Below are 57,671 nucleotides of genomic sequence, written 5' to 3'. Positions count from 1 at the left end.
TGGGATGGGCGTGACAGAACTGCGTCGTCTGCGGTAACTGGAGGATGAAAACCAGCGACTCCGTCGCCTGGTGGCAGACCTCAGTCTGGATAAGGAAATGCTCCAGGATGTCATTCGAAAAAAGTTCTGAGGCCCGTCCAGAAGCGAGAGGCGGTGACTTACCTGCTGGACGCATACCGTATTGGTCTGCGCCGTGGTTGCCGTTATGGAGCGCCTGAAGCGAATGAAGCTGCGTGTGCCACACCGATTGCAGACGGATAATGGCAGCGAATTTATCTCTAAATCTCTGGACCGATGGACGTATGAAAATAAGGTGACGATGGACTTCTCGCGGCCGGTAAAACCAACAGACAATGCACTGGTCGAGTCATTCAACGGGAGTCTGCGTGATGAATGTCTGAATGTTCACTGGTTCCTGTCACTGGAAGATGCGCAGGAGAAGATCGAATGCTGGCGGCAGGAATATAACCAGCAAAGACCCCATTCATCTTTAAATAATCAGACGCCGGAGGAATTTATCCGAAGTCTGCAAAAAGGCCGGAATCTCTGATTTAACCTGGCATCGATATTGGGAAGGGATCAAAAACACGGAAGTCTCAAAAAGTGCGTGGAACTAAAACAGGTATGCTTACGCCGCGACCTGACAGCATAAAAAAACTGGCGTATCAGGCCAGTTTTTCAGAGTTTAAAAAGATGTAGGGATGAATTTTCTACACTAACGCATCGTCACAAACTCTTCCGCCGCGGTCGGGTGGATAGCCACGGTGTTGTCGAAGTCTTTCTTGGTCGCGCCCATTTTCAGCGCCACGGCGAAGCCCTGCAGGATTTCATCCATGCCGAAGCCGATGCCGTGAATCCCGACGATTTTCTCGTCCGGGCCCGCGCAGACCAGCTTCATGCGGCACGGCTGGCGGTGAGAGGTCACGGCGGTGTACATCGCGGTGAAGGAGGATTTGTAGACCTTCACGTTGTCGTCGCCGTACTGCTCGCGCGCCTGCGGTTCGGTCAGGCCCACGGTGCCGATTGGCGGGTGGCTGAACACCACGGTTGGCACGTTGCTGTAGTCCAGGTGCTCGTCCGGCTTGTTGTTAAACAGGCGCTCGGACAGGCGACGGCCGGCGGCGACGGCGACAGGCGTCAGCTCAACCGCGCCGGTGTTATCGCCTACCGCATAGATGCCAGCCACGTTGGTGTTCTGGAACTTATCGACCTTGATATAGCCTTTTGCATCCAGCTCGACGCCGGTGACCTGCAGGTTGAAGTTGTCGTTAGCCGGTTCACGGCCAATCGCCCAAATCAGGGTGTCGACGGTTTCAGCCCGGCCATCTTCCAGCTCCAGCGTCAGGCTTCCGTCGGCGTTTTTCACTACCGCTTTCGGAATCGCGTTGGTGTGCAGGGTTGGGCCTTCTGCTTCAATCACTTCCAGCAGCGTTTCGACGATCAGCGGATCGAAGGTACGCAGCGGCGCATGTTTGCGCACGAACAGGTGCGTTTCTGAGCCCAGCGCGTTAATCACGCCCGCGATTTCCACCGCGATATAGCCCGCGCCGACAACCGCCACGCGTTTTGGCAGGCCCGGCAGTTCGAAGAAGCCGTCGGAATCAATACCGTATTCTGCGCCAGGGATGTTCGGATGGCTTGGACGACCGCCGGTGGCGATCAGAATATGGTCTGCTGTGATGGTTTCGCCGTTAACTTCTACGGTGTGGGCATCCACAAACTTCGCAAAGCCGCGAATCACGTCAACGTTATTCTTGCCCAATACGTTGTCGTAAGAGGTGTGAATGCGGTCGATATAGGCGGTACGGCTGGCGATAAGCTTGTCCCAGTCGAAGTGGTTCAGCGTGGTGTCAAAGCCGTAGTCCGGGCCGTAGTTGTGAATCGCTTCGGCGATTTGCGCCGCATGCCACATCACTTTTTTAGGCACGCAGCCGACGTTGACGCAGGTGCCGCCCAGATCTTTCGCCTCAATCAGTGCGCATTTCTGCCCATACATTGCCGCACGGTTGATCGAGGCGATACCGCCGCTGCCGCCGCCAATGGCGAGGTAGTCATAATGTTTGGTCATGATGTTTCCCTTTTGAGTCGAAAATTAGGCGCGATTGTAGCGCGCCGGGATAAAGGTTCTACCGATTGTTGTAATAGCCACGTCATACTTCAAGCTGCAGCGGTGTTGGCTGCACTCCTGAACCCCAGTCACTTACTTTAGTAAGCTCCTGGGGATTCACTCCCTTGCCGCCTGGCCGCAACTCGAATTATCTAGTGGCTAGCTTTCTTATTCAGGCACAATCCAGCTCAGCGTGGTCGAGCCGGTGCCCGTTGGCACCAGCTTTTTGTGCAGCCACGGCAGCACGTTGGTCATCTGCTGCTCCAGCTTCCACGGCGGGTTAATCACGATCATGCCGGACGCCGTCATGCCGCGCTGGTCGCTGTCCGGGCGAACCGCCAGCTCGATCTGCAGGATGCGGCGGATGCCGGTCTCTTCCAGGTCGCGGATCATGCGTTTGATTTGCTGGCGCAGCACCACCGGGTACCACAGCGCATAGGTGCCGGTGGCAAAACGTTTGTAGCCTTCGACGATGCCTTTTACCACGTCCTGATAGTCGGTTTTGATCTCATACGGTGGGTCGATGAGGATCAGGCCGCGACGGGAAACCGGCGGCAGCTTCGCTTTCAGCTGCTGGTAGCCGTCGGCACGCTCAACGCGGGCGCGGTCGTCCTTCTGGAACTCGGAGCGCAGCAGCGGGAAGTCGGACGGATGCAGTTCGGTGAGCTGCAGGCTGTCCTGTTCGCGCAGCAGGTGGCGGGCAATCAGCGGAGAGCCTGGGTAGTAACGCAGGTTGCCGCTGCGGTTCAGGTGCTGTACCGCGCCAATATAGGCTTCCAGCTCGGCAGGTAAATCATCCTGCTGCCAAATGCGCGCGATACCTTCCAGATACTCGCCTGTACGCTCCGCATGTTCGCTGCTCAACTGGTAACGACCGGCGCCTGCGTGGGTGTCGAGATAGAGAAACGGTTTCTCCTTCTCTTTGAGCGATTCAATAATCAGGCTTTGAACGGTGTGTTTTAGTACGTCGGCATGGTTACCGGCGTGAAAGCTGTGGCGATAGCTGAGCATGAGGGATGGTGTTCCACGAATAAGAAAACAAATTTCCCACAGTTTACCGCAGATTGCGGCGGATTACCGCCCGGGCGCGGCGCTGTTTCAATCGGGCCGAAAAGGTTTCAAAACATAAATGTGTCATAAAAGCGTCAAATTCCCAGGATAGCGTCGCTGCCAGGCAAGGTAATCGTTTGAATAAAAGGAAAAATAATGAAACTCCGTATTTCTATGCTGGCAGCAGCGCTGGCGGTGGCTATGCCCGCCCTGGCGAAGGATGTGTCTCTCCCTCAGGCCGCGGCGATAGCCAATACCGTGACGCCAGCGAACAGCAGCCAGGCGTTTGATGATCTTGAAACGCAGTCCCTGGCGGCGCTGCGCACTGCCCTGAAAGGCGACGCGGATAAACTGACCCGCGACCAGCTGGATAAAGCGAAGCAAAGCAAAAAGCTGGCAGATACCGCCTGGCTGAAGGCGAGCGGCTATGACTTCCAGACCAAAGCCAATCAGAAAGCGGGCATTGAGCTGCTTTCCGCGTTCAGCAAGCTGCCGGACTCCGTGATTAAGCAGAACCTTGAAACGGTCACCAACATCAATCTGAATGCCGTACAGACTTCACGCCATCAGGCGCTGGCGGATGCCGAGGGCATCAACCATCTTTACTTCCTGAGCGACGCGATGGGGCCGCGCCTGGGCAAAGCCTTCCTGGCCGCCTACGATAAAGGCGAGCTGAGCAAGGCCGCAGCGCTGATTAAAGCCTCCGAGGTCAGCACCAGCGCGGCGAAGAAGCACTTCAATAACCCGCGTCCGTTCCTGATTCAGGGCAACACCATCCATCTCGTGCCGGACGATGTGGTGATTAAAGATAACAAAGCGTACACCGCGGACGGCGGCTCCTTCCCAAGCGGCCACACCAATACGGGTTACACCGACGCGCTGCTGATGGCCGAAATGGTGCCGGAGCGCTTTGAAGCCCTGGTTGAACGCGGCGCGCGCTACGGTTACTCGCGCATTGTGCTGGGCGTGCATTATCCGCTGGACGTAATGGGGTCCCGCATGGTGGCGCAGCGCAACGTGGCTAACTACCTGAACGACCCGAAATACCGCGCGTTGTTTAACGAAGCCCGCGATCAGCTGCGTACCGCGCTGGAGAAAGAATGTGGCACCACTTTGGCTGAATGTGCGAAATCTTCCGCGAAAGACGATCCGTACCGTGCGCCAGCGATGAAAGAACTTTACCGCTTCACCATGACCTACGACCTGCCGCAGCAGAAGGGCGAGAAGCAGGCTCTGAAGGTGCCGCAAGGGGCGGAAGTCCTGCTGGAAGCCGCGCTGCCTAAGCTTTCCGCCGCCCAGCGCCGCGACTTGATGGTGAAAACGGCGTTACCTGCGGGCTACCCGCTGTCCGGCACGACGGCGGACCAGCAGTTCTGGCAGCGCCTGAACCTGCCTGCGGCCTACGCCATGGCCGTGAAATCCCACTGATTCACCTTTCGGGGCGGCGCCTGCTGCCCCTTTTCCTGACAAGCCCAGCGCAACGTCCGGGATTGAAATTCGCTACACTTAACCCCATGCTAGACTCCATGCACAAAGCGCCGCTTGAGCGCTTCTCTCTCCCTTTTAATCAGGAACGCGCTTATGACCAATCCTTTACTGACCTCTTTTGAGCTGCCGCCGTTTTCCGCCATCAAACCTGAACATGTTGTTCCGGCCGTGACTAAAGCGCTGGACGACTGCCGTGCGGCGGTGGAAAGCGTGGTTGCGCAGGGCGCGCCTTATAGCTGGCAGAACCTGGTTCAGCCGCTGGCAGAAGTGGACGATCGCCTGGGCCGCCTGTTCTCCCCGGTCAGCCATCTGAACTCGGTGCAGAACAGCCCGGAACTGCGCGAAGCCTATGAACAAACGCTGCCGCTGCTGTCCGAATACAGCACCTGGGTTGGCCAGCACGAAGGGCTGTATAACGCTTACCGCGATCTGCGTGACGGCGCGAACTACGCCAGCCTGAGCGTCGCCGAGAAGAAAGCGGTGGACAACGCCCTGCGCGACTTCGAGCTGTCCGGTATCGGCCTGCCAAAAGACAAACAGCAGCGTTACGGGGAGATCTCCGCTCGCCTGTCCGAGCTGGGGTCTACCTACAGCAACAACGTGCTCGATGCTACCATGGGCTGGAGCAAGCTGATTACCGATGAAGCCGAGCTGGCAGGCATGCCGGAAAGCGCATTGGCTGCGGCCCGCGCTCAGGCAGAAGCCAAAGAGCAGGACGGCTGGCTGCTGACGCTGGATATCCCAAGCTACCTGCCGGTGCTGACTTACTGCGACAACCGCGCCCTGCGCGAAGAGATGTACCGCGCGTATTCAACGCGTGCTTCTGACCAGGGGCCGAACGCCGGGAAGTGGGACAACACCCCGGTGATGGAAGAGATTCTGGCGCTACGCCACGAACTGGCTCAGCTGCTGGGCTTTGGCAACTATGCGGAAAAATCCCTCGCCACCAAGATGGCGGAAAACCCGCAGCAGGTGCTCGAATTCCTGTCCGACCTGGCAAAACGCGCTCGCCCGCAGGGTGAAGCCGAGCTGGCTCAGCTGCGCGCCTATGCGAAAGAGCATTACGGCGTGGAAGCGCTGGAGCCGTGGGACATCACCTGGTACAGCGAAAAACAGAAACAGCACCTTTACAGCATCAGTGACGAGCAGCTGCGCCCGTACTTCCCGGAAGAGCGCGCGGTGAACGGCCTGTTCGAGGTTGTGAAGCGCATCTACGGCATTACCGCCAAAGAGCGTAAAGATATCGACGTCTGGCACCCGGACGTGCGCTTCTTCGAGCTGTATGACGACCAGGGCGAACTGCGCGGCAGCTTCTATCTTGACCTGTACGCTCGCGAGCACAAGCGCGGCGGGGCGTGGATGGATGACTGCGTGGGTAAAATGCGTCGCGCCGACGGCTCGCTGCAAAAGCCGGTTGCCTACCTGACCTGTAACTTCAACCGACCGGTGAACGGCAAACCTGCGCTGTTTACCCACGACGAAGTGATCACCCTGTTCCATGAGTTCGGCCACGGCCTGCATCATATGCTGACCAAAATCGAAACTGCGGGCGTGTCCGGCATCAACGGCGTGCCGTGGGATGCGGTCGAGCTGCCGAGCCAGTTTATGGAAAACTGGTGCTGGGAGCCGGAAGCGCTGGCGTTTATCTCCGGCCACTATGAAACGGGCGAATCTCTGCCTGTTGAGCTGCTGGAAAAAATGCTGGCGGCGAAGAACTACCAGGCTGCGCTGTTTATTCTGCGCCAGCTGGAGTTCGGCCTGTTCGACTTCCGCCTGCATGCGGAATTCAACCCGGAGCAGGGCGCGAAAGTGCTGCAGACGCTGGCCGAGATTAAGAAACAGGTTGCCGTAGTACCGGGGCCAAGCTGGGGCCGTTTCCCGCACGCCTTCAGCCACATCTTCGCGGGTGGCTACGCGGCGGGCTATTACAGCTACCTGTGGGCCGACGTGCTGGCGGCGGACGCTTACTCTCGCTTCGAAGAAGAAGGTATTTTCAACCGTGAAACCGGCCAGTCGTTCCTCGACAACATCCTGACCCGTGGCGGTTCGGAAGAGCCGATGGAGCTGTTCAAACGCTTCCGCGGGCGCGAGCCGCAGCTGGACGCGATGCTGGATCACTACGGTATTCAGGGCTAATCCACCACGTGAAAATCTGTTTACTGACTGAAGCAGGCGCCGACTCCGGCGCCTTATCTGTTTTGAGCGAGCGCTGGCAGCTTGAGCATGATGCAGACGCTCTGATGGCGCTGGTGTTAACGCCTGAGCATCTTGAACTGCGCAAGCGCGATGAGCCAAAGCTTGGCGGCATCTTCGTTGATTTTGCCTCCGGCGCGATGGCGCACCGCCGTAAGTTTGGCGGCGGACGTGGTGAAGCGGTGGCGAAAGCTGTGGGCGTTAAAGGCAGCTATCTCCCGGACGTTGTCGACGCGACGGCCGGGCTGGGGCGGGACGCCTTCGTGCTGGCCTCCGTAGGCTGCCGCGTGCGGATGCTGGAACGCAATCCGGTAGTTGCCGCGTTACTTGATGACGGCCTGCGCCGTGGCTACGAAGATCCGGAAATCGGCGGCTGGCTGCAGGAGCGATTACAGCTCATTCATGCCTCAAGCCTGACGGCGCTCAGCGATATTACGCCGAGGCCGGATGTGGTGTATCTCGATCCGATGTTCCCCCATAAGCAGAAGAGCGCGCTGGTGAAGAAAGAGATGCGTGTTTTCCAGTCCCTGGTGGGGCCGGATGAGGATGCGGACGGGCTGCTGGCTCCGGCCAGAGCGCTGGCGAAGAAAAGAGTCGTGGTGAAGCGCCCGGACTACGCTCCGCCGTTGGCCGACGTCGCCACGCAGAATGCGGTGGTGACCAAAGGGCACCGGTTTGATATTTATGCCGGGACGCCGGAGTAATCGCGCTGTGACAGCCCTCTTCGCCGTTGACTTTTGGTCACAACTATTCTCTATGAGGGATCGGCTAAGGTTCCGTTCACTTCCAGCCCTGTTGTATCTGTAGCTCCTGTACCGGTGAACGTCTTAGGGGAGTCACCGTCACTCCCCTAAGAACCCGGACTCCCGGCCAAATAAATCGCCGCAAGCGGTAAACCTCAGTTTTATCTCCCAGTCCTGGGTCGGCTGAGACGCGTTCCCGACGCTCTCAGCCTCCGGCCGTTCCCGACGTCCGGACCCTGGCCAGTCGGAGAGAAAACCGAGGAGATTTAAGCCGGAACCGAGCCTGGCTTTTAACCCGTGGCTACACAGAACGTCACAGTCGCTGCAAGTCATACAGCCACGCCCTTGTTTCCGGCTCTCATCGCCTCCGGTTATGACCCAACTCAGGCGGGGTTGAGCTGCCGGGAGCAGCGAAAGAGAGCGATCGTCGGGAACGAATCGCGAACGACCCCGAATGTTTGGGTGATAGCCGGTGGGTTTACCGCTTCAGCGGCGATGAGTTCGCCGGGCGCCGGGGCTGTTCGGGGGATGGCGTTATCCCCCGGACACGTTCACCGTGCTGCGAACGTGCAGGGGAAAAAGTTCTATGGGTGAACGGAACAACCATCAGATCAAAGAGTTCTCTGGAGAAATAATGAGAGCCAGCCTCCCACTACAACCCCTTCAAAAGCTTATCCACAAACTCCGGCACAACCTGGCTCGCCAGCCCGTAATGCTTCTCTTCAAACTCGCTGCCGACCTGGCTTGGTTCCAGGTTCAGCTCCACGGTGTGCGCCCCCTGCAAACGCGCTTCGTGTACAAAGCCCGCCGCCGGGTAGACGTGCCCGGAGGTGCCAATGGCAATGAAGTAATCTGCGGTGGCAATCGCCTGATAAATCTCATCCATGCCCAGCGGCATTTCGCCGAACCAGACGATGTGCGGGCGCAGCGCGGAAGAGATCTGGCAGCAGTGGCAGCGATCTTCCGGCGTAATATCGCCCGTCCAGTCCAGCACCTGGCCGCTGCTGGCGCAGCGAACCTTCAGCAGCTCGCCGTGCATGTGGATGACGTTTTTACTGCCCGCACGTTCGTGAAGGTTGTCGATGTTCTGGGTGACCAGCACGAAGTGGTCGCCGAGCGCCTCTTCCAGCTTCGCCAGCGCCAGGTGTGCGGCGTTGGGCTGAATTTCAGGCTGCTGCAGCTGGTGGCGGCGCTCGTTGTAAAAACGCTGTACCAGCGCCGGGTCGCGGGCAAAGCCTTCCGGCGTGGCCACGTCTTCGACGCGGTGCTCTTCCCACAGCCCGTCGGCGGCTCTGAAGGTGCGAATGCCTGATTCGGCGGAGATCCCCGCCCCGGTCAGTACAACCACTCTTGGTCTGTCCATCATTTCCGGCCCCAACCTGTCTCTGAAAAAGATACGCTGACGCAAACGTTGGCGCAGCAGGCGTTTGTTCTTCCGAAACCGGCTGAGCCGGTGTTGACGACGAGAAAGCATGACTTACTCCGTGTAGTGGAGGAATGCAGCGCCACGCATACCGCCTGCGTCACCGTGGCGCGCCTGTTCAATACGCGGCACTGCGGCAACCGGCAGCAGGTACTTCGGCAGGCGCTCCGGCAGTTGGGCGTAGATATCGCTAAAGTTAGACAATCCTCCGCCAATCACCACCAGATGCGGGTCGATGGAGGTCAATAAATTGCCGAGGCAGGCGGCCAGCAGCTCCAGGAAACGGTCAACGTGCTCGATGGCCTGCTCGTCGCCCTGGCGGTAGCGGGCGATAATCTCTTTCGCGTCCAGCGGCTCCTGGTAGAAGTGCTGCCACAGCCAGGCAAAGCCGCGCCCGGAGAGGTAGTTTTCGATGCAGCCGTTTTTACCGCAGCCGCAGCGGGTGAAGGGAATGTCGCGCCCGAGGATTTCCAGCGCGTCCACCGGCAGGCGGGTATGGCCGAATTCGCCGGTGATGTAGCTGCGGCCGGTGACCGATTTGCCGTTGACGATGATGCCGCCGCCGACGCCGGTGCCGAGGATCAGGCCCATCACCACCGGGTAGTTAAGGAACTCGTCGTCCCAGGCTTCGGACAGCGCGAAGCAGTTGGCGTCGTTATCGATGCGCACGTCGCGCTCAAGCATGGCACTCAGGTCTGCGCGAAGCGGTTTGCCGCTGGCGGCGGGAACGTTGGCGGCGTAAAGCGTGCCGTCGTCGGTTTCCGGCATGCCCGGAATGCCGATGCCGACCGAACCGCGGCAGTTAAACTTCTCGTCGGCCTGAGCCACCAGCCCGGCTACCGCGTCGAGGAAATTTTCGTAACTGTCATGAGGAGTAGCAACCCGGGCTTCCCAAAGTAAACGCCGTTGCTGGTCGTAAACGCCGAGTGCAATCTTAGTGCCGCCGATATCAAATCCGTAATACATCGCTGCTCCCAATGCCCGGTATGCTTCAAGCTGCGCCTGGGTTCTGCCGGGTCACAGCTCGAATGATGTAGGGCAAATTATCGTTAATTGAATTTATTGTCCGCTTAGCACCCTTGCCGGATCGATATTGCTTGCGCGCCGGGCCGGGTACCAGCTTGCCAGAAGGCTAAGCACCAGCGCCGTCACGAGGACGTAAACCACGTCCAGCCAGTGCAGCTCAGAAGGTAAGAAATCAATGAAATAAATATCACCGGACAGGAAATGGTGTCCGATCAGTTTTTCAATCACGCCGATGATGTTGGTCAGCTGCCAAGAGGCCAGCACGCCGACCACCACGCCGCTGACGCTGCCCAGCAGCCCGGCCAGCAGCCCGTACCAGACAAAGATCGCGCGGATCAGGCCGTCTTTGGCCCCCAGCGTGCGCAGTACCGCGATGTCGCTGCTCTTGTCTTTCACCGCCATCACCAGCGTGGAAACGATGTTAAAGCAGGCGACGCCGATGACTAACACCATCGCCAGGTACATGATGGCGCGGATCATCTGGATGTCGCGGTACATATAGCCGTAGGTGCCGATCCAGCTTGAAATATAGACGTAGGAATTGGTGGCTTCGCCCGCGTCACGCACCAGCTTTTGCGCATTAAAGACGTCGTCTACCTTGATGGAGATCCCGGTGACGCTGTTGCCCATATCCAGGTAACCCTGCGCATCCTGCATCGGCACCATCGCCAAGCTGTGATCAAGCTGGCCGCTGAGCGCCAGAATGCCCGCGACCTGAAGCCGTACACGCTTAGGCTGCATCAGCTTTGTGCCGCCGTCGTTGTTGGGGATCATGATAGACACCCAGTCGCCCTGCTTCACCTTGAGCGCGTCGGCCACGCCTTTGCCCATGATGATCTGCTGCTGCCCGGCCTTGAAGTTTGCCCAGGCATTATTCTGGACGTATTGCGGCAAGGCGCTGAGGCGAGTCTCCTGAACCGGATCTACGCCCTTCACTTCGATAGCGCGCAGATTTGCCCCGCTCTCCACCAGCCCGGTAAAACTGACATAAGGCGCGGCGGCCACGATACCTTTTACTTTTTCAACTTTAGGCAGCACGTCCTGCCAGTGGGTAAACGGCTGATTCACCGGCTTGATATCGCCATGAGGCACCACGGCAAGAATGCGGTTTTTCAGCTCGCGCTCAAAGCCGTTCATCGCGCTCAGGCCGACGATCAGCACCGCCACGCCCAGCGCGATGCCGAGCGTGGAGATAACTGAAATCAGCGATACCATGCCGCTGCGGCGTCGCCCGCGGCTAAAACGCAGGCCAATCAATAAAGAAAGGGGGGAAGCCATTACTGCGCTCCCATTAAGGTCAGCTCGCTGGTTAAGCGACCATCGCGCATTTCCAGCTGGCGGGACATACGCTTAGCCAGCTGCAGGTCGTGGGTGACGACGAGGAAAGCGGTGCCCTGGCGCACGTTCAGCTCGCCCAGCAGCTCGAAAATACTGTCGGCGTTGCGCGCATCCAGGTTACCGGTTGGCTCGTCCGCCAGCACCAGGCGCGGGTTATTCACCAGCGCACGGGCAATCGCCACGCGCTGACGTTCACCGCCGGACAGTTCAGAAGGACGGTGGCTGCTGCGGTGATCCAACCCAACGGCGGCCAGCATCTCCAGCGCGCGTTGCTGCACTTCTTCCGGCTTTTTCTTGCCGATAAGCAGCGGCATCGCGACGTTTTCCAGCGCGGTGAAATCCGGCAGCAGATGGTGGAACTGATAAATAAAGCCCAGCTCGCGGTTACGCAATTCCGCCTTCGCCGCCGACGAGAGTTTGCTCATCGCCTGGCCGTTGAATACCACGTCGCCGGAGGTCGGCGTGTCCAGCCCGCCCAGCAGATGCAGCAAGGTACTTTTGCCGGAGCCAGAGGTCCCGACAATCGCCATTAATTCACCCGCGTTGATGCTGAAGCTGACATTGTGCAGCACATCCGTTTGCACCTTGCCTTCCTGATAGCGTTTGCACAGGTTGTCACACTGCAACAGGACAGAATTACTCATAACGTAAAGCCTCAGCGGGTTGGGTCGCGGCGGCGCGCCACGAAGGGTAAAGCGTGGACAGCAGAGCAATGGCCATCGCCACAATGGCAATCACCACAACCTGTAACGGCTCGATAGCCACCGGCAACGCGGCGCCATCGAGCAGAATGCCGATGACCGGCATTAAATTATTCAGCTGGCTGGCAAGCAGCGCCCCGAGCAAGGCCCCGAGCAGCGCACCAATGACGCCCGCGCCCGCACCCTGAACCATAAACACCGCCATGATCTGGCGACGAGTCAGCCCCTGGGTTTGCAGAATCGCCACCTCGCCCTGCTTTTCCATCACCAGCAGGCCAAGGGAAGTAATGATGTTAAAGGCGGCGACGGCAACGATCAGGCTCAGCAACAGCCCCATCATGTTTTTCTCCATGCGCACGGCCTGGAACAGCTCGCCTTTGCGCTCGCGCCAGTCTTTCCATTCGGTGCCCTGCGGCAGCGTTTGCTGGCTCAGCACATCGACCTTGAGCGGCTCGGCAAGCCACAGGCGCCAGCCGGTGATATTGCCCGCCGGATAACGCATCAGGCGCGAGGCATCCTGCTGATTGACCAGCATCTGGTAGCCGTCCACTTCGCTGCTTGCCGCGAAGGTGCCAATCACGGTGAACAGACGCTGGCTCGGCAAGCGCCCCATCGGCGTGAACTGGCTGGCGGACGGCACCATAATGCGGATAGTCTCGCCGCGCTTAACGCCCAGTGAACCGGCAAGCTGCTCACCAAGGATAACGTTGTACTGCCCGGCGACCAGGTCTGCCTGCTTGACGTTCACCAGGTACGGAGAAAGCGGGTCTTTTTCGTCCGGCTGCACGCCGAGCATCACGCCCACCGCCACGCTACGCGCGCTTTGCAGCACCACGTCGCCGGTGGTCAGCGGCGCAATACGGGTTACGCCCTGAAGCTTCAGGGAATCAGCGGGATGTTGTTGAGGGTTGATGGAGCCGAACGGCGAGGTGATCAACGCCTGCGGCATCAGCCCCAGGATGTTGTTTTGCAGCTCGCGCTCGAAGCCATTCATGACCGAAAGTACCGTGACCAGCGCCATCACCCCAAGGGTGATGCCAATCGTCGACAGCCAGGAGACGAAGCGGCCAAAGCGGTCCGCTGCTCGCCCACGCATGTAGCGCAGGCCTATAAATAACGCGACAGGTTGATACATGAAGTCCGTCTTGTTGCGGGTTGCCTAAGCAAAGATCCTGGAAGTATACGACACCTCCCCGGCCAAATGAATTCTAACGCCTAAATTATTCCCGTTACTTCTCAAGCGCCTGCAACTTTTCCTAAATTTACCAAATCAGCGCCAAAAACAGACAATTGAGGTCGTGATCGCCGCGTGATGCCGCCAGGATAAAAGGCCAATGACGACGATAAGACACAAAGACGTGGATATGGCATGAAGAAAAAGCAACTCTGGATCAACCAAATCAAAGGATTATGTATTTGTCTGGTGGTTATCTACCATTCGGTTATCACTTTCTATCCTCACCTTACCGCCCTCGGGCCAGGCCTGAATCAGTACATCGCCAAGCTGTGGGTTTACCTCAATCTCTACCTCGCGCCCTTCCGTATGCCGGTGTTTTTCTTTATTTCCGGGTACCTGATAACCCGCTACATTCACGAGGTGAGATGGCGCGACAGCGTGGATAAACGGCTGTGGAGCATTTTCTATGTGCTGCTGTGGGGCCTGATTCAGTGGGTCGCACTTACGTACCTCAACCAGTGGCTGGCGCCCGAGCTTGAGCGTAACCCGGCTTCGAACGCCGCCTACGCCGATTCGCTCGCGCAGTTCGCCATCAGTATGGCAAAGGCAAGCACCAGCCTGTGGTATCTCTACGCCCTGCTGGTCTACTTCGTGATGTTTAAAGCGCTGCGCCGCTACCGCATTCCCGTGCTGATGGTGCTGATGGGTATCAACGTTATCATCGCCTTTGTGCCGCTGCCGTGGTGGGGACTGAACAGCGTGGTACGGAATATGGTTTATTACGGCCTCGGCGCGTGGTTTGGCCCTTTGCTGATGGCCTGGATGAAGGACTTCCGCTTTTCGCAACGTCCGTTTATCTGCGCAGGCGTCGCGATGGCCTCGCTGGCGCTTTACTTCGTAAACGTGCCGCTGGTGATTTCTCTGGTGTCTATCGTGGTTATCCTGCGCGTGTTCTACCTGCTGAACGGCTGGCGCGAAGCGCGTGAAGACGGCTTCCTTAACGTGGTCGGCTCGAACACCATCGCCATCTATACCACGCACCGCATTTTGATTGAGGCGATAAGCCTGATCATGATAGCCCGCATCAACAGCGGCAGCTTCCCGGACTCGCTGGTGCTGGCGATTCTGCTGGTGTACCCGTTTGTCAGCCTCGGCGTGTGTACGCTGGCCGGTCTCGGCTTCCGCAAGCTCTCCGTTGCCCTGTTCAGGGATATGTTCTTCTCACCTCCGGCTAAAATCGCCGCGGGCTCATGAGCCTGATGGCAGCCCGCTCCGGCGGGTTGCTTTTTCACGACATCATCCCCATTTCGGTGATTCGGTTGCTAATACAAAGCGATCGGGGATAATAATATCTAACTGCTTATCAATGGCTCGCGCACCGCCTGCCCTCGGGCTGGCGGAACAACCTACGAGATCCTGACGCAATCTATGCCTGAACACTATCGCTATTCCTTACCCGTAAAAGCCGCAGAACAACGTCTGCTGGGCGAGCTGACCGGTTCGGCCTGCGCCACCGAAGTGGCTGAAATCGTTGAACGCCATAGCGGCCCGGTGGTACTGATTGCCCCGGACATGCAGAACGCGCTGCGCCTGCACGATGAAATTACCCAGTTCACCGACAACCTGGTTGTTAATCTCGCCGACTGGGAAACGCTGCCGTACGACAGCTTCTCGCCGCATCAGGAAATCATTTCGTCGCGCCTGTCCACGCTTTACCAACTGCCGACCATGCAGCGCGGCGTGCTGATCATGCCGGTGAATACGCTGATGCAGCGCGTTTGCCCGCACAGCTACCTGCACGGCCACGCGCTGGTGATGAAAAAGGGCCAGCGCCTGTCGCGGGATAACCTGCGCGCGCAGCTGGAGCAAGCGGGCTACCGCAGCGTCGATCAGGTGATGGAGCACGGCGAGTTTGCCACCCGTGGCGCCTTACTTGACCTTTATCCGATGGGCAGCAGCCAGCCGTACCGCATCGATTTCTTTGATGATGAAATCGACAGCCTGCGCGTCTTCGACGTGGACTCCCAGCGTACGCTGGAAGAAGTTGACGCCATCAACCTGCTGCCGGCCCATGAATTTCCGACCGACAAAAATGCGATTGAGCTGTTCCGCAGCCAGTGGCGCGACAAGTTTGACGTGAAGCGTGACGCCGAGCACATCTATCAACAGGTCAGTAAAGGCACGCTGCCCGCGGGCATCGAATACTGGCAGCCGCTGTTCTTCAGCGAACCGCTGCCAACGCTGTTTAGCTATTTCCCGGCCAACACGCTGCTGGTGAATACCGGCGATCTGGAAGCCAGCGCCGAACGCTTCTGGCTGGATGCGAACGCCCGCTATGAAAACCGTGGCGTTGACCCCATGCGCCCTCTTCTGCCGCCGGAAGATCTGTGGCTGAAAACCGATTCGCTGTTTAGCGAGCTGAAAGCCTGGCCGCGCGTGCAGCTCAAAACGGAATCACTGGCGAAAAAGGCCGCCAACGTGAACCTGGGTTACCAGGCGCTGCCGGATCTGGCCGTTCAGGCACAGCAAAAAGCCCCGCTGGACAGCCTGCGGAAGTTCCTCGAGTCCTTTACCGGGCCGGTGATTTTCTCGGTCGAAAGCGAAGGCCGCCGCGAAGCTTTGGGCGAACTGCTCGGGCGCATTAAAGTTGCGCCAAAACGCATTTACCGCCTGGAAGAAGCCGAAGGCAACGGCCGCTATCTGACGATCGGCGCCAGCGAACACGGCTTTATCGACACCCTGCGCAACCGGGCGCTGATTTGCGAAAGCGACCTGCTGGGCGAACGCGTCAGCCGTCGCCGTCAGGACAGCCGCCGCACGATTAACCCGGACACGCTGATCCGCAACCTGGCCGAGCTGCACGCAGGCCAGCCGGTGGTTCACCTGGAACACGGCGTGGGCCGCTATGCCGGGCTGACCACGCTGGAAGCCGGTGGCATTACCGCCGAATACCTGATGCTGACCTACGCGGGCGACGCCAAACTCTACGTCCCGGTCTCCTCCCTGCACCTGATTAGCCGTTACGCCGGTGGCGCCGACGACAACGCGCCGCTGCATAAGCTGGGCAGCGATGCCTGGTCCCGCGCTCGCCAGAAAGCGGCGGAGAAAGTGCGCGACGTCGCCGCCGAACTGCTGGATATCTATGCCATGCGTGCCGCCAAAGAGGGCTTTGCCTTTAAGCACGACCGCGAGCAGTACCAGCTGTTCTGCGACAGCTTCCCGTTTGAAACCACGCCGGATCAGGCCCAGGCTATCAACGCCGTGCTGAGCGATATGTGTCGCCCGCTGGCGATGGACAGGCTGGTGTGCGGCGACGTTGGCTTCGGCAAAACCGAAGTGGCGATGCGCGCCGCGTTCCTGGCGGTGGAGAACAACAAGCAGGTCGCGGTCCTGGTGCCGACCACCCTGCTGGCTCAGCAGCACTACGACAACTTCCGCGACCGCTTCGCCAACTGGCCGGTGCGCATTGAAATGCTCTCCCGCTTCCGCAGCGCCAAAGAGCAGACGCAGATTCTGGAGCAGGCAAGCGAAGGGAAAATCGACATTCTTATCGGCACCCACAAACTGCTGCAGGCCGACGTGAAATGGCGCGACCTGGGGCTGCTGATTGTCGACGAAGAGCACCGCTTCGGCGTGCGTCACAAAGAGCGCATTAAAGCGATGCGTGCCGACGTGGATATTCTTACGCTGACCGCAACGCCGATTCCGCGCACCCTGAATATGGCGATGAGCGGCATGCGCGATCTGTCGATTATCGCCACGCCACCGGCCCGCCGCCTGGCGGTGAAAACCTTCGTGCGTGAATATGACAGCCTGGTGGTCCGCGAGGCTATCCTGCGTGAAGTGCTGCGCGGCGGCCAGGTTTACTACCTCTACAACGACGTTGAAAACATTCAGAAAGCCGCCGATAAGCTGGCCGAGCTGGTGCCGGAAGCGCGGGTTGCCATCGGCCACGGCCAGATGCGCGAGCGCGAGCTGGAACGGGTGATGAACGACTTCCACCACCAACGTTTTAACGTGCTGGTGTGTACCACCATCATCGAAACCGGGATCGACATTCCGACCGCCAACACTATCATCATCGAGCGGGCCGATCACTTTGGCCTCGCGCAGCTTCACCAGCTGCGTGGGCGCGTCGGGCGTTCGCACCACCAGGCCTATGCCTGGCTGCTGACGCCGCATCCAAAAGCCATGACCACCGACGCGCAAAAACGCCTGGAGGCCATTGCCTCGCTGGAAGATTTAGGCGCCGGGTTCGCGTTAGCCACCCACGACCTGGAAATTCGCGGCGCGGGCGAGCTGCTGGGCGAAGATCAGAGCGGTCAGATGGAAACCATCGGCTTCTCGCTGTATATGGAGCTGCTGGAAAACGCCGTCGATGCCCTGAAAGAAGGCCGCGAGCCGTCGCTGGAAGATCTCACCAACAGCCAGACCGAAGTGGAGCTGCGTATGCCTGCCCTGCTGCCGGACGACTTTATTCCTGACGTCAATACCCGCCTGTCGTTCTACAAGCGTATTGCCAGCGCGAAGGGCGAACACGAGCTGGACGAGCTGAAAGTGGAGCTGATCGACCGCTTTGGCATTCTGCCGGATGCGGCTCGCAACCTGCTGGATATCGCCGCGCTGCGCCAGCAGGCTCAGAAGCTGGGCGTGCGTAAGATTGAGGGCAATGAAAAAGGGGGTACTATCGAGTTCGCGGAGAAGAACCACGTGGATCCGGTCTGGCTGATTGGTCTGCTGCAGAAGCAGCCGCAGCATTATCGCCTTGACGGCCCTACCCGGCTGAAGTTCTTCCAGGAGCTTGGCGACAGGAAAGCGCGCATGGAGTGGGTGCGTAACTTTATGAATAGCCTGGCGGAGAATGCCGCCGCCTGACACCTCTGCGCCTTACCGTCCGGTAAGGCGCAACTTTCTGTGACATTTACACATTCTTTGCAATCCACCAGGACTTCCCGACACGCGGCTAACCGATAATTGGCGTTTATCTGTCTCATAAAATTAGCCATTTTAACCGCAGGGTTTAAGCTATGTTTGCATCGCGTACTTTGTCTTTCCGCCGCTGGTTTGCCGTCGCAGCCTTACTGGGCGCAGCGGTGATAGCGCTTCCCGCCAGCGCTAACGATTACCCGCTTCCCGCCGCCAACAGCCGCCTGATCGGCAAAAACCTGTTCCATCAGGTCGAAAATGACGGCGGCTCGCTGGAGGCCATTGCTAAAAAGTATAACGTCGGTTTCCTGGCATTATTACAGGCCAACCCCGGCGTCGATCCTTACGTTCCCCGCGCCGGTAGCGTATTGACCATCCCCCGCCAGATGCTGCTGCCGGACGTGCCGCGCGAAGGCATCGTCATTAACCTTGCCGAACTGCGCCTGTACTACTTCCCGGCAGGGAAAAATACCGTCACCGTGTACCCGATTGGCATTGGCCAGCTGGGCGGCGATACCCTGACGCCGACGATGGTGACAAAAATTTCTGATAAGCGAGCGAACCCGACGTGGACGCCGACGGCCAATATTCGTGCGCGCTACCTGGCGCAGGGCGTAAAACTTCCGGCCGTGGTACCCGCAGGGCCAGATAACCCAATGGGCCACCACGCGATTCGCCTCGCGGCGTTCGGTGGCGTTTACCTGCTGCACGGCACTAACGCCGACTTCGGCATTGGCATGCGCGTCAGCTCCGGCTGTATCCGCCTGCGCGACGGCGATATCAAAGCGCTGTTTAATACGGTGCCGGTTGGCACTTCGGTACGTATCATCAACACGCCAATCAAAGCCTCCGTTGAGCCGGACGGCTCGCGCCTGGTTGAAGTTCACCAGCCGCTGTCCAAAGCAATTGATGACGATCCGAAAGTCCTGCCGATTGTGCTGAACGAGCAGATGAAACAGTTCCGTGACGCACCAAAAACGGATGCCCAGGTGATGGAGCAGGCCATGGAGCACCGTTCCGGGATGCCGATTAACGTCAATGCTCATACGGCTGAGCAGCCGATAAATGAAATGTAAGTTTTGGTGTTAAGCATAAAAAAAGGCCCTGTCGAAAGACAAGACCGAAGCCCAATGTGTATGTGTTATTAAGGATATGGACGACATTTCCGATGAAGATCTTGCAGATAAATTCAACGGCGATGGTAGTATATGTTTCTGACAACAACATGGTAAACACAAGCAAGATTGTTGGTTAACCCCATCGCCCCATGAATGTGAACCTGATTTACGAATCATTAATTTTGGCTGTCAAGAAAATTTGCGGTTTGATTACGAGGCGCGTATGCTTACTCCATCAAAGGAAAACGCAACCATTCCTAACCACTTCAAACTGGGTGATAACCATGTCTCCACAGGAAAGAAAGAAACGCAATCAACGTTTGTACCAGAAAGATGTTGAAGCGATCCGTAATGGCCGTAAAAAAGGCACTGTCATGGTAAGCGCTCCACGCGGTATGAAGCAATGCCAAAACCCTGTGGTTGCATCGTTCTTTAACTGATAAGTTGTTGTCTTACAGAACAAGATTATATTAAGCCCATCTAATAGATGGGCTTTTTTACATCTGTACATTTTTAGAGAGCTTTCTTATGACAAGGCAACATATCATTCCGCCAGCAATTCAACTGATGAAATTGAACGAAAGTCTGATCAGAAACGCCCACCGCCTACCATCGCCAGTCATAACTGTAGGAGGACAAGCGGTAGTCTACTGGTACGGCTACTACCTTGAAGCATACCAAGTAAGGCCCGGCCTTGAGAGTATTACCTCTGTTGATGTGGACTATGTAACGCATCGTGAAACTGTAGAAGTTATCGCTGAATTGTTTAACGTCAAGCCGCATGTGCAGGAGGTGTTTAATCCTCCATCTATTGCAGTGCTAGATTTGATCGATTTAGATACCGGGAAAGTAAAAGAAGATGAAGAAGGCTTATTTCTCGATCCTCGTTCTGATGAAACAAATATAATAGATATTATCGACCGGCCAACCGGGTTTGAGGTGCAAGATTTGAGGGGAGAAGGTCTTGTACTCAATACAGAGCGCTTTTATATAGCTACTGATGCTGAAGAGATATCCAGTGAAAAGGTACTTGTACTGAATCCTGTTGCTTGTATTCGTTCTCGCCTGGCAAACGCAACGGTGCCGATGGGAAAAGACAAACTGATTGAGGCGGAACGAATAAAAGCCCTAGCGGTGCCGGTATTCAACTTTTTGCTCGAAAAGTTCAGAGAACTTGAGTTCAGGGAAAGCCGTAATTATTTTGACTACTACTGTAGAGTTATCTGGCAACGCCAGTACCGACGCTACCAAGTTGAGTACAATATTCCTTTGTATGCCATACTGGAACAGTTTCTAATTCAACTGAAAAGCTTCCCGCATAGCTATAACTATCCTGGGGCATTTGTTGAGATAGAATTACCCCGCTGTATTGAACACATGGCAAGCGAATACAAACGTATTTGTAATATAGCAAAAAAAAGCTGACCCTTTTCGTTATCTGAAAACACTACGGATAATAAATGTATTATTCCTTCATCCAGAGGAAGCACATACCATCAAAACTTACCGGAAATACCGTCCGCGCCATAAAATGTCGATAACCACGTTCTATGGACGTGGTTTTAGTTTACAACAAAAAAAGGCCCTGTCTTGCGACAGGGCCTTTTGCTTGCAGTGGCATATAACGAATAAGGTCAAACGTATTGAGGGTTAACGTCTGGCTTATTTATAGATGACGGCAGTACCGTGCAGGGTGTTCGGACCGTTAACGGAGGTAATACGGAACGATTTAGCGCCCATTGCATCGGCCTTCGCGGCCAACTGTTCTTCCAGGGAAGAGAGGTTGCTGCCCGCATCGGCGCTGATAGTGCCGACTTTCTGCTGCCCGGCAGGCGTAGCGGAAACTTCAACAGCCGCAAAGCTTGCAAATGAGAGTGAGCTAATAACGGCGGCAGCGAACAGAGTTGTTAAGGTTTTCATGTTTTGTGTCCTGTGCAGGTGATTTTGGGGTCGTTAAACTTAATTAGTTAACGATCGATAACAAAATCATAAACGTGATCTACATCACGCGTCAACATATTTTTATAACGACCGTTAAGTAATTAAAAAAAGCGCTATTTTTCATCGTGATAAGAAATAATTATTTTTCATAACATGGCGCTGGCTACCGTCGCCGATTATTTTTATAATGAGTGTTCACTAATTAGACAGAGGTTAAACGGCAGGTATGGCAACCGAGACAGTAAGTTGCAGTAAAAAAAGCCGTGGCCGTCCAAAGGTGTTTGACAGGGAAGCAGCACTCGACAAGGCCATGACACTTTTCTGGCAGCATGGCTATGAAGCAACATCCATGGCGCATCTTGTAGAAGCCACCGGGGCGAAGGCACCTACGCTCTATGCGGAGTTCAGCAACAAAGAAGGGTTGTTCCGTGCGGTGCTGGATCGCTATATCGCGCGTTTTGCGGCAAAGCACGAAGCCTGCCTGTTCTGTGAAGAGCAGACCATGGAGGCTGCGCTGGAGAACTATCTCTCGGCAGTCGCAAAATGCTTTACCGATAAGAGCACACCGTCGGGATGCTTTATCATCTGTACTTCATCCGTGCTGGCGGCGTCGTCGGAAGACATCGCCGCAACGATAAAAGCCCGACATGCGGTTCAGGAGCAAACGCTGGTGCGCTTCCTTGAAATACGCCAGCAAAAGGGTGAGATCCCGGCAGAGCGCAATATTCGCTGCCTGGCGAAATACCTGTGCTGCATCATTCAGGGGATGTCGGTCAGCGCCCGTGAGAACGCCAGCTATGAAGAGTTAATGCAGATTGTGAAAACGACGGTGATGTTGATGCCGCAGTTGAAGAAGATCTGATTATGGGGCGGCCTGTGGCCGCCTTATCTATACTCTAAATAATTCGAGTTGCAGGACAAAAAGACTTTCAGGTCTTTTTGAACAGCGTTTACGCTGGCCCCGGAGGGGCGAGGCTTGCCGAGTAACGCGGCAAAGCCGAGAATCCTCAGGAGCATAGCTAACTATGTGACTGAGGTGACAAATCGGTCTGGAACAGATTTGAACGCTGCTCACAGCGGCCCTTTAGGGTGAGGCTCAGGGATGAGCCGAATAACGGGTGCAGGCAACGCACCTGCAGCTTGAAGTATGACGAGTATATTAGCGAACGCGCCCTTTCGCCCAGTAGGCCATAAAGTTAATCGCCTCGTGCTCCACGCCGCGCTCGCCGATCAAATGGCGGCGTAGCAGCTTAACCACCGTCGACTCCGCCGCCACCCAGCCGTAAAACTCGTTACTGCCGGTAGTCGCCTTGTCCCATAGTAGCTCGTCTTCCGCCTCTTCCTGGACGACTTCATGATGGCCGCTTTCCGGCACCCTCGCCTGCATTTTTACTGCCTGAATCAGGCATTCACCGTGCGTCGCGGAGACGGTTTTGCGCGGCAGCCAGTTGATCTCAGCGAAGCCATAGGCGCTTAAGTCCACGCAGTCGCCCTCTTCCGGGACTTCAAAGAAAGCCTGCACCTTCGGAGGATGTGCCTGATGCGCGAGCATTTCCAGAATGCCGCGCGCGGCAGGCAGCGCGGTTTCATCGGCAACAATCAGCGCGTTACGCAGCCCGGCAGGCGGCGTCCACTCATAGCCACCGCTGTCTTCCGGATAAGCGGCGTTAGGCGCCACGATCTGAATCGCATCGCCGGGCACCGAATTGATCGCCCATGCAGAAGCCGGGCCTTCGGTGCCGTGGCTGACAAACTCCACCGTCACTTCCTGGCGGGCAGGATCGACATGGCGCAGCGTATAGGTGCGAATAATCGGGCGCTTCGCTTTCGGCATCCCCAGGGAAATTTGATACCACTGCCCTTCAGCGGGCAGCGACGGCGGCGTCCCGTCTTCGGACGGGAACAGCATTTTAATGCGCTGATCCGGTGAGTCACATTTCATCTGTGCTACCTCCGGCCCGCTAAACACCAGGCTCAATAGCGAAGGCGACACGGCCGTTTTCCGCGCCAGTTGAACGTTGAACAGACGGTAGCCCTGAACTCCAGCCATAACTTTTCCTTACGCTTAAATTGCAGAATGACGTGAACGGTGACGGCTGCGCCAGATAACGCCAGACACCACGGTAAATAACACGGCGGCTAAAAAGGCCACCATAATCAGCGCTGCCTCGGCCCCGGTTTTTGACACCAGCGGCACCAGCATCGCACAAAGCCCGTAGCCGAGCGTGTGGCTGGTAGCCACCCAGCCCGCCCCGGCTCCGTCGGCGAGTTTGTCGTTCAGCAGAAGCTGATACGCAGGCGTCGCCAGCGCGGCCCCGAACGACAGCACCGCACAGCCGAGGTAAAACAACCACAGCTGGAGAGAAATCATCATGGCCAGGCCACAAACCATCAGCGCTCCGGCGCTTAACAGCAGCGCCATCGGCGACAGGCGCTGCGGGCGGAGAACGCCAAACTGCGCGGAGAGCGAGGCCACCGCCGCCAGGCTAAGCAGCCACGCGACCTGGTGACTAATGGCCGCAGTATCCGTTGCAAACTGGCGGGCGAGCGCCGGAGAAAGCCCCAGCTGCATCAGGCTTACCGACGCGGACAGCAGTAAAGCGCAAAGCAAGTACGGCAGGCAGTCAGGGCGAAGGCGAGCGCTTTTGCGCTCGGCGGCAGGCTGCGGCGGCGTGCCCGGTAAACGCAACAGCATCACCAGGGCGAGCAATGGCGCGACCATCAACAGCCCCAGCGGGGCCAGTGGATGAATCGCCAGCATCCCGGCGGCGCAAAGCGGCCCGAACAGGCGGCCGCTGCTTAACCCGGAGCTTATCGTCGCCAGCGCGGCCATGCGTTTGCCTTCCCCCGCTCGCTGCAGCGCCCAGACCTGGCAGGCCGGGACCATTGCCGACACGGTCAGGCCGTAGATAATCCTCGCCACAATCAATATGCCCAGCCCGACGATGCCCGTTACGGTATTCGTTGCCAGCAACAGGCTGCCGAGCCCCAGCAGCATAAAGCTTGCGCCGTATCCCGCAAGCGCCCACAGCACCACGGGCTTGCTGCCCAGCCGCGCGATCTGTTTTCCCCACCACGGCGAGGACGGTAAGAACAGCATCGATCCCAGGGTCAGCAGCGCCGCCCAGACGGACAGGCTCAAATGTGTCTGCATCACCAGCACCGGGATCGCAACCAGCAGGCCATTTTGCCCGACGCCAAGCAGCCCGGCGCTCAGCGCAAGTGGCCAGCAGGAAAGGGATTTTTGCGGCGATTCCGCCAGTTCAAGAGATGTCACAATGTTGCTAATCCGTGGGGTTATTGTGCGTATTTGTAAAATTTATTTTATCTATTCTAACAATTGTTATTGATAATGAGAAACGTTATCGGCAGAATTCGCATTATCATAACGCGTGGAAACTGTTTGATGATGACTTTGCCAAATAAAACTCTGGCCTGGGATGTGGCCGCACAGTGCTTTCTGAATTCCCTTGTTCGCGAAACCAACGACTGGCAACTGACCGACAGCCAGCCCGCCGAACTCATTATCCCGCTGGGTGAACAACAGGCCCTCTACTTCAAAGTGGCCTATTTCTCCCCTACCCAGCATCACCGCTTTGAATTCCCGGCGCGCCTGGTCAATGCCACCGGCAGCCAGCCGGTTGACTTCGCTACTCTGTCCCAGTTGATTATCGATAAACTCCAGCACCAACAAATGCTGCCGGCCACCGGCTGTGAAGCGTTTTATCAGCGCGTAATGGAAAGCCATGCCCATACCCAACAGGCGATTGAAGCTCGCCATGACTGGAACGGGCTGCGCGAAAAAGCCCTGAACTTTGGTGAAGCCGAGCAGGCATTGCTGGTGGGACACGCCTTCCACCCGGCGCCGAAATCCCACGAACCGTTTAACCAGCAGGAAGCCGAACGCTACCTGCCTGATTTTGCTCCGCATTTCCCGCTGCGCTGGTTCGCGGTGGATAAGAGCCATCTGGCGGGTGAAAGCCTGCATCTCAATTTGCAGCAGCGCCTGACGCGCTTTGCCGCTGAAAATGCGCCGCAGCTGCTGAGCGAACTTAGCGACAATCAATGGCTGTTTCCGCTGCATCCCTGGCAGGCAGGCTATCTGCTGGAGCAGGAGTGGTGCCAGCAGCTGGTCGCCAAAGGACTGGTGAAAGATTTGGGCGAAGCCGGTGCTCCGTGGCTGCCAACCACCTCTTCACGCTCGCTCTACTGCGCCACCAGCCGCGACATGATCAAATTCTCTCTGAGCGTGCGCCTGACCAACTCCGTACGCACGCTGTCGGTAAAAGAAGTCAAACGCGGAATGCGCCTTGCACGCCTCGCGCAAACTGACCGCTGGCAGACGCTGCAGGCCCGCTTCCCAACCTTCCGCGTGATGCAGGAAGACGGCTGGGCCGGGCTGCGCTGCCTGCACGGCAATATCATGGAAGAAAGCCTGTTTGCCCTGCGTGAGAACCTGCTGGTTGATCAGCCGCAGAGCCAGACTAACGTGCTGGTCTCCCTGACGCAGTCTGCTCCAGACGGCGGTGATTCGCTGCTGGTTGCCGCGGTTAATCGCCTGAGCAGCCGCCTGGGAATTACGCCAAAGCAGGCCGCACACGCCTGGGTCGAGGCGTATTGCCAGCAGGTGCTGAAGCCGCTGTTTACCGCCGAAGCGGATTACGGCCTGGTTTTACTGGCTCACCAGCAAAACATTCTGGTGGCGATGCAGCAGGATCTGCCGGTCGGGCTTATCTACCGCGACTGCCAGGGCAGCGCCTTTATGCCGCATGCGACGGGCTGGCTAGACATGATTGGCGAAGCGCAGGCGGAGAACGTCTTCACCCGCGAACAGCTTCTGCGCTACTTCCCTTATTACCTGCTGGTGAACTCCACGTTCGCCGTGACCGCCGCGCTCGGCGCCGCGGGCCTGGATAGCGAAGTGAACCTGATGGGCCGTGTACGCAGCGCGCTCAGCGCCGTACGCGATGAGGTTACGCATAAAACCTGTCTCGACTACGTGCTGGCAAGCCCGCACTGGAACGTGAAGGGTAACTTCTTCTGCTACCTGCACGACCATAACGAAAACACCATCGTCGATCCTTCGGTGATTTATTTCGACTTTGTGAACCCGCTGCAGGCTCAGGAGGGCTGAATGTTTCAGGCATCTATTGTTCACGGCGGGCACGGGCTGCGCTGTGAAAAGCTCGATAAGCCTCTGAGTCTTGGCTGGGGCCAGGACGGCGGCGCGGTCTTGCACTGGCCGGGCGAACTGCCTGCAGGCTGGCTGCGTGACGCGCTGGATCAGATGTTTGTTGCCGCGCCGCAGCTTACTTCTATCGTGCTGCCTTATGCCGAATGGCGGGAAGAGCCGCAGGCGCTGGTACTGTTCGATTTGCTTAAAAGCGACATCGTTCACCGCGCGACCTTCTGGCAGCTGCCGCTGTGGCTGAGCGCTCCGGCTAATCAGGCTTCCGGTGAGATGGTGTTTGACGCTGAACGCGAAATCTATTTCCCGCTCCGCCCCGCTCGTCCGACGGGCGAGGTTTATCGCCGTTACGATCCGCGCGTTCGCAAAACGCTGAGCTTTCGGGTAGCAGATCCGACGCTCGACGCCGAACGTTTTACCCGTTGGATGAACGATCCGCGCGTGGACTATTTCTGGGAGCAAAGCGGCTCGCTGGAGGTACAAACCGCGTACCTGGCGCGCCAGCTTACCGGCAAACACGCTTTCCCGCTGATCGGCTGCTTCGACGACCAGCCGTTCAGCTACTTCGAAATTTACTGGGCGGCAGAAGACCGCATTGGCCGCCATTATGCCTGGCGGCCGTTCGATCGCGGCCTGCATCTGCTGGTTGGCGAGCAGCAGTGGCGCGGCGCGCACTATGTTCAAAGCTGGCTGCGCGGGCTGACCCACTACCTGCTGCTGGACGAGCCGCGCACGCAGCGTACCGTGCTGGAGCCGCGGGCTGATAATCAGCGCCTGTTCCGCCATCTGGAGCCTGCGGGCTACACGACGCTTAAGGAGTTTGATTTCCCGCACAAGCGTTCGCGCCTGGTCATGGCTGACCGCCACAACTTCTTTAGCAAGGTAGGTCTGTAATGAATCGCAAGGATTGGGATTTTGTGAACCGCCAGCTGGTGGCAAAAATGCTGGCTGAGCTGGAGTACGAGCAGGTTTTTCAGGCCGAATCGCTGGGCGAAAATCGCCACTGCATCAGCTTAGCCGGTGCAGAGTGGCATTTTAACGCCGAGCGCGGCATCTGGGGCTGGCTGTGGATTGATGCGCAGACGCTGCGCTGCGCCGACGAGCCCGTGTTAGCCCAAACGCTGCTAATGCAGCTCAAGCCGGTGCTGTCGATGAGCGACGCCACCGTGGCCGAGCATATGCAGGATCTGTACGCCACCCTGCTGGGCGACCTGCAGTTGCTGAACGCGCGCCGTGGCATGAGCGCAGAAAACCTTATCGATCTGGACGCGGACCGTCTGCAGTGCCTGCTCAGCGGTCACCCAAAATTTGCCTTTAACAAAGGGCGTCGCGGCTGGGGCAAAGAGGCACTGGAGCGCTATGCGCCGGAGTATGCCAATACCTTCCGCCTGCACTGGCTGGCGGTGAAGCGCGAGCATATGGTCTGGCGCTGCGACAGCGAGCTGGATATCCAGCAGCTCATCGCCGCGGCGATGGACGAGCAGGAGCTGGCCCGCTTTACGCAGGCGTGGCAGGCCAGCGGCCTGGATGACGGCTGGCTTCCGCTGCCGGTGCATCCGTGGCAGTGGCAGCAGAAAATCGCGCTCGATTTCGTCGCCGATCTCGCCGAAGGCAAAATGATTTCCCTGGGCGAATTTGGCGACCAGTGGCTGGCCCAGCAGTCGCTGCGCACGCTGACTAACGCCAGCCGCCAGGGCGGTTTAGACATCAAGCTGCCGCTGACGATTTATAACACTTCCTGCTATCGCGGCATTCCGGGCAAATACATTGCCGCCGGGCCGCTCGCCTCCCGCTGGCTGCAAAACGTGTTCACCACGGACAGCACGCTGGTGAAAACCGGGGCGGTTATCCTCGGCGAACCGGCTGCAGGCTACGTTTCTCATGCAGGCTACGCCGCGCTCGCTCAGGCCCCCTATCGCTACCAGGAGATGCTGGGCGTTATCTGGCGCGAGAACCCGAGCCGCTGGCTGAAGCCGGACGAAACGCCGATCCTGATGGCTACCCTGATGGAGTGCGACGAAAACAATCAGTCGCTGATTGGGGCGTATATCGCTCGCTCCGGCCTGGACGCGGAAACCTGGCTGACGCAGATGTTCCGCGTGGTGGTGGTGCCGCTGTACCACCTGCTCTGCCGCTACGGCGTGGCGCTGATTGCCCACGGACAAAATATTACGCTCGCCATGAAAGACGGCGTGCCGCAGCGCGTGCTGCTGAAGGATTTCCAGGGCGATATGCGTCTGGTGAAGGATGAGTTCCCGGAGATGGACTCCCTGCCTCAGGAAGTGCGGGACGTGACCGCCCGCCTGAGCGCCGACTACTTAATTCATGATTTGCAGACCGGCCATTTCGTGACGGTGCTGCGCTTTGTTTCGCCGCTCATGGCTCGCCTTGGCGTGCCGGAGAGACGCTTTTATCAGCTGCTGGCCGCAGTGTTGAGTGATTACATGCAGGAACACCCGCAAATGTCGGCGCGTTTTGCGCTTTTCTCACTCTTTAAGCCACAAATCATCCGCGTTGTGCTGAACCCGGTAAAACTGACCTGGCCTGACCAGGACGGAGGCAGCCGCATGCTGCCGAATTACCTCGAGGATCTGCAAAACCCGCTGTGGCTGGTAACCAGGGATTGAATTATGACAAACACTGTTGATTTTATTGGCGTAGGTATCGGCCCGTTTAACCTTAGCATTGCGGCACTGTCTCACGAAGCAGAGGGATTTAGCAGCCAGTTCTTTGACGGCCGCCCTGACTTTGCGTGGCATCCGGGCATGCTGGTGCCGGACTGCCATATGCAGACCATGTTCCTGAAAGATTTGGTCAGCGCCGTGGCCCCCACCAGCCCGTTCAGCTTTGTGAACTACCTGGTGAAGCGCAAAAAATTCTACCGTTTTCTGACCACCGAGCTGCGTACCGTCTCGCGCGATGAGTTTTCGGACTACCTGCGCTGGGCCGCAGAGGGCATGGATAACCTGAAGTTTAACCAGACGGTCGAACGCATTGATTTCGACGAGCAGCGCAAGCTGTTTGTGGTGCAGACCGGCCAGGGGGAAACGCTCGCGCGCAATATTTGCCTCGGCATTGGCAAGCAGCCTCACCTGCCGCCGTGCGTAAAAACCGCCACGCCGACCTGCTTCCACGCCAGCGAAATGAGCCTGCGCCTGCCGAATCTGAGCGGCAAACGTGTAACGGTTGTCGGCGGTGGGCAAAGCGGCGCGGACCTGTTCCTCAACGCGTTCCGCGGCGCGTGGGGCGAAGTTGCTGAGGTGAACTGGGTCTCACGTCGCAATAACTTTAACGCGCTGGATGAAGCCGCGTTCGCCAACGAATACTTCACCCCGGAATACGTCTCTGGCTTTGTGGGCCTGAATGAAGACGCGCGCCAGAAGATGCTCGATGAGCAGAAAATGACCTCCGACGGCATTACCGCCGACTCGTTGCTGACCATCTATCGCGAGCTTTATCACCGCTTTGAAGTGCTCGGCCAGCCACGCAATGCGCGCCTGCTGCCGAGCCGCTCGGTCACCGGCCTTGAAAGCCGCGGCCTGGGCTGGCAGCTGCTGTTGGAACATCACCTCGACGAGGGCTATGACACGCTGGACAGCGATGTGGTTATCTTCGCCACCGGCTACCGCCCAACGCTGCCGCAAATGCTTTCGCCGTTAATGCCACGCATGACGATGCTTGATGAGTGCAACTTCAAAGTGCGCGACGACTTTACGCTGGAGTGGAACGGCCCGGCCGGAAATAACATTTTTGCGGTCAACGCCAGCATGCAAACCCACGGGATTGCCGAGCCGCAGCTGAGCCTGATGGCGTGGCGCTCCGCCAAAATTCTGAATCGCGCGCTGGGGCGTGATTTGTTCGATCTCAGTACGCCGCCCGCGCTGATTCAATGGCGCAGCGGCAGCCGGGAAAAACCGCAGCACAGTGCTGCTTCCTTAACTCACTATTCCTCTAAATCATTCGAAATGCAGCCCGGCGCTAACTGAGCACATCCCCCGAAACGTAGGCCGCTACGGGACGGGGGATTGCCGTTAACACCGGGACAGATTGAAGGGTAACGAGGACACAGCATATTTGGGCCGATGTTTGTCAGCCCGTGTGAAGGAACAATGATGATAACCAAAAAGCATACGCTTTGGGCGCTCAACCCGTTACTGCTCGCCATGATGGCGCCAGCAGTGGCACAGCAAACCAGTGACGAGACGATGGTGGTTTCCGCCAACCGCAGCAACCGCACCGTCGCCGAAATGGCCCAAACCACCTGGGTGATCGAGAAATCCGAACTGGAGCAGCAGATCCAGGGCGGCAAAGAGTTTAAAGACGCGCTGGCCCAGCTGATCCCCGGCCTTGACGTCAGCAGCCAGAGCCGCACCAACTACGGTATGAACGTGCGTGGCCGCCCGCTGGTGGTGCTGGTTGACGGCGTGCGCCTCAACTCTTCCCGCACCGACAGCCGCCAGCTGGACTCTATCGATCCGTTCAACATCGATCATATTGAAGTCATTTCCGGCGCAACCGCCCTGTACGGCGGCGGCAGTACCGGCGGCCTTATCAATATCGTGACCAAAAAAGGCCAGAAGGATACCCAGGTAGAATTTGAGACCGGCATCAAGAGCGGCTTTAACAGCAGTAAAGATCACGACGAGCGCGTCGCCAGCGCTATTTCCGGCGGTAACGACCATATCTCTGGTCGCGCGTCGGTAGCCTACCAGAAATTTGGCGGCTGGTTTGACGGCAACGGCGATGCCACGCTGCTGGATAACACCCAGACCGGCCTGCAGTATTCCGACCGCCTTGACGTGATGGGCACCGGCACGCTGAACATTGATGAAAACCAGCAGCTGCAGCTCGTGACCCAATATTATAAAAGCAAGGGTGACGATGATTACGGCCTGAACCTCGGGAAAAACTTCTCCGCCATCAGCGGCTCCAGCAGCCCGTACGTTAGTAAAGGCCTGAATTCTGACCGCGTGCCGGGCACCGAGCGTCACCTGATCAGCATGCAGTACTCCAACAGTGATTTCCTCGGCCAGGAGCTGGTGGGCCAGGTTTACTATCGCGACGAGTCGCTGCTGTTCTATCCGTTCCCGACGGTGAATGCGAACAAGAAAGCGACCGCTTTTTCTTCTTCCCAGCAGGATACCAACCAGTACGGCGCGAAGCTGACGATGAACAGCAAGCCGCTCGACGGCTGGCAACTGACCTACGGCCTGGACGCCGACCACGAACGCTTTACCTCTAACCAGATGTTCTTCGATCTGGCGCAGGCCAGCGCCTCCGGCGGCCTGAACAATCAGAAGATTTATACCACCGGGCGTTACCCGTCGTATGACATCAGCAACCTGGCCGCCTTCCTGCAGTCCAGCTATGACATCAACGATATCTTTACCCTGAGCGGCGGCGTGCGCTACCAGTACACCGAGAATAAGATTGATGATTTCATCGGCTTCGCGCAGCAGCAGCAAATTGCGGCCGGTACGGCAAAATCTGCCGACGCTATCCCTGGCGGCTCCACCGACTACGATAACTTCCTGTTCAACGCCGGTTTGCTGATGCACATCACCGAGCGCCAGCAGGCCTGGCTGAACTTCTCCCAGGGCGTAGAGCTGCCGGATCCGGGTAAATACTACGGCCGCGGCACCTATGGCGCAGCGGTTAACGGCCATCTGCCGCTGACCAACAGCGTCAACGTAGACGCCAGCAAGCTGCAGGGCGTGAAGGTTGACTCCTACGAGCTGGGCTGGCGCTACACCGGCGACAACCTGCGCACGCAGATTGCAGCCTACTACTCGCTGTCTGATAAGAGCGTGCTGGCGAATAAGGACCTGACCATCAGCGTCGTGGACGACAAGCGTCGTATTTACGGCGTGGAAGGCGCAGTGGACTACTTTATTCCTGATACCAACTGGAGCACCGGCGCGAACTTTAACGTCCTGAAAACGGAATCTAAGGTTAACGGCAGCTGGCAGAAGTATGACGTGAAGGTGGCAAGCCCGTCGAAAGCGACCGCCTACATCGGCTGGGCGCCAGATCCGTGGAGCCTTCGCGTGCAGAGCACCACCTCCTTTAACGTGAGCGACGCGGCAGGCTACAGCGTAGACGGTTACACCACCGTCGACCTGCTCGGCAGCTACGATCTGCCGGTGGGTAAACTCAGCTTCAGCGTAGAAAACGTCTTTGACCGTGACTACACCACGGTCTGGGGCCAGCGTGCGCCTCTGTACTACAGCCCGGGCTATGGCCCTGCTTCGCTGTATGACTACAAAGGCCGTGGCCGCACCTTTGGCATGAACTACTCCGTTCTGTTCTAAGCTTCTCCCCTTGCCCGGCGCCTGCCGGGCAAGTTCACTCGCTTACCCTTCCTAACAGTTTATCCCTCGACCAGCGCCAAATAGTCTTTTAAAAATAAGGGATATTTAAGCCTCTCTTATGACCGGAGACGATATGAAAATTGGGTTTATTGGCGTGGGCAGCGTGATAGAAACAGCCTATATTCCGGCGATAGGCCGACTCTCTCGTAGCGATGTGGTTTGCTACGGCTTTGACCCAGCGCCGCGCTACCGTTCCGAAGCGATTACACTTTTACCGTCTTTATCGCAGCTATTAGCGCTGCCGCTGGATTTGGTGTTTATCACCACCTCGTCCCTCCAGCATTTGCCGATGCTGAAAAACGTGCTGCAACAAAGTACTCTGCCGATAGTGGTTGAAAAACCTGTCGCAGCGACGCTGCAGCAGCTTGATGAACTTGAAGCCCTACTAAGCGATCCGGTCGTTGCCGCCAGGGTACTTGCCCTGGACCACTGGATGATAAGAACCGATGCAGCGCGCTTTATTGAGCGCCCCGGAGATATCGACCGTATTGAAGGCTTTTTACTTGAGCCGAGCGGCTTTAACGCTGCCGGAGAGCCCATCGCGCTGAATTTTGCCACCGGCGAGCCCGATACCCGCGAGCTGCGTCACCCGGACGGCGTTATTGTGGACATTGGCACACACGTGCTGGCGATGATGCGGGAAACGCTGATCCAGGCCGGTGCTGACGAGTCGCTGGCGCTTGAATTGTTGCTGGCCAAAGACCGGCTCGACAACAGCATTTTGTCCGGAGACTTCACCACCGCAGAAGGCCAGGCGCTGCTGCGCGGAGAGATTGGCGGTATCCCCTGCGTGCTGCAGCTGAACAAATATGCCGGGCCCGCCGGCGGGCAAAAAGGCATCAATATCGTGCTGAAAGACGGCAGAGTGATTGCCGCCGACCGCCGTGGCGCAGAGGAAACGCTAACCGTAGACGGCGAACCCACGCTGGATATGAGCGGCCCGCTTTACGACCGCTGCCTGAGAGAGGTTATTTTTGGCGACGGGACGCTGTTTGAGCGATCGCCGCAGGCAATACCCGCATTAACCCGGCGCAGAATTCAGGAAGTCAGGGCGCTGCTCACGCTGCAACAAACGCTACGTGGCGAGCGCTAAAACAAAAAACCCGCCGGATGGCGGATTTTCTTTTGAGGCTGGATATCAGGCCTTGTTCAGAACAAGCTGGCCTTTGCTGTCCAGAGGGATCTGGGTGCCGGGGTCTTTATCCATGCGGATTTTGCCCTGCTGATCGCCGATTTTATAGGTGACATCATAGCCGAGCATTTTTTCTGACTTATCGTACACGGTCTTACAACGCTGCTGAGAGGTGGTATAGGTATCCCCCTCCTGCATCGCGCCCTGCACCTGGTTACCTGCATAACCGCCGCCCAGCGCACCGACAACCGTGGCAACATCTTTACCGCGACCACCGCCGAACTGATGACCCAGTACGCCACCGGCTACCGCGCCCAGTGCGGAACCCAGAATTCGGTTCTCATCCTGGACCGGTTTACGGTGCGTCACGGCCACATCTCGGCACTCCTGACGCGGTGTTTTTACCGTTTCCTTGATTGGCGTCGCAGACACCACCTGTGCATACTGGGGACCACGGTCAAACACATTCAAACTTGCGACCGCAGCCACGCCCAGCGCAGCGGCCACGCCAATACCAATACCCGCTAACATTGATTTATTCACAGGACATCCTCCTGACCTTGTTGTTAACCTAATTTTGCACTCAGGTGACAGGTTTAAGAAATCAGACTACGGACTAAAAGTGCGGGATCGTGTGGTGAGAAGGCGTGTTTAAGACAACTCTGAGCCGCAGGTTAGGAATATGCCGAGTTTTATGCTGGTTACCGGCAATAAAAAACCCGGCGCGGTGGCCTAATGCTTGTCAGTTAAGCTTTTGAAGGGGAAAGAGGCCAGTGATCTGTCAGCGTTTTTTTGTAAATTCTTGAGGAGAGTTGAAGTGATGGAACAGAACGACAGCAGCATCACCCAAATCGTGACGTCATTGATGTCATCAATGGACGTGCTCACGATGTGCTACTTTGCTCAGGAAAGCGGTGCGGTACCGCCGCTGGCATTTCAGGTCGATTTCCCAAGGCTTGAGATCGTGCTGAAGGGAGAAATCAGCGACGGGCCGTACCAGCTCAAAGCCCATGATTTGCTGTATGTACCCGCCGGAAGCTGGAACTGCCCGCAGTGGGATAAACCGGCCACCACCCTCAGCATTTTATTCGGCAAGCAGCAGCTGGGCTTCAGCGTGCAGCGCTGGGATGGGGATGAGTTGCAGAATGTGATGAAACAGCACGTGGCCCGCCGTGGCCCGCGCGTGGGCTCTTTTTTATTACAGGCACTGAATGAGATCCGCATGCAGCCGCAGGATAACAACACCGCGCGGATGATTGTGATAAGCCTGCTAAGCCACTGCGCCGACCTGCTAAACAGCCAGATCCAGACCGCTTCGCGCAGCCAGGCATTGTTCGAAGCTATCCGCGATCATATTGATGCGAACTATGCCGACGCCCTCACTCGGTACTCGGTGGCGCACGCGTTTTACATTTCGCCTAATTATCTCTCGCACCTGTTTAATAAAAGCGGCGCCTTAGGCTTTAACGAATATCTTAACCACACCCGGCTCGAAAAAGCCAAAGCGCTGCTCAAGGGATATGATCTGAAAGTGAAGGAAGTGGCGCACGCCTGCGGCTTCACCGACAGCAACTATTTCTGTCGGCTGTTTCGCAAGAATACCGACCGCTCACCGTCCGAATACCGACGGCAGTACCACAGCCAGCTGCTGACTAAAGAGTGATATGGGTGTGCTGAGGGGCCGAAAGCAGTTTGCGCACGGCGCTCATCACCTTTTGCGGCTCGCGTAAAAAAGTATTAATGCCTGAGCGAACATAGCGCGCGTCGCTAAAACGCGCTTCGCCGCTCAGGTCGATATCGGCGATCAGCAGCACAACGTCAGCGCGCTCGATCTCATCCCTACTTAGCGCGTTTTCAATGCCCAGCGCGCCCTGAGTTTCAATTTTGACGATCCATTTTTCCTGCTGGCACAGTTTCTCCAGCCGCTCTGCCGCCATGTAGGTATGGGCCACGCCGCTCACGCAGGCGGTGACCGCCACCAGAAATCTTCCGCCAGTTCCCCTCATCTTAACCTCCCACTGTTACCTGAAAACCCGCAGCTTCTGCCCGCACGCGCACGCGGGCAATCTCTTCGGCCGTTGGCGGTAGGCAGGCTTTCATCGTCCATTCGCCGCCCAGCAGTCGGTATTTTGGTTCACCATACTGATGAAAGGGAAGCAAATGCAGCTCCCGGAGGCCCGTCGGGGCTAAAAAAACCAACACCCGTCGCACATTTTCGTCTTCCAGGGTAAACCCCGGGATCAGCGGAAGCCGCGGAATGACCCTGATCCCTTCGCTCACCAGCGCTAAAAAATTCTCCAGCACCCGCAGCTGATTCATTTTCACCACCGCCTGAGCGCTCACGGGATCCATTATCTTTAAATCGAAGAGCACCTCATCGCACTGCTGAGCCAGCGGCAGCAGGCGGCTCAATGGCGCATCGCCTGCGGTCTCGATGGCGGTATGCACCCCCACCTTGCGCAGGCGCCTGAGAAAGCGGGTCGCGAACCCCGCCTGCATTAACACTTCACCGCCCGAGAGCGTAACGCCGCCGCTCGATGTGCGATAAAAAATCTCGTCTTTTAGCACCTCACGCTCAAGCTCCTCCAGCGTGATATCCCTGCCAATGCGCTCAAATGCCCCCGAGGGGCACTCGTCCGCATCGCGCAGGCAGGGAGCACAATGCAGGCATTTACTCTCGCGCCGGACGGTTTCAATACCGGGCGAAAGGGACTCCGGATTGGCGCACCACGGGCAGCGATGTGGGCAGCCTTTGAAAAAAACCACCGTGCGGATCCCATGACCGTCGTTCAGGGAGTAACGCTGAATATTGAAAATGCGCGCCATATCAGCGCGCATCTCCAGCACCTCACAGCTGATGCGCGGTGCGGCGGATAATGTCATCCTGAATCTCCTTCGACAGCTCCACGAAGAACGCGCTGTACCCAGCCACACGCACCACCAGCCCGGCGAAGTCCTGTGGCCGCCCCTGCGCTTCACGCAGAGTATCGGCATTCACCACGTTGAACTGGACGTGCTGTAATTTCAGACTGGTGAAAGCCCGCAGGAAATCGGCCAGCTTATTCAGCCCGGCATCGCCCTCCAGCGTCGCGGGCGTGAATTTGACGTTCAGCAGCGTACCGTTTGATAACAGCGTGTTATCCAGCTTGCTCACGGATTTCAGCACGGCGGTTGGCCCCTGCATATCCTGCCCGAGCATCGGCGACAGCCCGCCGTCGGCCAGCTGCTCGCCCGCATAGCGCCCGTCTGGCGTTGCGCCCACCACCGCGCCCAGCGGCACATGCGCGGAGACCGTGTAAGAGCCAGGCGTAAACTGCCCACCGCGCGGATTGCGGTACTTTTCTACCTCTTTGCAGTAATAACGCAGCAGATCGGCACTGATGTTGTCCACTTCATCGATATCGTTGCCGTATTTCTCAAAGCGGTTGATCAGCCTCGCGCGAATTTTCACCCCTTCCGGCGTGGCAAAGTTCGCTTTCAGCACCGACAGCAGTTCGTCGAAACTCACTCTTTTCTGCTCAAACACCATGCCTTTCAGAGCGTGGAGAGAGTCGCTGAGGTTGGCAATGCCGATCCCCTGAACGCCCGAGAAGTTGTAGCGAGCGCCACCCTCGGTGATGTCTTTGCCCTTTGCCAGACAATCGCTGATGAACGACGACAGCAGCGGCACCGGAGCCCAGTCGCGGTGGCCGATATCGCAAATGTTGCTGCCCTCCGCCATCAGTGAAATGAAATGGCGGGTTTTCAGCCGAATGGCTTCCAGCAGGGTTTCCCAGCTGATGTCCGCGTTGCCTTCGTTTTCCAGCAACACGATTTCCATCACTTTCAGCAGGTTGAACATCGCGATGTCGTGAAGCCCGTAGGTTTTGCCGGGGACTGAAAGCTCCACGCAGCCCACCACCGCATAATCACGGGCATCTTCAAGCGTTACGCCGCGGTTCAGGAACGCTGGCACGATCACCTCATCGTTAAAAATCTGCGGAATACCGGTGCCCAGCCGAATGGTTTCTGCGGTTTTGCGTAAGAACGGACCGTCAGTCATCTCATTCACGCGTACGCCAAGGTTAGGCTGCGGCAGGCGGACATTCTGATAGGCATCCAGGCACAGGAACGAAAGGATGTTTACCGCGCTGCGCCCGTTTTCGGTCTGGCCGCCGAGCAGGGCGGTATAGCCGGTCGGGAAGCCCGCGAAATAGCGCGCACTGCTGGTTGAGCGCAGCAGCACCACGTCGTTGCACTTCACCCACAGAGATTCGAGCATTTCACGCAGGAAAGCCAGATCCTCCCCCTGGCTCAGCGAGGCTTGATAGAAAGGGAGCATGTACTGGTCAAAGCGGCCGATCGACAGCGAGCTGGCATTCGACTCGTACTGCAAAATCACATTCATGTACCAGAACAGCTGGCACGCCTGCCAGAAGGTCCTCGGCCTGTGCTCTGCGTTGTGGCGTGAAATGTCGGCCATCTGGCGCAGCTCCTGCGCCCGCTGCGCGTTGTCACACTGAAGCGCCAGCGCATCGGCGAGCGTGGCATAGCGCAGAATATGGCGCTGTGAAGCTTTCAGCAGCAGCAGCGCGGCGGCATAAAAGTCGTTATCCGGCTCGCGCTGGCAGAGTGTTTGCAGCTCGCTCACCTGCGCTCCCAGTCCATTTTCCAGCAGGCGCGGGTAATCAATGATGATGTGTCCCTGCCCTTTATCGGTCTGGTTCACGCTGAAAATTTGCGTCGCCACTGCCGCCTTCACCTCATCCGCCATTCTGGCATTGATGAAGTCCTTCATCGAACGCTTTTCCCAGTAGGGAAACAGTTTTTCGCGATAGATCCGCTTGTCCTCATCGCTGATAACAAACTTGTCCTGCGGGCGGGTGGCGAACTGGTCCAGCTCCTTCAGCAGCCAGTACGGATCCATTTCCGGCGACATAATCCCGGCGCGCGGCTGCACGGTGCGGTTACCGGCAATCAGCTCCTCATCACGGATCGCGATCGCCACCTTATCCAGAATATGCGCCGTCGCTTTGGCTCTGCGCAGGATCACCGGCTCGCCTTCCGTCAGCCGGTGGCTTTCGGTATAGAGCAGCGCGCGCTCGAGAGAAATTTCACGGGGTCTGGCAAACAGGGCGTCTTTCAGGCGTTGAATGCGATTCGTCATGGGGCACTCCTTCAATCAGTTAAGGCTGCCCGCCCCGAACGGAGCGGGCCCGGGCGCTAGGCGGTTTGCGTCAGGTGGGCTTCAATCTTGTTCATGATGGCGTCGGCACGCTTCACCGCGTCGCTGATGTTGACGCGGACAATGGTTTTACCCTGGAAACGCTCTTCAAATTTGATGCCGATATCCTTCGTGAGGATAACCATATCGGCCGCGGCCACCTCTTCCGCCGTCAGGGTATTTTCCTGGCCGATCGAGCCCTGAGTTTCCACTTTCACCTGCCAGCCTTTGGCTTTTGCCGCGGCCTCCAGCGCTTCGGCGGCCATGTAGGTATGAGCGACGCCGGACGGACAGGCGGTTACTGCGATAATTGAAATCATGATCATTCCCTCTTAGTTAATCTCGAAATCCAGCTCCAGGTCGTCTTCTTTCTCAACGACCGGTTTATTCCGCGCCAGGCTTTTCAGTACGTTGACGCTCACGGCGGTGACGACGGCCCCCACCGCAACGGCGGCAATATACCCCAGCTTGCCCTCGACAACCGGCAGGACAATCAGCCCCCCCCAGCCCGCATAACACTGCGCGCCGACAACCGCGGCGGTCACCGCGCCGCAGGCTGAGCCCAGCATGATGGAGGGGATTACGCGCAGCGGATCGGCAGCGGCAAACGGGATAGCCCCTTCGGTCACCCCTACGCAGCCCATCACCAGCGCCGCTTTTCCGGCTTCCCGCTCTTCCGCGCTAAAGTTGTTGCGCTTCATCAGCGTTGCCAGGCCCAGCCCTAGCGGCGGCACGCAAATCGCCACCGCGGCAATCGCCACGACTGAATACACCCCCTGCGCCACGCAGATAAGCATGAACGCGTAGGCCACCTTGTTCACCGGGCCGCCCATGTCGAACGCCAGCATCAGTCCCACCACAATCGCCAGCAGCACGATGCTGCCCTGCTGCATCCCCTGCAGCCAGTTGGTAAGGCTGTGCGTCAGCGCCCCCACCGGCTCACCAAGGCCCCACATCATGATCCCGGCGGTAATAAAGGTGCCGATAATCGGGATCACAAATATAGGCATCACCGAGCGCAGCACCTTCGGCACCGGAATGCGCTTGAGATAGAAAACGACGATCCCGCCGATAATCCCGGCGACGATCGCCCCGAAGAACCCTGCGCCAAAGCCGTTACCGACCCAGGCACCAATGGCGCAGGGCGCCAGCGCGGAACGTTCGGCGATGGAGTAGCCGATATAGGCTGCGAGGAAAGGCACCATCAGGGTCAGCCCCGCCACGCCAATATCAAACAGCTTTTTCAGGTTGGGATCTGTTGCGGCGTCGGGCACAGCGCCCTTGCCGTAAAGCATGACGGATACCGCGAGCAAAATGCCTCCGGCGACCACAAACGGGATCATATGCGACACGCCGGTCATCAAGTGCTGACGGGTATTTTTGAGGATCTGCACCAACTCTTTCATTTGCTGCTCCCGGGACACAGGCCCATATTCATAAGGTTATTGAGGCCACAATAGGCAATCGGCAGCGCAACAGACAGTGGACAAAAAGGCCATTTACTGGACTTTTGTAATATCCGATGAAAAATGCGATCGCTCTCAAAGAGTTGGTCATTTCGCTAACGAACGCGTATTTGCTGCAACCTGTGAGGCACATCGCATTTCGACGGGGATATTACATTTATCTAGTTTTTAACAGTTTTGTCAGATAGCCCCTCCCCTTTTCCCCGCTCTATGCTATCGCCAGACCCTATTTGAATTGAGGAGAACGGCCATGGCCCAGGTTGTGGAATTTATCTGTACCTTGCCCAACGGTGTGCACGCCCGCCCGGCAAGCCTAGTGGAAACGCTGTGCAATACTTTCTCATCGGCGATTGAGTGGCACAATTTGCGCAGCGGCCGCAGGGGCAATGCCCGCAGCGCGCTGGCGATTATTGGCACCGACACCCTCACCGGCGACGCCTGCGAGCTGCGGATCGAAGGGCCGGACGAAGCCAGCGCTCACCAGAAACTCAGCGCCTGGTTTCAGCAGGAGTTCCCGCACTGTGATGCGCCGCTTGAGCACGCCAGCGAGCAGGAGATGGATGCGCTGCCGGCATCGTTAACTCATCTGAACCCGACGCTGATCCGCGGCCGCGCAGTGTGCAGCGGAAGCGCGGGTGGCACGCTGACGGCAATCACCGCGCTGAACCTCAGTACGCTCAGGGATTTGCCGACGGCCACCTCGCAGGAGGAGGAGCGGGTCGCGCTGGATAACGGCCTGATCCTGCTGGCGAAAACGCTGTCGCTGCGCCAGCTCGACAGCGACAGCACCACCAGTGCCATCCTCGACGCTCACCGCTCGCTGGTCACCGACACTAGCCTGCGCCAGCATCTGCTTGAGGGCATCATGGAGGGTTTGAGCTGCGCCGAAGCTATTGTCCGCAGCGCTCAGCACTTCAGCGACACCTTCGCGCAGTCCGCCAGTCGCTATTTGCAGGAGCGCGTGCTGGACGTCACCGACGTCTGCTATCAGCTGCTTCAGCAGATTTACGGTGAGGCGCGCTTCCCGGCTCCGGGTCAGCTGACCCGGCCCTCCATCTGCATGGCCGACGAGCTGACGCCGGGCCAGTTTCTCGAACTCGATAAAACCCTGCTGAAGGGTTTGATTCTGCAAAGCGGCGGCACGACGTCGCATACGGTGATCCTCGCCCGCTCTTTCAATATTCCCACGCTGGTCGGTGTGGATATTTCGGCACTTTCCCGCTGGCAGCATCAGCCCGTCTGGCTCGATGGCAACACCGGCTCGGTGGTTGCCGAACCGACGCAGGCCATCAACCGCTACTATCAACAGGAAGCCCGCGTGCAGGCCGCGCTGCGTGAGCAGCAGAGCGTGTGGCTGGAAAGAGAGGCCAGAAGCGCCGACGGCATCCGCCTGGAAGTGGCCGCCAACATCGCCCATGCCGTTGAAGCGCAGGCGGCCTTCGGCAACGGGGCCGAAGCGGTCGGCCTGTTCCGCACCGAAATGCTCTACATGGACCGCGCTTCCGCGCCTACGGAAGATGAGCTCTACAACCTGTTCTGCCAGGCGCTGGCGTCCGCAACCGGACGCAGCATTATCGTGCGCACCATGGACATCGGCGGCGACAAGCCGGTGGACTACCTGAATATTCCGGCCGAAAACAACCCGTTCCTCGGCTATCGCGCGGTGCGTATTTATGAAGAGTACGCGGCGCTGTTTACCACCCAGCTGCGGTCGATCCTGCGGGCTTCCGCCCACGGCAAACTGAAGATCATGATCCCGATGATCTCCTCGATGGAGGAGATCCTGTGGGTGAAAGAGAAACTCGCCGAAGCCAAACAGCAGCTGCGGGCCGCCCAGATCCCGTTTGATGAAAAAATCCCGCTCGGCATCATGCTCGAAGTGCCGTCGGTGATGTTCATCATCGACCAGTGCTGCGAAGAGATCGACTTCTTCAGCATCGGCAGCAACGACCTGACCCAGTATCTGCTGGCGGTCGATCGCGATAACGCCAAAGTGACGCGCCACTACAACAGCCTGAACCCTGCGTTTCTCCGCGCGCTGGATTTTGCGGTCCAGGCCGTACACCGCCAGGGGAAATGGATTGGCCTGTGCGGCGAGCTGGGTGCGAAAGGCTCAGTGCTGCCGCTGCTGGTTGGGCTTGGTCTCGATGAGATCAGCATGGGCGCGCCCGCGATCCCCTCGACAAAAGCACGCCTCGCGCAGCTCGACAGCCGCGCCTGTCGTCAGTTGCTCAATCAGGCCATGGCCTGCCGCACCTCGCTGGAAGTGGAGCACCTGCTGGCGCAGTTCCGCATGACCCAGCAGGACGCGCCGCTGATCGCCACCCGCTGCATCTCGCTGGATAACGACTGGCAGAGCAAAGAAGAGGTGCTTAAAGGCATGACCGACAACCTGCTGCTGGCCGGGCGCTGCCGCTATCCCCGCAGGCTGGAAGCCGATCTCTGGGCCCGCGAAGCCGTCTTTTCGACCGGCCTCGGCTTCAGCTTCGCCATTCCGCACAGCAAATCGGAGCACATCGAACAATCCACCATCAGCATGGCGCGCCTGCCAAAGCCGGTTCAGTGGGGCGAAGAAGAAGCGCAGTTCATCATCATGCTGACGCTAAATAAACACGCCGCGGGCGATCGGCATATGCGCATCTTCTCGCGCCTCGCCCGCCGCATCATGCATCAGGAATTTCGCCACGCCCTGGTGAGCGCGGCTTCGCCAGAAGCAATCGCCAGCCTGCTGCAACACGAATTGGAACTCTGACCTGAGGAACCCCCATGGAACTGTATCTCGATACCGCAAACGTCACTGAAGTCCGTCGCCTGGCCCGTATTTATCCGATTGCAGGCGTCACCACTAACCCGAGCATTATCGCCGCCGGGAAAACGCCGCTGTGGGAAGTGCTCCCGCAGCTGCAGGAGGCCATCGGCCCTCAGGGCAGGCTTTTTGCCCAGACGATAAGCCGCCAGGCGGAAGGCATGGTGGCCGAAGCGAAGCGTCTGGCGAATCGGCTGCCCGACATCGTGGTCAAAATTCCGGTGACGGCCGAAGGGCTGGCAGCGATTAAGGTTTTAAAGAGTGAAGGTATTCCGACCCTCGGCACCGCGGTGTACAGCGCCTCGCAGGGCTTGCTCGCCGCGCTGGCGGGCGCGGAGTACGTCGCACCTTACGTCAACCGTGTCGATGCGCAGGGCGGTGACGGGATTCAGACCGTGCGTGAGCTGCAGGCCCTGCTGGATCTTCACGCCCCGCAAAGCAAGGTGCTGGCCGCCAGCTTTAAAACACCGCGCCAGGCACTGGACTGCCTGCTCGTCGGCTGCAAAGCGATCACCCTTCCCTTAGACGTAGCGCAACAAATGCTCGGCACGCCCGCAGTTGAGTCAGCTATTGAGAAGTTTGAGCTGGACTGGGAAAACGCCTTTGGCAATCTCAACCTATAAGGAGTGATGTACGGACCGGATCATTCAATCGTCAGGCAAATGCTCGCAAAATGAAATCAACAACTTACGTGAGATCGCCGTGAGCGCAAAATATCAGGCGGTGATGCTGGTTGCCGATAAATACGGCCAGCAGTGTTTACTGCGCTGGGAATAAGACAAAAGGCCCTCATTGAGGTAATGCCGATCGGTTAACGATCAATTCACCGATCCGGTGGCTGTGTAAGAATCCGTAGTCTCTCCAGGGATTACGGATTTCTTATGTTACTCAGCCAGGCTCTCGACGCCGTTCATAAATTTTCCCCACACGAATTTGTTGCGCTTGCAGACCTGCTTTCACCTGAACTGATTAATGAATGTCTGGCGGATGCAGGCGTCGTCACGTTGCGTAAACGCCGTCTTTCCATGGAAATGATGGTATGGGCTATCACCGGAATGGTGCTGTTTCGTTCTCATTCCATGAGTCAGATCGTGTCCCACATGGATATCCTGTTGCCCGGTCATCGATCTTTTGTCGCCCCGAGTGCCGTCGTTCAGGCTCGCCAGCGGCTCGGGGAGAATATCCTCCGACTGATGAGAGCGGTTAAAAAGAGGCCGCAACGCTATGCGCTGCGGCCTCATTCAAAAGCTTTACTGGCAAGCACCCGGCGCGGTGGCCGGGTTTCAGGAGAGAGAAAACTCAGTGCAGCTTCAGGCGCGGACGGATCACGCGGTTAATGCTGCCCACCAGCATCATCAGGCCGGTTTTGAAGTAGCCGTGCAGCGCAATCTGGTGCATACGGTACAGGGAGATGTACACGAAGCGGGCGATGCGGCCTTCTACCATCATCGATCCGCGCATCAGGTTACCCATCAGGCTGCCGACGGTGGAGAATTTGGACAGCGAAACCAGTGAGCCGTGATCTTTGTAGCTGTAAGCTTTGAGCGGCTGGCCCTTCATCTGCGCAAGGATGTTGGTCAACGCGCGGGAAGCCATCTGGTGTGCGGCCTGAGCACGTGGAGGCACAAAACCACCTTCCGGGCGAGCGCAGGAAGCGCAGTCGCCGATAGCGTAGATATCCGGGTCGCGCGTGGTCTGCAGCGTCGGCTCAACCACCAGCTGGTTGATGCGGTTAGTCTCAAGGCCGCCGATGTCTTTCATAAAGTCCGGCGCTTTGATGCCCGCCGCCCAGACCATCAGGTCAGCTTCGATAAACTCACCGTCTTTGGTGTTCAGGCCATGCGCTTCGGCGCTGGTGACCATTGTTTGGGTCAACACGCGAACGCCAAGCTTGGTCAGTTCGCTGTGTGCCGCGGCGGAAATGCGCGGCGGCAGCGCAGGCAGAATACGCTCGCCGGCTTCGACCAGCGTGACGTTCAGCGCTTCGTTGGTCAGCCCTTTGTAGCCGTAGCTGTGCAGCTGCTTAACGGCGTTATGCAGCTCAGCGGACAGCTCAACCCCCGTCGCCCCACCGCCGACGATGGCGATGTTAACCTTGCCGCTCGCGCCGAGGTTCGAGGAGTACTTCAGGAACAGGTTCAGCATCTCTGAATGGAAACGACGCGCCTGATGCGGGTTGTCGAGGAAGATGCAGTTTTCTTTTACGCCCGGGGTATTGAAGTCGTTGGAGGTACTCCCCAGCGCCATCACCAGCGTGTCGTAAGGCAGCTTGCGCTCAGGCACCAGCAGCTCGCCTTTCTCATCGCGCAGCTCGGCGATAGTCAGCGTTTTGCTTTCACGGTTAATGTCCACCACGGAGCCCAGCTGGAACTGGAAGTGGTGATTACGCGCGTGCGCCAGGTAGCTCAGCGCATCTACGCCTTCATCCAGCGAACCGGTAGCCACTTCGTGCAGCAGCGGCTTCCACAGATGGCTGTGGTTACGATCCACCAGAGTGATTTTGGCTTTTTTACCGCGTCCCAGTTTTTTACCCAGCTGAGTCGCAAGCTCCAGACCACCCGCTCCACCGCCGACAATCACTATTTTTTTCAATGGCGTAGTCAACTTGACCCCCTAAAATATTAACCAATTGTTAACTAAAAGTTATCTAAATAGCCTTTAATTAACAAAGGGTTACTGCACCTTTAACGCTAAACTTTATCGAGAATAACATGAAGGGTGCATTGGTCATACCAAAATTGATATACATCAATTTTTATGCCGAAAAGATAAACAAAAGGCCAGCACGAAGCTGGCCATGACATTTTCCCTAAATAATTCGAGTTGCAGGACGGCGGCAAAGCCGGGCCCCCCCAGTCACATAGCTAACTATGTGACTGGGGTGACAAATCTGTCTGGAACAGATTTGAACGCTGCTCACAGCGGCCCTTTAGGGTGAGGCTCAGGGATGAGCCGAATAACAGGTGCAGCCAACACACCTGCAGCTTGAAGTATGACGGGAAAAATTAGCCCAGGGTTTTAAAGGCCTTAATGCGCTGTAAATGCGGGGAGATATTTTTGAATTTATGCGTCTGCTGATCGTCCCAGACTATCTCATAGTAGTGGTGCAGCGCTTCAGCCGTACGCCGGTTATCCAGCGCTTCGTCGTTGCGTGAGAGAATGGCCAGGCAGCGATCTCGGTTCTTCTCACGGAAGTTTTGCACGCACTTCGTCGTGATATCGGCGTACTCTTCCGGTCTGTCAATCTTACCCTCCATGTTTTCATGGGGGTAAAGGTTCGGATTGAAGATGACCTGCCGTATATCGCAAAGAAAACCGATGCGTTCGGCCCAGAACCCGCCCAAACCCACGCCGCAAATCAGCGGCCGCTCGTCGTCGGTAAGCTGCTGCATCTTATCGACTTCTTTCAGCAGATGCTGCATGTCGTGCTTCGGGTGCAGCGTGCTGTAGCTGATAAGCCGCACGTCGGGATCGATAAACTGAAGTTGCAGCACTTTTTCATGGTTACCGGGACTGTTTGAGTCAAAACCGTGTAAATAGATAATCATTGCATCCTCACCACGCGAAACCGGGCCTCCAGGCCCGAATATTAGACGCCCGCCTTCTGGGCCTGCCACTGCTCGTGCAGCGCTTCCAGCTGCTGGTTCACCTGCTTCCAGCGCGCCGATGAACGCAGCGCCTGGCGGGTAAATGAACCCTGATGATACAAACCTGTAACACGCTCTGCTTTGACCGGAGACAGGTTATCCAGCACGCTCACGGCCCCTTTACGATTATTGCAGACAAGGATCATATCGCAACCTGCGTCCAGCGATGCCTGCCCACGCTCGGCGTAGCTGCCCATGATGGCCGCGCCTTCCATCGACAGATCGTCAGAGAAGATTACGCCGTTAAAGCCCAGCTCACCGCGCAGTACCGTTTTTAGCCAATACTCTGAGCCGCTCGCCGGGCGCGGGTCAACTTCATCGTAGATGACGTGGGCTGGCATAATGGCATCCAGCTTGTTCTCGCTAATCAGCGAGGCGAAAATGCGCATATCATGTTCGCGAATTTCCGCTTTAGACCGTGGATCGTGCGGCGTTTCTTTGTGGGAATCGGCAGTGACTGCCCCATGCCCCGGGAAGTGTTTGCCGGTGGTTTTCATGCCTGCGGCATGCATTCCGTCGATAAAACGGGTCGCCATCGCCAGCGCCTTCACCGGATCTTCATGGTAAGAGCGCTCGCCAATGGCCGCGCTGATATGCCCGATATCCAGCACCGGCGCAAAACTGATGTCGATATCCATGGCAATCATTTCGCTTGCCATCAGCCAACCGGCCTCTTCCGCCAGCTTACCGCCCTCTTCCAGGCCGTGGAGCGCCGCGAAAGATTGTGCCGCGGGCAGACGAGTAAACCCTTCACGGAAACGCTGTACTCGACCGCCTTCCTGGTCGACGGCCACAACAAGACGATTACGCGAAGCTTCGCGGATCTGGCGAACCAGCTCGCGTAGCTGCTCCGGATCGTGGTAATTACGGGTAAACAGAATTAAACCGCCGACCAGCGGGTGCTGCAAAATTTCACGCTCTTCAGCATCCAGCTCAAAGCCGGCCACATCCAACATTACTGGGCCCACAATATTCTCTCCTGATGTTTCATCGCCCGCAGTGCGCACCACGCGTCGTCTGCCAGCGTAATAAAGTGTTGCTCCCCGGTTTGCTGCCAGCGGCATTCGTACCAGGACGCCATTAATAGCGTTATCCAGGGCTCCCAGCGCGAAACCTGGCGACGAAGCGCCTCAACGCAGAGCGATGCCTGAGTGGCATAGTGCACCAGTAACGCTTCGCTATCGACGGTATTCGCGGCCTGCACCGCGGCCAGCTCCAGCGCAATATCGCCGTCTCCGGCATATTCCCAGTCGATAAGCCCCAGCCGCTCGCCCTGCCGCACCAGATTTCCCGCATGAACATCCATATGCAAGGGCGCAAGCCGGATGGGATGAGGCTCTTTACGCCGTTTCAGGCGCTTTAATTCACGTAGCCAGCTTAGGGTTCGCCTTTTCGGGTCGCTTTCCTGCCAGTAGAAATCAAGCAGCGGCGCCAGGCTTATCCTCCAGCCAAAGAGCGGCTGCCGATGAAGATAATACAATAAGCCCGTTAATTCAGTGAGCGAAGCCAGATGGGGGGATACTTCGCCCTCCAGCCAGTGGGTCAGCAGCCAACCTTCTGCCAGGCAAAAAGGCGCGGGGGCAATGCCAGCGGGTAGCCGCTTAAGCGCACGATAGTGTCGCTGTAGGGAGAGCCCGGGCAGACGCTGTGCGGGAAGTTTTCTCGCCGCAAAGCTCCCTTCCTCAGTGACGACCCGATAACTTGTCCCGCTAAGTCCTTCGAGAGCGGAAAAACAACCGGCGGCCTGAGCCGCCGGAAGGTATCGAGCCACCACAGCATCGAGCGATGCTTTAGTTGGCTTGCTGAACAGCACCGCTACCCGACCAGATAATTTCGCCGGTTTGCACCAGCATCAGCTGCATTTTCAGCGTTGGCGTGTTGACGTTGCCGCTGGCGTTGGTATAGAGCACGTACTGCGCACCGGTATTTCGTGCGATGCCGATGGCTTTGCTGCGTGAGCCTAAGCTGTCTTGCGGAGAAAGGCCAAGCTGCTGCTTCGCCATTGAGAGCTGCTGAGCAGACACCAGGGTGAACTTGTTATTGTTCGCCAGCGCCCCGCGCAAAGCCTCCGTCGCGCTGCTGGTTTGCAGGCTGCCGTTGGTGCGGTTGTTGACGCTGTCCACCAGCAACACGCTACCCGGCGTGACGCCGTCCGCCTGCAGCATTTTACCGACCATCGGCTGCATGGCACCGTTCCAGTCGTAGGCGCGTACCTTTGGCTGAGCTGGAATAGTCGGCTGCGGTTGCTCAACAGGCCCTGGCTGCGTTGGCACTGTCGGCTCTGGCTGAGCGGGTTGCTCTACGCCGGGTTTAGCCTCTTCTACCGGGGCTGGCTGTTCGCCACGATGAATACACCCGGTCAGTATCAGCGCCACCGCGGTGACGGCCAGATAACGATGAAGTCCCCTAATCAAAATTCGCTCCTTACAGAGAGAGAAAGACGTACTTTTTTAGCCCCCGGCCAGGCTGCCGTAGAGTCAATGCGCTGCGTAGACTGTGCCGGGAGGGTAACGGTACGCACTTTTTCAAGCGGGTGGATTTCCAGCCCTTTTGCGTCGTACCAGTAAAAACGATAGTACAACGTGACCGGTTTGCGCTGCTCATTATACAGCGAAGACTCGGCCACCGTGGCACCGTTCCGCTGAGAGATATCCGGTTTTTCAGCGCTAATCCCGGCAGCCAGTACCGCGGCTTCCATCACCAACGTTTGGTCATTGTTCACCGGAATGGCCGGACGAGAATTACAGCCCGCCACCATTAGTATCGCTAACAGACACAGGAAAAAGCGCGACATTGGATCAGTCCTTATGCGCCAGCATTGGGCCGAGTGGCCGACCGCCCAGCAGGTGCATATGAATATGGTACACCTCCTGACCACCGTGGCGGTTGCAGTTCATAATCAGGCGGTATCCCTCGGCGGCAATCCCTTCCTGCTCTGCAATTTTTGCCGCAACGGTCATCATGCGCCCCAGCGCAAGCTCGTGCTCGGCCTTGACGTCATTGGCGGTAGGGATCAGCACGTTAGGAATGATGAGAATATGGGTAGGTGCCTGAGGGGAAATATCGCGAAATGCGGTAACCAGTTCGTCCTGATAAACCACATCCGCCGGAATTTCACGACGAATAATTTTACTGAAAATAGTTTCTTCGGCCATGACCTGTTCCTTGAAGGAGAAAACGGTGATGGGAGTATGAGCGAGGCGCTCATTCGACTCAACCTTCTGAGTGCTTTTCTTTGGTTAAGTGCTGGCCTTTAAAACAAAAAAGGGAGGCTTTCGCCTCCCTTATCGCTCCCCGAACAAACTTAGTTGTTACGGATCCACTCATCCATTTCGGTTTTCAGGTTATCGGACTTGGTGCCGAAGATAGCCTGAACGCCGGAACCTGCGACAACTACACCTGCTGCACCCAGTTTCTTCAGGCCAGCCTGGTCGACTTTAGCAACGTCGGCCACGCTAACACGCAGACGGGTAATACAGGCGTCGAGGTTAGTGATGTTTTCTTTACCGCCGAAAGCGCTAACCAGAGCAGGTGCCATTTCGCTGGTGGCGCCAGCGGTGGTTTCTGCAGTGGCGTCTTCACGACCCGGGGTTTTCAGATCCAGCGCCTTAATCAGTACGCGGAAAATGGTGTAGTACACGATCGCATAGCAAATACCGACAATCGGGAACAACCACAGTTTGCTGCTGTTGCCGCTCAGCACGATGAAGTCAATCAGACCATGCGAGAAGGACGTCCCGTCGCGCATACCCAGCAGAATACAGATTGGGAATGCCAGACCGGCCAGAATCGCGTGAATGATGTACAGGATCGGCGCAACGAACATGAAGGAGAACTCGATTGGCTCGGTAATCCCGGTCAGGAACGAAGTCAGCGCGGCGGAGATCATGATACCGCCCACTTTTGCACGGTTCTCTGGTTTAGCAGAGTGCCAGATAGCAATCGCAGCGGCTGGCAGGCCGTACATTTTGAACAGGAAGCCACCGGACAGTTTGCCCGCAGTTGGGTCGCCTGCCATATAACGTGGGATATCGCCGTGGAACACCTGACCTGCAGCGTTAGTGTATTCACCAATCTGCATCTGGAATGGAACGTTCCAGATGTGGTGCAGACCAAACGGAACCAGGCAACGCTCGATGAAGCCATAGATACCGAATGCTACCACTGGGTTCTGGTAAGCAGCCCACTGAGAGAAGGTCTGGATAGCAGTCCCGATTGGCGGCCAGATGAAGGACAGCACAACGCCGGTGAAGATAGCGGCCAGACCGGAAATGATCGGCACAAAGCGCTTACCAGCGAAGAAGCCCAGATACTCAGGCAGCTTGATACGGTAAAAGCGGTTAAACATGTACGCGGCAATCGCACCGGAGATAATACCGCCGAGAACGCCGGTATCCGCCAGGTGTTTAGCGGCAATTTCTTCCGCCGGAAGATGCAGTACCAGAGGGGCAACCACGGCCATGGTTTTCACCATGATGCCATAGGCTACAACGGAAGCCAGTGCGGAAACGCCGTCGTTGTTAGTGAAGCCCAGCGCTACACCGATAGCGAAGATAAGCGGCATGTTGGCGAAGACAGAACCGCCCGCTTCCGCCATAACGTGGGACACGACGACCGGCAGCCAGCTGAAGTTTGCAGACCCGACGCCCAGCAGGATACCTGCGATAGGCAGTACGGATACTGGCAGCATCAGCGATTTACCCACCTTTTGCAGGTTAGCAAATGCATTCTTAAACATAATAGAGAGTGCTCCTGAGTATTTGTGCTTTTTTTGTACGCATTTACGCATCGAACCGGGGGGAGAACCGGCCCATAAACAGGACATCTAAGTGTCCTTTTATTTATTACGCAGAGTAAAATAAATAACGAAAACTTTGTTTGACGGCTATCACGTTTCTCAGCCAGCCGAGCGAAAAACTTTCATTAATTTACACAACATACGTACAAATGGTTCAAAACGAGCATGCACCGCCCATTTTATGGCGGTGCACTTTACTCGCTTAGGCTATTAATTACGAGCTTTAAAATAACTATGGATTTCAGAGAGATTGCAGGCGGGACAAGGGAATATGGAACAAATCAGTAAAGTTCTGCGTGGTAGCCACCGCCAGTTCTTCCAGCGAAACACCTTTCAAAACGGCCATATACTCCGCCACATCGCGCGTCATTGCCGGCTGATTTTCCTTGCCGCGGTGCGGAACGGGCGCAAGATACGGTGAGTCTGTCTCCACCAGAATTCTGTCCAGCGGTACATAACGCGCCGCATCGCGCAGCTGCTCGGCATTACGGAAGGTCACAATGCCGGAAAAAGAGATATAAAACCCCATATCCAGCAGTTTGGCCGCCGTTTCTCTGTCTTCCGTGAAACAGTGTAGTACCCCTCCGCACTCTGTCACTTTTTCTTCCTGCAGAATGCTCAGGGTATCGGCCCGGGCATCACGGGTATGCACAATCACCGGCTTGTTCAGCTCGCGACCAATGCGAATGTGGTTGCGGAAAGATTCCTGCTGGCGCGGTTTTGTTTCCGGCGTGTAGAAATAATCCAGCCCCGTCTCCCCCATTGCAACTACGCCCGGTTCGGCGGCAAGGCGACGCAGCGCTTCAACGTCATATTCTTCATCCTGGTTCAGCGGATGGACGCCACACGAAAACGCTACGTTATCTCGCTCGCCTACCAGCTCACGCATCCCGCGATAGCCATCAAGCGTTGTGGCGACAGCCAGGCAAAATTTAACGTCCCTTGCGGCGGCTTTGTCCAGAACGTCATCGACGTTTTTATGCAGGGATTGGTAGTCCAGGCCATCAAGGTGGCAGTGTGAGTCAACCAGAAACATAGTAATACTCTTAGAGATGATGTGAGGGAAGCAGTGCGTCGGGCCGGGCCAGACGCTCCCACGTAAGAAGACTTTCTGTGAGCAACAGCTCGCGGTTAACGCCGACCACGTTGAGCAACTCTTCGCGGCAGGTAAACCAGTGGTTTAGCAAGCTTTGCAATACGGCTGGTGAATATCTGGCACTCAGTCTAACCACCAGCGGTTGCATATCGACGTTCGTCAGCCAGGCACCAGCCCCTTGCTGCCATTTAAGGGCATCAACCAGCAGCGCGCAGAGCCAGTGAACGCGGCGGGCTGCGTCCTCGTGATTCAGGGCGGGCAGCAGTGCCAGCATGTTATCCGTCTCAACCGCCTGAACTAACTTCTCGCACAGCTGCTGGCGAACCTTCCATTGTTCCGGCTGCAAGAGTGCCAGTGCGGCGGCGGGTGCACCTGAGCTGAGGCGCAGTGCAGCCTGCAACTCGGCCATAGAGAGACTTATCTCACGCTCGAGCCATGCCAGAGAAAAACGTTCATCCGGTGGCGCAAGGTGCCAGTAAAGGCAGCGGCTGCGCAACGTCGCAGGTAAATGCGCGGGTTCACGGCTGCTCAGAAAGAACCAGGTATTTTTCGGCGGCTCTTCCAGCGTCTTCAGCAGCGCATTCGCCGCGGCTTCGGTGAGCATATCGGCGTCTTTAAGCCAGACAACTTTGGCCCCGCCCTGCTGGGCGTGACCATACAGCTTCTCGGTAATGACGCGAACCACATCGATCCCGAGGCTGGATTTGCCCTTTTCTACCTCAAGGGAGTAGCTGTCGGGATGCGTTCCCGCCTGCATCAGCTGGCAGCTATGGCAGCGGCCGCAGCTTTTGTTGCCCTCCGGACTCTGGCACATTAGCCAGCGGCACAGGGCATAGATTAACGCGTCGTCCCCCAGCCCAGGCAGAGCATGAACCAACAGAGCATGATGTCCGCGGCCGGCCTGATAGTGGCCGATAAGCTGCTCGAATGCGCCGCGTAGCCACGGATACCATTTCACTATTTTTGCTCCCGGAACCAGCTCAGAACGGCCTCGCGCACGGCCAGGGAAACATCCTCCAGCGGACGGGTTGCATCAATGGTTTTGATGCGGCTGTCGCTGTTTGCCAGCTCCAGATAGCGAGCACGAGTACGGTTAAAGAAGTCGATAGACTCCTGTTCAATGCGGTCAAGCTCGCCGCGCGCGCGGGCACGCGTCAGCCCGACTTCCGGCGTGACGTCCAGATAGATTGTTAAGTCAGGATAAAAATCCCCCAGCACCGTGTTGCGAAGCGCCATCAGCAAATTCTGGTCAATTTGACGCCCCCCCCCCTGATACGCCTGGGTTGAGAGATCGTGGCGGTCGCCAATCACCCAGCTACCTCGCGCCAGTGCGGGTTTGATCACCGTTTCAACAAGCTGGATGCGTGCCGCATAAAACATCAGCACCTCGGCTTTGTCCGTGACTTTCTCATCGCCAATACCGGCGTTATTGAGCGTTAGCTCGCGCAGTCGCTCGGCAAGGGGCGTGCCGCCGGGCTCGCGTGTGAAAACCAGCTCGCTGATACCCAGCTCTTTTAACGTCGCCACTACCACGTTATGGGCGTTGGTTTTGCCGGCACCTTCCAGTCCTTCGATGACGATAAATTTACTGTCCATTCTTATCCTTGAGAGCTTTGATATACACCTGCACCGCCTTGTTATGGCTGGCCAGGTTAGTGCTAAAGGTATGGCCACCCTTACCGTCAGCAACAAAATAGAGATACGGCGTTTTCGCCGGATGCGCCGCCGCCTGCAAAGACGCCTCGCTCGGCACGGCAATCGGGCCCGGCGGCATGCCGCTAATCACATAAGTGTTATAAGGTGTCGGGGTCTCGAGATCTTTGCGCGTTAGCTTACCATTATAGCTTTCCCCCATCCCGTAGATAACGGTGGGGTCGGTTTGCAGGCGCATGCCGATACGCAGGCGATTAATAAAGACGGAAGCGACCCGATCGCGCTCCCCGGCAACGGCGGTCTCTTTTTCAATAATCGAGGCCATGGTGACCAGATCGTTTTCGGTTTTGTACGGTAAGCCATCAACTTTACTCTCCCACGCCTGCGACACGGCCTTCACCATTTTTTGATGAACGCGCTTAAGAAGCGCAACGTCGGTGGTATTGGCGGTGTACATCCATGTGTCAGGATAGAACCAGCCTTCAACCCATTCCGGGTGCTCAAATTTAAGCATTTCCGCCACGGTCGCATAGCTGTCGTCTTTGAGCGTGTGCTGAATATAGGGCGCTTCACGCAGCTGCTCCAGCAAATCACTGAGGCGCATCCCTTCCACAAAACGCAGCGGGAACTGGGCCTCTTTTCCGCTGGCCAGCAGGCGCAGCATGTCGGTGACCGTCATGCCCGGCGTGAGGCGATAGGTACCCGCCTTAAATTTCGCCAGCTCAGGCTCTATGCGCAGCAGCCACTGGAAGACTCTTGGGCGCGTAATCAGCTTCTCATCATAAAGCTGAGTCCCTAGCGCCAGGCGTCCTGTACCCTGCTTCAGGGTGAAAATGGTTTCCTGTTTGACAGGCAGTGGCGCTTTGGCCAGCTGGCGTACCTTCCACATGCCTGCCCCGGCGGCAATTCCCAGGACAACCAGCAAAACAAGAAAGAAACGAAACATCTTTTTCATCGGCAATCGGTTACTCACAAAGTGGGGCTAAAAAATAGTAAAGCTCACGCGATGTATAGCGCCAGGTCTGAGCCTGATTAACCGGCACAATCGGCATCAACGCGTTGCAAATGATGACTTCATCCGCATCGGCCAGGATTTCCGGCCCTTCACTGACTTCACGTACCCGCCATGGGGAGTCGTTGAGATACGACATGATGCGTTGACGCATGGTTCCATTGACGCCCGCGCCATCGATACGCGGCGTGTAGACGTCATATCGCTTGCGCCAGAATAAATTAGCCGCACAGCATTCCACCAGGCTCCCTTCGCTGTCAAGAACCAGAGCCTCATGGGCTTCCGTCTGTTCAAGATGCGTGCGGATCAGCACCTGCTCAAGTCGATTAAGGTGTTTTATGCCCGCTAATGCTGGGTTGATCCCCAACCGCACCGGGCTAAGGGCCAAAGTGACCCCCTGCTCACGCCAGGCCGGGTAAAATGCAGGATAAGGGGAAATAGAAAGTATGCGCGTTGGCTGCGTACAGTTTGAGGCGCTATAGCCGCGCCCGCCGGCCCCACGAGAAATAATCACCTTCAGAACGGCACGGGATTCGGATGCTGCCAGCATAGTCATCTCTTCGTTGAGCCTGCCCCAGTCAACCGGCGCGATCGTCAGCGTCTCGCAGGCCTGCCGTAGCCGCCGAAGATGGTCGGCCTGAAAGCGAACAGTCCCGTCCACTACGCTTGCTGTGGTAAAGCAGCCATCGCCAAACTGAATCGCCCGGTCGTTCACCGGTAGCGTGTTTTGCGGTTGGCCGTTGATCAGGTACATAGGGATTCCTCACGATACGGAGCAGTAAGGTTGCCAGAGGGATGAGCGGGCGACAAGCGGGGAATTCTGAACAGCAAAATGGCCCGCAAGCGGGCCATTTTTAAGCGACGGTTAGATCTTTTTAAAGATCAGGGAACCGTTGGTGCCACCGAAACCGAAGGAGTTACACAGCGTGTACTCCATACCGCTAACCTGGCGAGCTTCGTGTGGAACAAAGTCCAGGTCGCAGCCAACATCCGGGTTATCGAGGTTGATAGTTGGCGGAACAGCCTGGTCGCGCAGCGCAAGGATTGAGTAGATGGATTCTACCGCCCCTGCCGCGCCTAACAGGTGGCCAGTCATCGATTTGGTTGAGCTCACCAGCACACGGCTGGCATCAGCGCCAAAGATAGACTTAACCGCCTGCGTTTCGGCTTTGTCGCCTGCTGGCGTCGAGGTACCGTGGGCGTTGACGTAGCCAATCTGCCCAGCAGAAACACCCGCATCACGCAGAGCGTTTTCCATCGCCAGCGCAGCACCTGCACCGTTTTCTGGTGGAGAAGTCATATGGTAAGCATCACTGCTCATACCAAAACCAACAACTTCTGCATAAATTTTCGCGCCGCGTTTTTTCGCGTGTTCGTACTCTTCCAGCACAATAACGCCTGCGCCATCACCAAGTACAAAACCGTCACGATCTTTATCCCACGGGCGGCTTGCCGCTTGAGGGTTATCGTTACGGGTAGACAATGCGCGAGCCGCGCCAAAGCCACCCACACCCAACGGGCTACTGGCTTTCTCTGCGCCACCGGCCAGCATCACATCGGCATCATTGTAGGCAATAATACGCGCCGCATGACCGATATTGTGCACACCAGAGGTACAAGCCGTGGCAATGGAAATACTCGGACCACGCAACCCCAGCATAATGGTCAGATGGCCTGCCACCATGTTAACAATGGTTGAGGGGACGAAGAATGGGCTGATCTTACGCGGACCACCGTTAACTAACGAGCTGTGGTTCTCTTCGATAAGAGTCAGGCCACCAATACCAGAGCCAATTGCAGCGCCGATACGAGTCGCATTTTCTTCCGTTACTTCCAGACCAGAATCCTGCATGGCCTGAATGCCAGCAACAATTCCATATTGAATGAACTCATCCATCTTGCGCTGATCTTTGCGCGAGATGATGTCTTCACAGTTAAAATCCTTTACTAAGCCAGCAAATTTCGTTGCATAGGCGCTAGTATCGAAATGGTCGATCAGGCTGATGCCACTCTGACCGGCAAGGAGAGCTTTCCAGGTAGACTCTACGGTATTGCCGACAGGAGACAA

49 protein-coding genes and 2 pseudogenes (1 of these 51 running past the window's edge) are annotated in these 57,671 nt (G+C 57.3%); 20 read left to right on the top strand and 31 right to left on the bottom strand.

The features are described 5' to 3' along the window. Positions 1 to 175, bottom strand: part of the annotated coding region (locus VGM55_RS27575) for a hypothetical protein (RefSeq protein ID WP_414648321.1) (this coding region is incomplete at its 3' end). Its footprint begins 155 nt before the window's first position; 175 of its 330 annotated nt are in view. A 63-nt stretch (positions 176 to 238) separates the two neighbouring features. Between VGM55_RS27575 and VGM55_RS27570 the strand changes: the two are divergent. Beyond that, positions 239 to 550 (top strand): annotated as a pseudogene (locus VGM55_RS27570) (integrase core domain-containing protein); the annotation flags it as partial. 165 nt (positions 551 to 715) lie between these two features. Here VGM55_RS27570 and gorA read toward each other — a convergent pair. Together gorA and VGM55_RS26860 are read right to left on the bottom strand one after the other, a co-directional pair. Next, on the bottom strand, positions 716 to 2,068 hold the full coding sequence (gene gorA, locus VGM55_RS26865) for a glutathione-disulfide reductase (RefSeq protein WP_331637272.1): 1,353 nt from the start codon (positions 2,066 to 2,068) through the stop codon (positions 716 to 718). Between the two features lie 207 nt (positions 2,069 to 2,275). Continuing rightward, a complete protein-coding gene (locus VGM55_RS26860) occupies positions 2,276 to 3,118 on the bottom strand; it encodes a 23S rRNA (adenine(2030)-N(6))-methyltransferase RlmJ (protein ID WP_331637271.1) in 843 nt (280 codons plus the stop codon). Positions 3,119 to 3,313: 195 nt separating this feature from the next. On the opposite strand from VGM55_RS26860, the gene VGM55_RS26855 reads away from it, so the two are divergent. The 4 genes from VGM55_RS26855 to VGM55_RS26840 all read left to right on the top strand — a co-directional run bounded on the left by VGM55_RS26855 (position 3,314) and on the right by VGM55_RS26840 (position 8,175). Further along, entirely contained in the window at positions 3,314 to 4,585 is a 1,272-nt protein-coding gene (locus VGM55_RS26855; protein WP_331637270.1) for a phosphatase PAP2 family protein, read from the top strand. A 153-nt stretch (positions 4,586 to 4,738) separates the two neighbouring features. Further along, positions 4,739 to 6,781: an oligopeptidase A gene (prlC, locus tag VGM55_RS26850; protein WP_154187470.1), complete on the top strand. Its 2,043-nt coding sequence runs from the start codon at positions 4,739 to 4,741 to the stop codon at positions 6,779 to 6,781. Positions 6,782 to 6,789: 8 nt separating this feature from the next. Beyond that, the gene (rsmJ, locus tag VGM55_RS26845; protein ID WP_331637269.1) at positions 6,790 to 7,542 is read left to right on the top strand and encodes a 16S rRNA (guanine(1516)-N(2))-methyltransferase RsmJ; all 753 of its coding nucleotides are present in this window, start codon (positions 6,790 to 6,792) and stop codon (positions 7,540 to 7,542) included. Between the two features lie 384 nt (positions 7,543 to 7,926). After that, positions 7,927 to 8,175 carry a hypothetical protein gene (locus VGM55_RS26840; protein ID WP_331637268.1) on the top strand — a complete coding sequence of 83 codons (249 nt, stop codon included), beginning with the start codon at positions 7,927 to 7,929 and terminating at the stop codon, positions 8,173 to 8,175. Between the two features lie 58 nt (positions 8,176 to 8,233). On the opposite strand, the gene cobB is transcribed toward VGM55_RS26840, so the two are convergent. The 5 genes from cobB to lolC all read right to left on the bottom strand — a co-directional run bounded on the left by cobB (position 8,234) and on the right by lolC (position 13,204). Beyond that, on the bottom strand, positions 8,234 to 9,055 hold the full coding sequence (gene cobB / locus VGM55_RS26835) for a Sir2 family NAD+-dependent deacetylase (RefSeq protein ID WP_154187630.1): 822 nt from the start codon (positions 9,053 to 9,055) through the stop codon (positions 8,234 to 8,236). 3 nt (positions 9,056 to 9,058) lie between these two features. Further along, positions 9,059 to 9,970, bottom strand: coding sequence for an N-acetylglucosamine kinase (nagK, locus tag VGM55_RS26830; RefSeq protein WP_154187631.1), 912 nt, complete (start codon positions 9,968 to 9,970; stop codon positions 9,059 to 9,061). Positions 9,971 to 10,063: 93 nt separating this feature from the next. Continuing rightward, on the bottom strand, positions 10,064 to 11,308 hold the full coding sequence (lolE, locus tag VGM55_RS26825; protein ID WP_331637267.1) for a lipoprotein-releasing ABC transporter permease subunit LolE: 1,245 nt from the start codon (positions 11,306 to 11,308) through the stop codon (positions 10,064 to 10,066). Next, positions 11,308 to 12,012, bottom strand: a complete 705-nt coding sequence (gene lolD / locus VGM55_RS26820) for a lipoprotein-releasing ABC transporter ATP-binding protein LolD (protein ID WP_154187633.1) — start codon at positions 12,010 to 12,012, stop codon at positions 11,308 to 11,310. The genes lolE and lolD overlap by 1 nt, the downstream gene beginning before the upstream one ends. Continuing rightward, positions 12,005 to 13,204 carry a lipoprotein-releasing ABC transporter permease subunit LolC gene (gene lolC / locus VGM55_RS26815; protein WP_154187634.1) on the bottom strand — a complete coding sequence of 400 codons (1,200 nt, stop codon included), beginning with the start codon at positions 13,202 to 13,204 and terminating at the stop codon, positions 12,005 to 12,007. Before lolC ends, lolD begins: the two co-directional genes overlap by 8 nt. A gap of 234 nt (positions 13,205 to 13,438) precedes the next feature. On the opposite strand from lolC, the gene VGM55_RS26810 reads away from it, so the two are divergent. From VGM55_RS26810 to VGM55_RS26795, 4 genes are all read left to right on the top strand, one after another. Then, positions 13,439 to 14,500 carry an acyltransferase family protein gene (locus VGM55_RS26810; RefSeq protein WP_331637266.1) on the top strand — a complete coding sequence of 354 codons (1,062 nt, stop codon included), beginning with the start codon at positions 13,439 to 13,441 and terminating at the stop codon, positions 14,498 to 14,500. 174 nt (positions 14,501 to 14,674) lie between these two features. After that, positions 14,675 to 18,121 carry a transcription-repair coupling factor gene (gene mfd, locus VGM55_RS26805; RefSeq protein WP_331637265.1) on the top strand — a complete coding sequence of 1,149 codons (3,447 nt, stop codon included), beginning with the start codon at positions 14,675 to 14,677 and terminating at the stop codon, positions 18,119 to 18,121. A gap of 152 nt (positions 18,122 to 18,273) precedes the next feature. Continuing rightward, positions 18,274 to 19,248: a L,D-transpeptidase LdtC gene (gene ldtC, locus VGM55_RS26800; protein ID WP_154187637.1), complete on the top strand. Its 975-nt coding sequence runs from the start codon at positions 18,274 to 18,276 to the stop codon at positions 19,246 to 19,248. Between the two features lie 570 nt (positions 19,249 to 19,818). Further along, positions 19,819 to 20,715, top strand: coding sequence for a hypothetical protein (locus VGM55_RS26795; protein ID WP_331637264.1), 897 nt, complete (start codon positions 19,819 to 19,821; stop codon positions 20,713 to 20,715). Positions 20,716 to 20,952: 237 nt separating this feature from the next. Here the strand turns inward: VGM55_RS26795 and bhsA are convergent, their stop codons facing one another. Then, complete coding sequence (bhsA, locus tag VGM55_RS26790; protein WP_039291989.1) at positions 20,953 to 21,210, bottom strand: multiple stress resistance protein BhsA; 258 nt, start codon at positions 21,208 to 21,210, stop codon at positions 20,953 to 20,955. A 247-nt stretch (positions 21,211 to 21,457) separates the two neighbouring features. On the opposite strand from bhsA, the gene VGM55_RS26785 reads away from it, so the two are divergent. Then, entirely contained in the window at positions 21,458 to 22,093 is a 636-nt protein-coding gene (locus VGM55_RS26785) for a TetR/AcrR family transcriptional regulator (protein WP_154187639.1), read from the top strand. A gap of 297 nt (positions 22,094 to 22,390) precedes the next feature. Here the strand turns inward: VGM55_RS26785 and VGM55_RS26780 are convergent, their stop codons facing one another. Continuing rightward, positions 22,391 to 23,281, bottom strand: coding sequence for a siderophore-interacting protein (locus VGM55_RS26780; RefSeq protein ID WP_331637263.1), 891 nt, complete (start codon positions 23,279 to 23,281; stop codon positions 22,391 to 22,393). 15 nt (positions 23,282 to 23,296) lie between these two features. Continuing rightward, on the bottom strand, positions 23,297 to 24,508 hold the full coding sequence (locus VGM55_RS26775) for an MFS transporter (RefSeq protein ID WP_331637262.1): 1,212 nt from the start codon (positions 24,506 to 24,508) through the stop codon (positions 23,297 to 23,299). A 132-nt stretch (positions 24,509 to 24,640) separates the two neighbouring features. Between VGM55_RS26775 and iucA the strand changes: the two genes are divergently transcribed. The 6 genes from iucA (at position 24,641) to VGM55_RS26745 (ending at position 33,883) form a co-directional block, all read left to right on the top strand. After that, positions 24,641 to 26,365 carry an aerobactin synthase IucA gene (gene iucA, locus VGM55_RS26770; RefSeq protein ID WP_331637273.1) on the top strand — a complete coding sequence of 575 codons (1,725 nt, stop codon included), beginning with the start codon at positions 24,641 to 24,643 and terminating at the stop codon, positions 26,363 to 26,365. Continuing rightward, positions 26,366 to 27,313: a N(6)-hydroxylysine O-acetyltransferase gene (gene iucB / locus VGM55_RS26765; protein WP_331637261.1), complete on the top strand. Its 948-nt coding sequence runs from the start codon at positions 26,366 to 26,368 to the stop codon at positions 27,311 to 27,313. Next, positions 27,313 to 29,046: an aerobactin synthase IucC gene (gene iucC / locus VGM55_RS26760; protein WP_154187642.1), complete on the top strand. Its 1,734-nt coding sequence runs from the start codon at positions 27,313 to 27,315 to the stop codon at positions 29,044 to 29,046. Before iucB ends, iucC begins: the two co-directional genes overlap by 1 nt. Before the next feature lie 3 nt (positions 29,047 to 29,049). Continuing rightward, on the top strand, positions 29,050 to 30,405 hold the full coding sequence (iucD, locus tag VGM55_RS26755) for an NADPH-dependent L-lysine N(6)-monooxygenase (protein WP_331637260.1): 1,356 nt from the start codon (positions 29,050 to 29,052) through the stop codon (positions 30,403 to 30,405). Positions 30,406 to 30,528: 123 nt separating this feature from the next. Further along, positions 30,529 to 32,730 carry a ferric aerobactin receptor IutA gene (iutA, locus tag VGM55_RS26750; protein WP_331637259.1) on the top strand — a complete coding sequence of 734 codons (2,202 nt, stop codon included), beginning with the start codon at positions 30,529 to 30,531 and terminating at the stop codon, positions 32,728 to 32,730. Between the two features lie 133 nt (positions 32,731 to 32,863). Next, a complete protein-coding gene (locus VGM55_RS26745) occupies positions 32,864 to 33,883 on the top strand; it encodes a Gfo/Idh/MocA family oxidoreductase (RefSeq protein ID WP_331637258.1) in 1,020 nt (339 codons plus the stop codon). Between the two features lie 45 nt (positions 33,884 to 33,928). Here VGM55_RS26745 and VGM55_RS26740 read toward each other — a convergent pair whose 3' ends face one another. Continuing rightward, complete coding sequence (locus tag VGM55_RS26740) at positions 33,929 to 34,465, bottom strand: glycine zipper 2TM domain-containing protein (RefSeq protein ID WP_331637257.1); 537 nt, start codon at positions 34,463 to 34,465, stop codon at positions 33,929 to 33,931. A gap of 322 nt (positions 34,466 to 34,787) precedes the next feature. On the opposite strand from VGM55_RS26740, the gene VGM55_RS26735 reads away from it, so the two are divergent. Then, positions 34,788 to 35,585, top strand: coding sequence for a helix-turn-helix domain-containing protein (locus VGM55_RS26735; RefSeq protein ID WP_414648322.1), 798 nt, complete (start codon positions 34,788 to 34,790; stop codon positions 35,583 to 35,585). On the opposite strand, the gene VGM55_RS26730 is transcribed toward VGM55_RS26735, so the two are convergent. The 5 genes from VGM55_RS26730 to VGM55_RS26710 are packed head-to-tail and all read right to left on the bottom strand — an operon-like array spanning position 35,575 to position 40,531. Next, on the bottom strand, positions 35,575 to 35,928 hold the full coding sequence (locus tag VGM55_RS26730) for a PTS fructose-like transporter subunit IIB (protein ID WP_154187646.1): 354 nt from the start codon (positions 35,926 to 35,928) through the stop codon (positions 35,575 to 35,577). The two genes, VGM55_RS26735 and VGM55_RS26730, sit on opposite strands and share 11 nt — an antisense overlap. A 1-nt stretch (position 35,929) precedes the next feature. After that, positions 35,930 to 36,805: a [formate-C-acetyltransferase]-activating enzyme gene (locus VGM55_RS26725; protein WP_154187647.1), complete on the bottom strand. Its 876-nt coding sequence runs from the start codon at positions 36,803 to 36,805 to the stop codon at positions 35,930 to 35,932. Next, the gene (locus VGM55_RS26720) at positions 36,771 to 39,068 is read right to left on the bottom strand and encodes a formate C-acetyltransferase (protein WP_154187648.1); all 2,298 of its coding nucleotides are present in this window, start codon (positions 39,066 to 39,068) and stop codon (positions 36,771 to 36,773) included. The genes VGM55_RS26725 and VGM55_RS26720 overlap by 35 nt, the downstream gene beginning before the upstream one ends. A 56-nt stretch (positions 39,069 to 39,124) precedes the next feature. Beyond that, complete coding sequence (locus tag VGM55_RS26715) at positions 39,125 to 39,445, bottom strand: PTS fructose-like transporter subunit IIB (protein WP_154187649.1); 321 nt, start codon at positions 39,443 to 39,445, stop codon at positions 39,125 to 39,127. A gap of 12 nt (positions 39,446 to 39,457) precedes the next feature. Continuing rightward, positions 39,458 to 40,531 (bottom strand): PTS fructose transporter subunit EIIC, encoded by a 1,074-nt coding sequence (locus tag VGM55_RS26710; RefSeq protein ID WP_154187650.1) that lies wholly within the window; start codon positions 40,529 to 40,531, stop codon positions 39,458 to 39,460. Between the two features lie 310 nt (positions 40,532 to 40,841). Between VGM55_RS26710 and ptsP the strand changes: the two genes are divergently transcribed. The 3 genes and pseudogenes from ptsP to VGM55_RS26695 all read left to right on the top strand — a co-directional run. Then, entirely contained in the window at positions 40,842 to 43,343 is a 2,502-nt protein-coding gene (ptsP, locus tag VGM55_RS26705) for a phosphoenolpyruvate--protein phosphotransferase (RefSeq protein ID WP_154187651.1), read from the top strand. Positions 43,344 to 43,357: 14 nt separating this feature from the next. Then, positions 43,358 to 44,020 carry a fructose-6-phosphate aldolase gene (gene fsa, locus VGM55_RS26700; RefSeq protein ID WP_154187652.1) on the top strand — a complete coding sequence of 221 codons (663 nt, stop codon included), beginning with the start codon at positions 43,358 to 43,360 and terminating at the stop codon, positions 44,018 to 44,020. 258 nt (positions 44,021 to 44,278) lie between these two features. Further along, positions 44,279 to 44,593, top strand: a pseudogene (locus VGM55_RS26695) (transposase domain-containing protein); the annotation flags it as partial. 103 nt (positions 44,594 to 44,696) lie between these two features. On the opposite strand, the gene VGM55_RS26690 reads toward VGM55_RS26695, so the two are convergent. The 14 genes from VGM55_RS26690 to fabF all read right to left on the bottom strand — a co-directional run. Next, complete coding sequence (locus VGM55_RS26690; RefSeq protein ID WP_154187653.1) at positions 44,697 to 46,001, bottom strand: NAD(P)/FAD-dependent oxidoreductase; 1,305 nt, start codon at positions 45,999 to 46,001, stop codon at positions 44,697 to 44,699. A gap of 401 nt (positions 46,002 to 46,402) precedes the next feature. Continuing rightward, on the bottom strand, positions 46,403 to 46,945 hold the full coding sequence (gene ycfP, locus VGM55_RS26685; RefSeq protein WP_154187654.1) for an alpha/beta hydrolase YcfP: 543 nt from the start codon (positions 46,943 to 46,945) through the stop codon (positions 46,403 to 46,405). A 41-nt stretch (positions 46,946 to 46,986) separates the two neighbouring features. Continuing rightward, positions 46,987 to 48,012 (bottom strand): beta-N-acetylhexosaminidase, encoded by a 1,026-nt coding sequence (gene nagZ / locus VGM55_RS26680; RefSeq protein ID WP_331637256.1) that lies wholly within the window; start codon positions 48,010 to 48,012, stop codon positions 46,987 to 46,989. Beyond that, the gene (thiK, locus tag VGM55_RS26675) at positions 48,000 to 48,857 is read right to left on the bottom strand and encodes a thiamine kinase (protein WP_331637255.1); all 858 of its coding nucleotides are present in this window, start codon (positions 48,855 to 48,857) and stop codon (positions 48,000 to 48,002) included. Before thiK ends, nagZ begins: the two co-directional genes overlap by 13 nt. Next, a complete protein-coding gene (lpoB, locus tag VGM55_RS26670) occupies positions 48,835 to 49,458 on the bottom strand; it encodes a penicillin-binding protein activator LpoB (RefSeq protein WP_331637254.1) in 624 nt (207 codons plus the stop codon). The genes thiK and lpoB overlap by 23 nt, the downstream gene beginning before the upstream one ends. Then, the gene (locus VGM55_RS26665) at positions 49,455 to 49,838 is read right to left on the bottom strand and encodes a YcfL family protein (RefSeq protein WP_154187657.1); all 384 of its coding nucleotides are present in this window, start codon (positions 49,836 to 49,838) and stop codon (positions 49,455 to 49,457) included. The genes lpoB and VGM55_RS26665 overlap by 4 nt, the downstream gene beginning before the upstream one ends. Before the next feature lie 4 nt (positions 49,839 to 49,842). Next, positions 49,843 to 50,199 (bottom strand): purine nucleoside phosphoramidase, encoded by a 357-nt coding sequence (gene hinT / locus VGM55_RS26660; RefSeq protein WP_154187658.1) that lies wholly within the window; start codon positions 50,197 to 50,199, stop codon positions 49,843 to 49,845. Between the two features lie 149 nt (positions 50,200 to 50,348). Further along, positions 50,349 to 51,782, bottom strand: a complete 1,434-nt coding sequence (ptsG, locus tag VGM55_RS26655) for a PTS glucose transporter subunit IIBC (protein WP_126356783.1) — start codon at positions 51,780 to 51,782, stop codon at positions 50,349 to 50,351. A 301-nt stretch (positions 51,783 to 52,083) separates the two neighbouring features. Beyond that, entirely contained in the window at positions 52,084 to 52,878 is a 795-nt protein-coding gene (locus VGM55_RS26650) for a metal-dependent hydrolase (protein WP_154187659.1), read from the bottom strand. A gap of 10 nt (positions 52,879 to 52,888) precedes the next feature. Then, positions 52,889 to 53,896: a DNA polymerase III subunit delta' gene (gene holB, locus VGM55_RS26645; RefSeq protein WP_331637253.1), complete on the bottom strand. Its 1,008-nt coding sequence runs from the start codon at positions 53,894 to 53,896 to the stop codon at positions 52,889 to 52,891. Beyond that, positions 53,896 to 54,534, bottom strand: coding sequence for a dTMP kinase (tmk, locus tag VGM55_RS26640; RefSeq protein ID WP_154187661.1), 639 nt, complete (start codon positions 54,532 to 54,534; stop codon positions 53,896 to 53,898). The genes holB and tmk overlap by 1 nt, the downstream gene beginning before the upstream one ends. Next, positions 54,524 to 55,546: a cell division protein YceG gene (gene yceG / locus VGM55_RS26635; protein WP_331637252.1), complete on the bottom strand. Its 1,023-nt coding sequence runs from the start codon at positions 55,544 to 55,546 to the stop codon at positions 54,524 to 54,526. The genes tmk and yceG overlap by 11 nt, the downstream gene beginning before the upstream one ends. Before the next feature lie 10 nt (positions 55,547 to 55,556). Continuing rightward, positions 55,557 to 56,357 (bottom strand): aminodeoxychorismate lyase, encoded by an 801-nt coding sequence (gene pabC / locus VGM55_RS26630; protein WP_154187663.1) that lies wholly within the window; start codon positions 56,355 to 56,357, stop codon positions 55,557 to 55,559. Between the two features lie 111 nt (positions 56,358 to 56,468). Continuing rightward, the coding region (gene fabF / locus VGM55_RS26625) for a beta-ketoacyl-ACP synthase II (protein WP_331637251.1) at positions 56,469 to 57,671 on the bottom strand (1,203 nt) is incomplete at its 5' end.

Origin of the sequence: Cedecea sp. (genome assembly GCF_036500665.1) — a bacterium.
Lineage (GTDB): Bacteria > Pseudomonadota > Gammaproteobacteria > Enterobacterales > Enterobacteriaceae > Cedecea.
This window is presented reverse-complemented; position numbering and strand designations above follow the sequence as displayed.

What these genes read in the sequence shown, in the direction of transcription:
- ptsP (WP_154187651.1), top strand. Translation starts at nt 40,842, where the DNA reads ATGGCCCAGGTTGTGGAATTTATCTGTACCTTGCCCAACGGTGTGCAC.
- VGM55_RS26710 (WP_154187650.1), bottom strand. Translation starts at nt 40,531, where the DNA reads ATGAAAGAGTTGGTGCAGATCCTCAAAAATACCCGTCAGCACTTGATG.
- VGM55_RS26735 (WP_414648322.1), top strand. Translation starts at nt 34,788, where the DNA reads ATGTCATCAATGGACGTGCTCACGATGTGCTACTTTGCTCAGGAAAGC.
- VGM55_RS26780 (WP_331637263.1), bottom strand. Translation starts at nt 23,281, where the DNA reads ATGGCTGGAGTTCAGGGCTACCGTCTGTTCAACGTTCAACTGGCGCGG.
- lolD (WP_154187633.1), bottom strand. Translation starts at nt 12,012, where the DNA reads ATGAGTAATTCTGTCCTGTTGCAGTGTGACAACCTGTGCAAACGCTAT.
- ptsG (WP_126356783.1), bottom strand. Translation starts at nt 51,782, where the DNA reads ATGTTTAAGAATGCATTTGCTAACCTGCAAAAGGTGGGTAAATCGCTG.
- mfd (WP_331637265.1), top strand. Translation starts at nt 14,675, where the DNA reads ATGCCTGAACACTATCGCTATTCCTTACCCGTAAAAGCCGCAGAACAA.
- fsa (WP_154187652.1), top strand. Translation starts at nt 43,358, where the DNA reads ATGGAACTGTATCTCGATACCGCAAACGTCACTGAAGTCCGTCGCCTG.
- VGM55_RS26785 (WP_154187639.1), top strand. Translation starts at nt 21,458, where the DNA reads ATGGCAACCGAGACAGTAAGTTGCAGTAAAAAAAGCCGTGGCCGTCCA.
- VGM55_RS26860 (WP_331637271.1), bottom strand. Translation starts at nt 3,118, where the DNA reads ATGCTCAGCTATCGCCACAGCTTTCACGCCGGTAACCATGCCGACGTA.
- lolE (WP_331637267.1), bottom strand. Translation starts at nt 11,308, where the DNA reads ATGGCTTCCCCCCTTTCTTTATTGATTGGCCTGCGTTTTAGCCGCGGG.
- hinT (WP_154187658.1), bottom strand. Translation starts at nt 50,199, where the DNA reads ATGGCCGAAGAAACTATTTTCAGTAAAATTATTCGTCGTGAAATTCCG.
- VGM55_RS26715 (WP_154187649.1), bottom strand. Translation starts at nt 39,445, where the DNA reads ATGATTTCAATTATCGCAGTAACCGCCTGTCCGTCCGGCGTCGCTCAT.
- iutA (WP_331637259.1), top strand. Translation starts at nt 30,529, where the DNA reads ATGATGATAACCAAAAAGCATACGCTTTGGGCGCTCAACCCGTTACTG.
- yceG (WP_331637252.1), bottom strand. Translation starts at nt 55,546, where the DNA reads ATGAAAAAGATGTTTCGTTTCTTTCTTGTTTTGCTGGTTGTCCTGGGA.
- iucA (WP_331637273.1), top strand. Translation starts at nt 24,641, where the DNA reads ATGACTTTGCCAAATAAAACTCTGGCCTGGGATGTGGCCGCACAGTGC.
- VGM55_RS26665 (WP_154187657.1), bottom strand. Translation starts at nt 49,838, where the DNA reads ATGTCGCGCTTTTTCCTGTGTCTGTTAGCGATACTAATGGTGGCGGGC.
- VGM55_RS26795 (WP_331637264.1), top strand. Translation starts at nt 19,819, where the DNA reads ATGACAAGGCAACATATCATTCCGCCAGCAATTCAACTGATGAAATTG.
- VGM55_RS26745 (WP_331637258.1), top strand. Translation starts at nt 32,864, where the DNA reads ATGAAAATTGGGTTTATTGGCGTGGGCAGCGTGATAGAAACAGCCTAT.
- iucD (WP_331637260.1), top strand. Translation starts at nt 29,050, where the DNA reads ATGACAAACACTGTTGATTTTATTGGCGTAGGTATCGGCCCGTTTAAC.
- nagK (WP_154187631.1), bottom strand. Translation starts at nt 9,970, where the DNA reads ATGTATTACGGATTTGATATCGGCGGCACTAAGATTGCACTCGGCGTT.
- cobB (WP_154187630.1), bottom strand. Translation starts at nt 9,055, where the DNA reads ATGCTTTCTCGTCGTCAACACCGGCTCAGCCGGTTTCGGAAGAACAAA.
- ldtC (WP_154187637.1), top strand. Translation starts at nt 18,274, where the DNA reads ATGTTTGCATCGCGTACTTTGTCTTTCCGCCGCTGGTTTGCCGTCGCA.
- VGM55_RS26650 (WP_154187659.1), bottom strand. Translation starts at nt 52,878, where the DNA reads ATGTTTCTGGTTGACTCACACTGCCACCTTGATGGCCTGGACTACCAA.
- bhsA (WP_039291989.1), bottom strand. Translation starts at nt 21,210, where the DNA reads ATGAAAACCTTAACAACTCTGTTCGCTGCCGCCGTTATTAGCTCACTC.
- iucC (WP_154187642.1), top strand. Translation starts at nt 27,313, where the DNA reads ATGAATCGCAAGGATTGGGATTTTGTGAACCGCCAGCTGGTGGCAAAA.
- VGM55_RS26725 (WP_154187647.1), bottom strand. Translation starts at nt 36,805, where the DNA reads ATGACATTATCCGCCGCACCGCGCATCAGCTGTGAGGTGCTGGAGATG.
- tmk (WP_154187661.1), bottom strand. Translation starts at nt 54,534, where the DNA reads ATGGACAGTAAATTTATCGTCATCGAAGGACTGGAAGGTGCCGGCAAA.
- ycfP (WP_154187654.1), bottom strand. Translation starts at nt 46,945, where the DNA reads ATGATTATCTATTTACACGGTTTTGACTCAAACAGTCCCGGTAACCAT.
- gorA (WP_331637272.1), bottom strand. Translation starts at nt 2,068, where the DNA reads ATGACCAAACATTATGACTACCTCGCCATTGGCGGCGGCAGCGGCGGT.
- pabC (WP_154187663.1), bottom strand. Translation starts at nt 56,357, where the DNA reads ATGTACCTGATCAACGGCCAACCGCAAAACACGCTACCGGTGAACGAC.
- VGM55_RS26810 (WP_331637266.1), top strand. Translation starts at nt 13,439, where the DNA reads ATGAAGAAAAAGCAACTCTGGATCAACCAAATCAAAGGATTATGTATT.
- iucB (WP_331637261.1), top strand. Translation starts at nt 26,366, where the DNA reads ATGTTTCAGGCATCTATTGTTCACGGCGGGCACGGGCTGCGCTGTGAA.
- prlC (WP_154187470.1), top strand. Translation starts at nt 4,739, where the DNA reads ATGACCAATCCTTTACTGACCTCTTTTGAGCTGCCGCCGTTTTCCGCC.
- VGM55_RS26730 (WP_154187646.1), bottom strand. Translation starts at nt 35,928, where the DNA reads ATGAGGGGAACTGGCGGAAGATTTCTGGTGGCGGTCACCGCCTGCGTG.
- VGM55_RS26720 (WP_154187648.1), bottom strand. Translation starts at nt 39,068, where the DNA reads ATGACGAATCGCATTCAACGCCTGAAAGACGCCCTGTTTGCCAGACCC.
- VGM55_RS26855 (WP_331637270.1), top strand. Translation starts at nt 3,314, where the DNA reads ATGAAACTCCGTATTTCTATGCTGGCAGCAGCGCTGGCGGTGGCTATG.
- lolC (WP_154187634.1), bottom strand. Translation starts at nt 13,204, where the DNA reads ATGTATCAACCTGTCGCGTTATTTATAGGCCTGCGCTACATGCGTGGG.